At 70.1% G+C, this 55,244-nt stretch carries 53 protein-coding genes and 1 tRNA gene (1 of these 54 cut by a window edge); 21 read left to right on the top strand and 33 right to left on the bottom strand.

From position 1 onward, the window contains the following. The coding region (locus tag E3O44_RS19255; RefSeq protein ID WP_166792669.1) for a hypothetical protein at positions 1 to 506 on the top strand (506 nt) is incomplete at its 5' end. A gap of 204 nt (positions 507 to 710) precedes the next feature. Beyond that, complete coding sequence (locus E3O44_RS14410; RefSeq protein ID WP_134535468.1) at positions 711 to 1,799, top strand: hypothetical protein; 1,089 nt, start codon at positions 711 to 713, stop codon at positions 1,797 to 1,799. A gap of 187 nt (positions 1,800 to 1,986) precedes the next feature. Here E3O44_RS14410 and pnuC read toward each other — a convergent pair whose 3' ends face one another. Further along, positions 1,987 to 2,667: a nicotinamide riboside transporter PnuC gene (gene pnuC, locus E3O44_RS14405; protein ID WP_134535467.1), complete on the bottom strand. Its 681-nt coding sequence runs from the start codon at positions 2,665 to 2,667 to the stop codon at positions 1,987 to 1,989. Next, on the bottom strand, positions 2,664 to 3,326 hold the full coding sequence (locus E3O44_RS14400) for a PadR family transcriptional regulator (RefSeq protein WP_134535466.1): 663 nt from the start codon (positions 3,324 to 3,326) through the stop codon (positions 2,664 to 2,666). The genes pnuC and E3O44_RS14400 overlap by 4 nt, the downstream gene beginning before the upstream one ends. 110 nt (positions 3,327 to 3,436) lie before the next feature. On the opposite strand from E3O44_RS14400, the gene E3O44_RS14395 reads away from it, so the two are divergent. Genes E3O44_RS14395 through E3O44_RS14385 form a run of 3 tightly spaced genes read left to right on the top strand, consistent with a single transcriptional unit; the run spans position 3,437 to position 7,067 of the window. After that, entirely contained in the window at positions 3,437 to 4,525 is a 1,089-nt protein-coding gene (locus E3O44_RS14395) for an aromatic ring-hydroxylating dioxygenase subunit alpha (RefSeq protein ID WP_134535465.1), read from the top strand. 15 nt (positions 4,526 to 4,540) lie between these two features. After that, positions 4,541 to 5,524, top strand: a complete 984-nt coding sequence (locus tag E3O44_RS14390) for a PDR/VanB family oxidoreductase (protein WP_134535464.1) — start codon at positions 4,541 to 4,543, stop codon at positions 5,522 to 5,524. A 49-nt stretch (positions 5,525 to 5,573) separates the two neighbouring features. Beyond that, entirely contained in the window at positions 5,574 to 7,067 is a 1,494-nt protein-coding gene (locus tag E3O44_RS14385; RefSeq protein ID WP_134535463.1) for an aldehyde dehydrogenase family protein, read from the top strand. A 7-nt stretch (positions 7,068 to 7,074) separates the two neighbouring features. Here E3O44_RS14385 and E3O44_RS14380 read toward each other — a convergent pair whose 3' ends face one another. The 3 genes from E3O44_RS14380 to E3O44_RS14370 all read right to left on the bottom strand — a co-directional run bounded on the left by E3O44_RS14380 (position 7,075) and on the right by E3O44_RS14370 (position 9,105). Beyond that, on the bottom strand, positions 7,075 to 7,908 hold the full coding sequence (locus tag E3O44_RS14380; protein WP_134535462.1) for an aldo/keto reductase: 834 nt from the start codon (positions 7,906 to 7,908) through the stop codon (positions 7,075 to 7,077). A gap of 47 nt (positions 7,909 to 7,955) precedes the next feature. After that, complete coding sequence (locus tag E3O44_RS14375) at positions 7,956 to 8,282, bottom strand: DUF2249 domain-containing protein (RefSeq protein ID WP_134535461.1); 327 nt, start codon at positions 8,280 to 8,282, stop codon at positions 7,956 to 7,958. A 67-nt stretch (positions 8,283 to 8,349) separates the two neighbouring features. Beyond that, the gene (locus tag E3O44_RS14370) at positions 8,350 to 9,105 is read right to left on the bottom strand and encodes a helix-turn-helix transcriptional regulator (protein ID WP_134535460.1); all 756 of its coding nucleotides are present in this window, start codon (positions 9,103 to 9,105) and stop codon (positions 8,350 to 8,352) included. A gap of 90 nt (positions 9,106 to 9,195) precedes the next feature. Between E3O44_RS14370 and hrpA the strand changes: the two genes are divergently transcribed. Next, on the top strand, positions 9,196 to 13,143 hold the full coding sequence (hrpA, locus tag E3O44_RS14365; RefSeq protein WP_134535459.1) for an ATP-dependent RNA helicase HrpA: 3,948 nt from the start codon (positions 9,196 to 9,198) through the stop codon (positions 13,141 to 13,143). Positions 13,144 to 13,172: 29 nt separating this feature from the next. Here hrpA and E3O44_RS14360 read toward each other — a convergent pair whose 3' ends face one another. The 9 genes from E3O44_RS14360 to E3O44_RS14320 form a co-directional block, all read right to left on the bottom strand. Then, entirely contained in the window at positions 13,173 to 13,925 is a 753-nt protein-coding gene (locus E3O44_RS14360; protein WP_134535481.1) for an amino acid ABC transporter ATP-binding protein, read from the bottom strand. Between the two features lie 50 nt (positions 13,926 to 13,975). Next, positions 13,976 to 15,013, bottom strand: a complete 1,038-nt coding sequence (locus tag E3O44_RS14355) for an amino acid ABC transporter permease (protein ID WP_134535458.1) — start codon at positions 15,011 to 15,013, stop codon at positions 13,976 to 13,978. A 3-nt stretch (positions 15,014 to 15,016) separates the two neighbouring features. Further along, positions 15,017 to 15,913: an ABC transporter substrate-binding protein gene (locus E3O44_RS14350; protein ID WP_134535457.1), complete on the bottom strand. Its 897-nt coding sequence runs from the start codon at positions 15,911 to 15,913 to the stop codon at positions 15,017 to 15,019. Between the two features lie 303 nt (positions 15,914 to 16,216). After that, positions 16,217 to 17,242, bottom strand: coding sequence for an iron-siderophore ABC transporter substrate-binding protein (locus tag E3O44_RS14345; protein ID WP_134535456.1), 1,026 nt, complete (start codon positions 17,240 to 17,242; stop codon positions 16,217 to 16,219). 46 nt (positions 17,243 to 17,288) lie between these two features. Continuing rightward, positions 17,289 to 18,242: an ABC transporter ATP-binding protein gene (locus tag E3O44_RS14340; RefSeq protein ID WP_134535455.1), complete on the bottom strand. Its 954-nt coding sequence runs from the start codon at positions 18,240 to 18,242 to the stop codon at positions 17,289 to 17,291. Continuing rightward, positions 18,239 to 19,414 carry a FecCD family ABC transporter permease gene (locus E3O44_RS14335; RefSeq protein ID WP_134535454.1) on the bottom strand — a complete coding sequence of 392 codons (1,176 nt, stop codon included), beginning with the start codon at positions 19,412 to 19,414 and terminating at the stop codon, positions 18,239 to 18,241. The genes E3O44_RS14340 and E3O44_RS14335 overlap by 4 nt, the downstream gene beginning before the upstream one ends. Beyond that, entirely contained in the window at positions 19,411 to 20,370 is a 960-nt protein-coding gene (locus E3O44_RS14330) for a FecCD family ABC transporter permease (protein WP_338144736.1), read from the bottom strand. The genes E3O44_RS14335 and E3O44_RS14330 overlap by 4 nt, the downstream gene beginning before the upstream one ends. Positions 20,371 to 20,558: 188 nt before the next feature. Beyond that, positions 20,559 to 21,566 carry a siderophore-interacting protein gene (locus E3O44_RS14325; protein WP_134535453.1) on the bottom strand — a complete coding sequence of 336 codons (1,008 nt, stop codon included), beginning with the start codon at positions 21,564 to 21,566 and terminating at the stop codon, positions 20,559 to 20,561. Positions 21,567 to 21,674: 108 nt separating this feature from the next. Next, the gene (locus tag E3O44_RS14320; RefSeq protein ID WP_134535452.1) at positions 21,675 to 22,556 is read right to left on the bottom strand and encodes a sulfurtransferase; all 882 of its coding nucleotides are present in this window, start codon (positions 22,554 to 22,556) and stop codon (positions 21,675 to 21,677) included. 235 nt (positions 22,557 to 22,791) lie between these two features. Here E3O44_RS14320 and E3O44_RS14315 point away from each other — a divergent pair, with 235 nt between their 5' ends. Beyond that, a complete protein-coding gene (locus E3O44_RS14315) occupies positions 22,792 to 24,000 on the top strand; it encodes an MFS transporter (protein WP_134535451.1) in 1,209 nt (402 codons plus the stop codon). Between the two features lie 186 nt (positions 24,001 to 24,186). Here E3O44_RS14315 and E3O44_RS14310 read toward each other — a convergent pair whose 3' ends face one another. After that, a complete protein-coding gene (locus tag E3O44_RS14310; RefSeq protein ID WP_134535450.1) occupies positions 24,187 to 25,350 on the bottom strand; it encodes a glycerol dehydrogenase in 1,164 nt (387 codons plus the stop codon). Between the two features lie 167 nt (positions 25,351 to 25,517). On the opposite strand from E3O44_RS14310, the gene E3O44_RS14305 reads away from it, so the two are divergent. After that, positions 25,518 to 26,387, top strand: a complete 870-nt coding sequence (locus E3O44_RS14305) for an IclR family transcriptional regulator (RefSeq protein WP_134535449.1) — start codon at positions 25,518 to 25,520, stop codon at positions 26,385 to 26,387. Positions 26,388 to 26,437: 50 nt separating this feature from the next. Here the strand turns inward: E3O44_RS14305 and E3O44_RS14300 are convergent, their stop codons facing one another. The 4 genes from E3O44_RS14300 to E3O44_RS14285 all read right to left on the bottom strand — a co-directional run bounded on the left by E3O44_RS14300 (position 26,438) and on the right by E3O44_RS14285 (position 30,331). Then, the gene (locus tag E3O44_RS14300; protein WP_241976342.1) at positions 26,438 to 26,983 is read right to left on the bottom strand and encodes a YbhB/YbcL family Raf kinase inhibitor-like protein; all 546 of its coding nucleotides are present in this window, start codon (positions 26,981 to 26,983) and stop codon (positions 26,438 to 26,440) included. 73 nt (positions 26,984 to 27,056) lie between these two features. Then, positions 27,057 to 28,622, bottom strand: a complete 1,566-nt coding sequence (locus tag E3O44_RS14295; RefSeq protein WP_134535448.1) for a GMC family oxidoreductase — start codon at positions 28,620 to 28,622, stop codon at positions 27,057 to 27,059. Beyond that, entirely contained in the window at positions 28,619 to 29,173 is a 555-nt protein-coding gene (locus E3O44_RS14290) for a hypothetical protein (protein ID WP_174775084.1), read from the bottom strand. The genes E3O44_RS14295 and E3O44_RS14290 overlap by 4 nt, the downstream gene beginning before the upstream one ends. A gap of 117 nt (positions 29,174 to 29,290) precedes the next feature. Then, the gene (locus E3O44_RS14285) at positions 29,291 to 30,331 is read right to left on the bottom strand and encodes an NAD(P)-dependent alcohol dehydrogenase (protein ID WP_134535447.1); all 1,041 of its coding nucleotides are present in this window, start codon (positions 30,329 to 30,331) and stop codon (positions 29,291 to 29,293) included. Positions 30,332 to 30,538: 207 nt separating this feature from the next. Between E3O44_RS14285 and E3O44_RS14280 the strand changes: the two genes are divergently transcribed. Continuing rightward, on the top strand, positions 30,539 to 31,360 hold the full coding sequence (locus E3O44_RS14280) for an aldo/keto reductase (protein ID WP_134535446.1): 822 nt from the start codon (positions 30,539 to 30,541) through the stop codon (positions 31,358 to 31,360). A 143-nt stretch (positions 31,361 to 31,503) separates the two neighbouring features. On the opposite strand, the gene E3O44_RS14275 is transcribed toward E3O44_RS14280, so the two are convergent. The 3 genes from E3O44_RS14275 to E3O44_RS14265 are packed head-to-tail and all read right to left on the bottom strand — an operon-like array spanning position 31,504 to position 33,645. Continuing rightward, on the bottom strand, positions 31,504 to 32,490 hold the full coding sequence (locus tag E3O44_RS14275; RefSeq protein ID WP_134535445.1) for an aldo/keto reductase: 987 nt from the start codon (positions 32,488 to 32,490) through the stop codon (positions 31,504 to 31,506). A 45-nt stretch (positions 32,491 to 32,535) separates the two neighbouring features. Further along, the gene (locus E3O44_RS14270) at positions 32,536 to 33,420 is read right to left on the bottom strand and encodes an alpha/beta fold hydrolase (protein ID WP_134535444.1); all 885 of its coding nucleotides are present in this window, start codon (positions 33,418 to 33,420) and stop codon (positions 32,536 to 32,538) included. A gap of 3 nt (positions 33,421 to 33,423) precedes the next feature. Then, positions 33,424 to 33,645: a hypothetical protein gene (locus tag E3O44_RS14265; RefSeq protein WP_134535443.1), complete on the bottom strand. Its 222-nt coding sequence runs from the start codon at positions 33,643 to 33,645 to the stop codon at positions 33,424 to 33,426. Between the two features lie 189 nt (positions 33,646 to 33,834). On the opposite strand from E3O44_RS14265, the gene E3O44_RS14260 reads away from it, so the two are divergent. Together E3O44_RS14260 and E3O44_RS14255 are read left to right on the top strand one after the other, a co-directional pair. Next, positions 33,835 to 34,746 carry a DUF4349 domain-containing protein gene (locus E3O44_RS14260; protein ID WP_134535442.1) on the top strand — a complete coding sequence of 304 codons (912 nt, stop codon included), beginning with the start codon at positions 33,835 to 33,837 and terminating at the stop codon, positions 34,744 to 34,746. Positions 34,747 to 34,813: 67 nt separating this feature from the next. After that, positions 34,814 to 36,160: a threonine/serine exporter family protein gene (locus tag E3O44_RS14255; protein WP_134535441.1), complete on the top strand. Its 1,347-nt coding sequence runs from the start codon at positions 34,814 to 34,816 to the stop codon at positions 36,158 to 36,160. A 93-nt stretch (positions 36,161 to 36,253) separates the two neighbouring features. Here the strand turns inward: E3O44_RS14255 and E3O44_RS14250 are convergent, their stop codons facing one another. After that, entirely contained in the window at positions 36,254 to 36,496 is a 243-nt protein-coding gene (locus E3O44_RS14250; RefSeq protein ID WP_134535440.1) for a hypothetical protein, read from the bottom strand. A gap of 150 nt (positions 36,497 to 36,646) precedes the next feature. Here E3O44_RS14250 and E3O44_RS19805 point away from each other — a divergent pair, with 150 nt between their 5' ends. Next, a complete protein-coding gene (locus E3O44_RS19805; RefSeq protein ID WP_255453709.1) occupies positions 36,647 to 36,769 on the top strand; it encodes a hypothetical protein in 123 nt (40 codons plus the stop codon). Between the two features lie 120 nt (positions 36,770 to 36,889). Here the strand turns inward: E3O44_RS19805 and E3O44_RS14245 are convergent, their stop codons facing one another. The 4 genes from E3O44_RS14245 to E3O44_RS14230 form a co-directional block, all read right to left on the bottom strand. After that, a complete protein-coding gene (locus E3O44_RS14245) occupies positions 36,890 to 37,702 on the bottom strand; it encodes a hypothetical protein (protein WP_134535439.1) in 813 nt (270 codons plus the stop codon). 182 nt (positions 37,703 to 37,884) lie between these two features. Next, the gene (locus E3O44_RS14240) at positions 37,885 to 39,090 is read right to left on the bottom strand and encodes an acetyl-CoA acetyltransferase (protein WP_134535438.1); all 1,206 of its coding nucleotides are present in this window, start codon (positions 39,088 to 39,090) and stop codon (positions 37,885 to 37,887) included. Beyond that, on the bottom strand, positions 39,087 to 39,776 hold the full coding sequence (locus tag E3O44_RS14235; protein ID WP_134535437.1) for a CoA transferase subunit B: 690 nt from the start codon (positions 39,774 to 39,776) through the stop codon (positions 39,087 to 39,089). The genes E3O44_RS14240 and E3O44_RS14235 overlap by 4 nt, the downstream gene beginning before the upstream one ends. A 71-nt stretch (positions 39,777 to 39,847) precedes the next feature. Continuing rightward, positions 39,848 to 40,564 (bottom strand): CoA transferase subunit A, encoded by a 717-nt coding sequence (locus E3O44_RS14230; protein WP_134535436.1) that lies wholly within the window; start codon positions 40,562 to 40,564, stop codon positions 39,848 to 39,850. Positions 40,565 to 40,741: 177 nt separating this feature from the next. Here E3O44_RS14230 and E3O44_RS14225 point away from each other — a divergent pair, with 177 nt between their 5' ends. The 5 genes from E3O44_RS14225 to E3O44_RS14205 all read left to right on the top strand — a co-directional run bounded on the left by E3O44_RS14225 (position 40,742) and on the right by E3O44_RS14205 (position 45,507). Next, on the top strand, positions 40,742 to 41,545 hold the full coding sequence (locus E3O44_RS14225; RefSeq protein WP_134535435.1) for an IclR family transcriptional regulator: 804 nt from the start codon (positions 40,742 to 40,744) through the stop codon (positions 41,543 to 41,545). Positions 41,546 to 41,737: 192 nt separating this feature from the next. Continuing rightward, positions 41,738 to 42,292, top strand: coding sequence for a hypothetical protein (locus E3O44_RS14220; protein WP_134535434.1), 555 nt, complete (start codon positions 41,738 to 41,740; stop codon positions 42,290 to 42,292). Beyond that, positions 42,289 to 43,176, top strand: coding sequence for a hypothetical protein (locus E3O44_RS14215; RefSeq protein ID WP_134535433.1), 888 nt, complete (start codon positions 42,289 to 42,291; stop codon positions 43,174 to 43,176). Before E3O44_RS14220 ends, E3O44_RS14215 begins: the two co-directional genes overlap by 4 nt. Next, a complete protein-coding gene (locus E3O44_RS14210; RefSeq protein WP_134535432.1) occupies positions 43,163 to 44,944 on the top strand; it encodes an alpha/beta hydrolase in 1,782 nt (593 codons plus the stop codon). Before E3O44_RS14215 ends, E3O44_RS14210 begins: the two co-directional genes overlap by 14 nt. A 56-nt stretch (positions 44,945 to 45,000) precedes the next feature. Continuing rightward, positions 45,001 to 45,507: a hypothetical protein gene (locus tag E3O44_RS14205; RefSeq protein ID WP_134535431.1), complete on the top strand. Its 507-nt coding sequence runs from the start codon at positions 45,001 to 45,003 to the stop codon at positions 45,505 to 45,507. A gap of 157 nt (positions 45,508 to 45,664) precedes the next feature. Here the strand turns inward: E3O44_RS14205 and E3O44_RS14200 are convergent. The 4 genes from E3O44_RS14200 to galU all read right to left on the bottom strand — a co-directional run bounded on the left by E3O44_RS14200 (position 45,665) and on the right by galU (position 48,660). Further along, positions 45,665 to 45,737: transfer RNA gene (locus E3O44_RS14200), tRNA-Ala, on the bottom strand. 96 nt (positions 45,738 to 45,833) lie between these two features. Beyond that, on the bottom strand, positions 45,834 to 46,943 hold the full coding sequence (locus E3O44_RS14195) for a hypothetical protein (RefSeq protein WP_134535430.1): 1,110 nt from the start codon (positions 46,941 to 46,943) through the stop codon (positions 45,834 to 45,836). Positions 46,944 to 47,052: 109 nt separating this feature from the next. Beyond that, complete coding sequence (locus tag E3O44_RS14190) at positions 47,053 to 47,712, bottom strand: GNAT family N-acetyltransferase (protein WP_134535429.1); 660 nt, start codon at positions 47,710 to 47,712, stop codon at positions 47,053 to 47,055. Positions 47,713 to 47,766: 54 nt separating this feature from the next. Further along, the gene (gene galU, locus E3O44_RS14185; protein ID WP_134535428.1) at positions 47,767 to 48,660 is read right to left on the bottom strand and encodes a UTP--glucose-1-phosphate uridylyltransferase GalU; all 894 of its coding nucleotides are present in this window, start codon (positions 48,658 to 48,660) and stop codon (positions 47,767 to 47,769) included. A gap of 34 nt (positions 48,661 to 48,694) precedes the next feature. Between galU and E3O44_RS14180 the strand changes: the two genes are divergently transcribed. From E3O44_RS14180 to mscL, 3 genes are all read left to right on the top strand, one after another. Beyond that, entirely contained in the window at positions 48,695 to 49,273 is a 579-nt protein-coding gene (locus E3O44_RS14180; protein WP_134535427.1) for a 5-formyltetrahydrofolate cyclo-ligase, read from the top strand. Between the two features lie 74 nt (positions 49,274 to 49,347). Next, positions 49,348 to 49,761 (top strand): FmdB family zinc ribbon protein, encoded by a 414-nt coding sequence (locus E3O44_RS14175; protein ID WP_134535426.1) that lies wholly within the window; start codon positions 49,348 to 49,350, stop codon positions 49,759 to 49,761. 10 nt (positions 49,762 to 49,771) lie between these two features. Continuing rightward, positions 49,772 to 50,206 (top strand): large conductance mechanosensitive channel protein MscL, encoded by a 435-nt coding sequence (gene mscL / locus E3O44_RS14170; protein WP_134535425.1) that lies wholly within the window; start codon positions 49,772 to 49,774, stop codon positions 50,204 to 50,206. 52 nt (positions 50,207 to 50,258) lie between these two features. On the opposite strand, the gene E3O44_RS14165 is transcribed toward mscL, so the two are convergent. Continuing rightward, positions 50,259 to 50,540 (bottom strand): hypothetical protein, encoded by a 282-nt coding sequence (locus E3O44_RS14165; RefSeq protein WP_134535424.1) that lies wholly within the window; start codon positions 50,538 to 50,540, stop codon positions 50,259 to 50,261. A 7-nt stretch (positions 50,541 to 50,547) separates the two neighbouring features. Further along, positions 50,548 to 54,336, bottom strand: a complete 3,789-nt coding sequence (locus E3O44_RS14160; protein ID WP_134535423.1) for an AAA family ATPase — start codon at positions 54,334 to 54,336, stop codon at positions 50,548 to 50,550. Positions 54,337 to 54,488: 152 nt separating this feature from the next. Here E3O44_RS14160 and E3O44_RS14155 point away from each other — a divergent pair, with 152 nt between their 5' ends. After that, positions 54,489 to 55,244: the 5' portion of an adenosine deaminase gene (locus E3O44_RS14155; RefSeq protein ID WP_134535422.1), read on the top strand. It continues 237 nt past the right edge of the window; the window shows 756 of its 993 coding nt (coding positions 1-756); it begins with the start codon at positions 54,489 to 54,491; its stop codon lies beyond the right edge, outside the window.

Genomic DNA, 55,244 nt, shown 5'->3' with positions numbered 1-55,244 from the left:
GGCGCGGCGTCCTCCTCGTCGCGGCCGGGGTCCTCGTCGGCGGGATCGCCGTCGCCGCGGTCTCGACCCTGCTGCCGCACGGCGGCGGGGCCGGCGGTCCGGGCGCCGAGGCCGCGGCATCCGCTTCGCCCGGCCTGCTCGCGCTCTACGACCAGCCGCAGATCCCCGACCAGACCACGATCGACCTCGGGCCGGAATTCCGCCGGGATTCCATCCACGCGATGTTCGTCGAGCGTGAGACGAGCTCTGTCGTCTACGTCGCCCGGCGGGGCGAGGACCTCTATTGCGTGATCCTGCGCGCCCAGGGCCAGCAGGGCGCGAGCGTGTGCGTCGGCCTCGCCGAGCTCGCCCGCCGCGGCCTGAACCTCACCGCGACGGTGCCGGTCAACCCCTTCACCCTCGGCAAGGACTCGCTCGAGCCGGCGGGCGCCCTCGCCGACGTCACGATCCGGGTCAGCACCGACGGTGACGTCTCGAGCGACACCTCCCCGCACCCCACCGACTGACCGCCCGACCGGCCCGCACCCGACGGACTGACCCGCCCCGCCCCGCCAGCCAGCCAGCCCATGGCCGAGAGTCGCCATTCACGCCGAGGCGACCCGCTCCACCAGCGACACTCAGCGCCTGTGGCGACCCTCGGCGCCGCGCATCGCGTCCCGCAGGCGGTGCACTCGCTAGGGTGAGTGTCACAACCGTCGGGGGGGGCCGGAATGGTATTCGAGATCAGCGCAGAGTCCGAGCAGCAACGGCGGGCCGGGCACCTCCGCGAGGCGGCCCAGGCGGATGCCGCACTCCACGCGGTCCTGCGCCGCGACTACCGAGGTCGCCACGACGTTCTCGACGCGCTCTGGTGGCGGGCGCATCCGCTCACGGAGAGCCCGTCCGGACGGCCAGACCCCGCCGCAGCGCTCCCGGACCTGCAGGCGGCGGTCTACTCCCGCGCCCGCTCGGCCGAGTCGGCGCCGGAGGACGAGGAGCGCCTCGCCGCGTTGAAGCAGGCCCTTGACCAGGACACCGCCGACCTAGAGGCCCTCCTCGAGCAGCATGCCACCCCCGAGGCCGCCGCCCTCGCCAAAACCGCACAGCTCCTTTCCGCGAGAGCGGAGAAAGGGCCCCTATCAGCGCCCGATAGGGGCACTTTTTCCGCTCTCGCGGGGACGGTGGCGGGCGACGCGACGGAAATCGAAGTGGACGCCGGCCCGGAAGCGGTCGCGGGTCCGGAGAACGCGGCTCGGCGGCGCCTGCGCGGACTACGCGCGGGTGCGCTAGTGCTGGCGGGCACGGCGATCGGGGTACTCTCTCTCCTCGCGCTGCAGGCCAGCGGTCTGGCCGGCGCAACGGATGCCCCTGGCGCGGCGACCTCGACGGCGGGGGTCTCCGAGACGGCCGGGCCAACGGCATCCGCCAATGATCTGCTCGCAATCTTCGACGGGCCGGAGTTCGTGCCGGACGAAACCGCGCCCGCCCTCGGTGGTGAGTACACCGCGGTGCACAGCCTTTTCGGACCGACCCCTGAATATTGGATGCCGTACAGCGTCTTCGCGGCACGGCTGCGGGACGACCAGTACTGCCTGATCCTCCGCACTGCCGACCTCACCGGCACGAGCGTGTGCACCACCCTCGACGAGCTCACCCAGAGCGGATTACACCTCAATGCGACGGTCATGGGAACGCTCGCGCCGCCAGGCCCCCTCTCCGCAACGGACGCCTACGACCAGCTGACCGACGTCACCGTCGATTGGACCGTAGCCGGCGGCATGACCTCGACGAGCGGCCCGCACCGCGGCGCGGAGGGGTAGCCCGGGCGCCGAGTGTCGCCGCATCCGCCGAGTGTCGCCGGCGCGCGGGGTCACCTCGGCGCAAACGGCGACACTCGTCAATGGTTGGGTCGCGGCGAGGCGAGCGGACTGCGGCAGTCTCGACGGATGCGGCAGGCGCGACGGGCGCGCTTGCGGCAGGCGCGACGGGCGCCGCACCAAGCGCGGGTCAGACGGTGCCGGTGAGCTCGCGCTCGACGAAGTCACGGCGGCGGCGCTGCACCCGCATCCAGATGAAGAATCCCGTGATCGTGAAGGCGCCGTAGAACACGTACAGGATCGCCGAGGCGTAGTACCCGGCGCTGACCAGGAGCGGCACGCCGACGATATCGACCGCGACCCAGATCAGCCAGAACTCCGTCCAGCCCTTGGCCATGCCATAGGTCGCGAGGAGGGAGCCGGTGAAGATCCAGGCATCCGCCCAGACCGGCTCGAAGGAGCCGAGGGCCCGGAAGATCGGGGTCAACACGAGGGTCCCGGCGACCAGGCCGAGGCCCAGCAGGATGCGGGTGCGGTTGCCCGCCCAGTGCGGCACGACCGCGGCGTGCACGGTGGAGTTGCGACTTCGCGACCACTGGATCCACCCGTAGATCGACACGATGATGAACATCACCTGCCGGCCGGCCTGGCCGAGCAGGTTCACCGGGTTCGGGGTGGCGAACAGGACGCCCATGAACACGGTGAAGAGCAGGGCGTTGCCGGCGATTCCGATGGGCCAGGCCCAGATCTTGCGGCGCATGCCGCCGACCGCGCTCAGGATGCCGAACAGGTTGCCGATGATCTCCCGCCACAGGATGGTCTGCGTGCCGATGTGAAGTTGCGCGTCGAACAGCCACTCAATCGGATTCACAGGTCAACTTCCTCGCCGGGGCTGGTCCCTCCGCCTTCTCCCAACTTACCGCGAACGCCTTCGGGCGGCTTCGGCTCAAGCTCGTCGGCCAGGCGCAGCCCGCGCTCGGCCCACCCGATTTCCTGCTCGGCCCTGGCGATGAGCCCCTCGTAGGCGAAGAGCTTGTACGCCGCGATGCGCGGCCGCTCGGACTCCGGGCTGATCAACAGTCTCTGGACGAAGATCGGATGCGTGCGGTCCCGGATCGCGGCGAACTGGCCCTGCCACTGCTCGCGCAACCCGGCCCAGTGCCGCACGTGCGCCCGGAGCTGTTCCCTGACCGAGTCAGGGTCGGCCCATTCGAAGTACGCCGCACGCAGGTGCGCCGGGTCTCGCTCCCGCGAGTACTCGACCGGTTCGGCCATCCACGCACGGAACGCCTGCTCACCCAGTGCGGTGATGTGATAGATCCGCTTCGTCGCCTGGGTCGCCTGGGTGCTCCGGGCCACCGCCGTCGCCTCGATCAGGCCCCCGGTTTCCATCCGGCGCAGTTCCGGGTAGATCTGCGAGTCCGGAGCACTCCAGACGTGCCCGACCGAGCTGTGGAACGACTTGGCGAGGTCGTAGCCGGTCATGGGCTGCGCCGTCAGGAGCGCAAGGAGGGCATAGCGCAGGCTCATGGTTTGATTCTGGTCCCTGAAAGGGCCTTGTGGTTTCACTATCGACATAGGTATTGTGTTGACATTTCGATGTGATGCCAGGCGCACGATGTTCGGACGAAGGAGTCCCGATGAAGGAAACGACCGTCGACAAGATCCTCGGCCACCCGCTCAACGCCTGGTACGTCGCCGCCTGGGACCACGAGGTCAATCGCAAGCCGCTCGCGCGAACCGTCGCGAAGCGTCCGCTCGCGCTGTACCGCACCGAGGACGGTGACGCCGTCGCCCTCGCCGACGCGTGCTGGCACCGGCTGGCGCCGCTCTCGATGGGCAAGCTGGAGGGCCGGGACGGCATCCGCTGCCCATACCACGGCATCCTCTACAATTCGGCGGGCCGCTGCGTCTCGATGCCGGCGCAGGAGACCATCAACCCGAGCGCCACGGTCGCGTCCTTCCCCGTCGTGGAACGGTACCGCTTCGTCTGGGTGTGGCTCGGCGATGCAGCCCTGGCCGACCCGGAGCTCGTGCCCGACATGCACCAGATGGATGACCCGGAGTGGGCCGGAGACGGCCTGACGATCTCGGTGCAGTGCAACTATCAGCTGGTGCTCGACAACCTGATGGACCTGACCCACGAGGAATTCGTGCACAGTTCCTCGATCGGCCAGGAGGCGCTGAGCGAATCCGAGTTCACGGTGCACCATGACGAACGGACCGTCACCGTGGAACGCTGGATGCTCGGCATCGACGCTCCCCCGTTCTGGCTGAAGAATATGCGCGACAAGTTTCCCGGCTTCGAGGGGAAGGTCGACCGCTGGCAGATCATCCACTTCGAATCGCCGACCACGATCAACATCGACGTCGGTGTCGCGCGGGCCGGCACCGGGGCGCCGCAGGGCGATCGAAGCCAGGGCGTCAACGGCTATGTGATGAACACGATCTCGCCGGTCACCGACCGTTCCTCCCTCTATTTCTGGGCGTTCATGCGCAACTACCGGCTCGAGAGCCAGGTGATCACCACCCAGCTGCGCGATGGGGTCTCCGGCGTCTTCAGGGAGGACGAGGACATGCTCGTCGCCCAGCAGGCCGCGATCGACGCCAATCCCGACTACGAGTTCTACAGCCTGAACATCGACGCGGGCGGGATGTGGGTGCGGCGGCTGATCGAACGTCAGCTCGCGGCGGAGGGACGCCTGCCCGCACCCCTCGCTGCCGGCTGAACGGCGGCACCGACAATGGCAACGTCCCACGCGGCGGTCTGGCAGCGCGCTACGGTCCTCGACACGACCGCCCTCACCGACCACATCCGCCGGATCGTGCTCGCGCCCGACCACCCGGCCACGGTCGACGCGGGCGCGCACATCGACGTGCGCGTGCCGATCGGCGGGGTTCCAGACCGCCGCTCGTACTCCGTCGTCGACGACGGCCCCGACGGCCGGAGCCTGGCGATCAGCGTGCTCGACTCGCCGCGGTCCCGCGGCGGCGCCCGGGCGATGCACGCCCTCCGGCCCGGCGACACCATCGAGATCACCCAGCCGATCGTCGACTTCCCCCTTCGCGTCGGAGCCGCGCACTACGTGCTGCTGGCCGGCGGCATCGGCATTACGGCGGTCATGGGAATGGCGCGCGTGCTCCGGTCGGTCCGCGCCGACTACACGCTCGTCTATGCCGGGCGCAGCCGGCCGGCGCTGGCCTACCTCGAACAATTGCAGAGCGCGCACGGCGACCGGCTGAGACTCCACATCTCCGACGAAGGCACCCCGCTCGACGTCACCGAGCTCGTCGGCGGGGTCGAACCGGGCACCGAGCTCTACCTGTGCGGTCCGATCAGGCTGATGGACGCCGTGCGTCGGGCCTGGATCGAACGCGAGCTCCCCTATCCCGACCTCCGGTTCGAGACCTTCGGCAACAGCGGCTGGTTCGCCCCCGAGGACTTCGTCGTGCGCATCCCGCGAATCGGCGCCGAGGTTACCGTCCGGGCGACCGAGACCATGCTCGAGGCGCTCGAGGCCGCGGAGGTCGATCTGATGTTCGACTGCCGCAAGGGTGAGTGCGGCCTCTGCGAGGTGCGCGTGCTCGACCTCGATGGAGACATCGACCACCGCGACGTCTTCTACAGCGAGCGCCAGAAGGACTCCCGCGGCGCGATGTGCTGCTGCGTGTCCCGGGCCGTCGCCCCGCCCGGCGGCACCGCCGTCGTTTCGATCGACATTTCCTGATCCTCCGCTCCCCCACACCAACCGCAATCACCCTGAAGGAGAACCGCCCATGACACTCACCGTGAATGAAACCGCGACGACCCCGTTCCTCGACCCCGCGGCGTGGTCGGGGAAGATCTACATCAACGGCGAGTGGGTCTCCGGGTCAGGCGGCGAGCTCCCCGTCATCGAGCCGGCGACCGGCGACGAGATCGGCCGGATCGGGATCGCCACCCCCGCAGACGTGGCCAGGGCCGCCGCGGGCGCAGCCACGGCTCAGAAGGCCTGGGCCGCGACCGCTCACCCGGTGCGCGCCGCCGTGCTGCGCCGGGCCGCCGCGCTCCTGGAGGAACACGCCGACGAGATCATGGACTGGAACGTTCGGGAGGTCGGTGCGGTTCCCGGGCTTGCCGGCTTCGCCCTCCACGTCGGCGCGCAGGAATGCTACGAGGCGGCGGCGTTGCCGTCGCATCCGCTCGGACAGGTGCTGTCGAGCGAGGAGCCGAGGATCTCCATCGCCCAGCGGGTGCCCGTCGGCGTCGTCGGCGTCGTGTCGCCGTTCAACGTGCCGATCATCCTCGGCATCCGCGCGGTGGCGCCGGCGCTCGCGCTGGGCAATGCGGTCGTGCTCAAGCCGGACCCGCGCACCGCCGTGACCGGCGGCGTGATGATGGTGCGTATCTTCGAGGAGGCCGGCCTGCCCGCCGGACTCCTGCAGCTGGTGACCGGCGGCGCCGATGTCGGCGAGGCCATCGTCACCGACCCGAACGTGCGGGTGATCGCGTTCACCGGGTCGACCAGGGCCGGTCGCGCCGTCGGCGAGCTCGCGGGAAGGCATCTCAAGCGCGCACACCTCGAACTGGGCGGAAATTCCGCCTTCGTCGTACTCGCCGACGCAGACGTCGACAAGGCCGTCAACCTCGCCGCCTGGGGATCGTTCCTGCACCAGGGGCAGATCTGCATGACGGTCGGGCGGCACATCGTGCACGAGAGCATCTTCGACGAGTACGTCGAGAAGCTCGCCGCGAAGGCGGACTCCCTCGCCGTCGGGAACCCCGCCACCGAGCACGTGCACCTCGGACCGATCATCGACGAGAACCAGCGCGACCGCATCCACCGCCTGGTCACAAGCTCGATCGATTCCGGCGCGAAGCTGAGGGCCGGCGGCAGCTACGACGGGCTGTTCTACCGGCCGACCGTGCTGGCCGACTCGCCGCTGGACGCCCCCGCCTTCTGCGAGGAGGTGTTCGGCCCGGTCGCGTCCGTGGTGCGGTTCAGCACCGAGGACGAAGCCGTCAGCATCGCTTCGGCGACCGAATACGGGCTCTCGCTCGGCATCGTGACCGCCGACGCCATGCGCGGCCTCGAACTGGCCCAGCGGATCCCGTCCGGCATCGTGCACATCAACGACCAGACGGTCAACGACGAGGCGAACACACCGTTCGGCGGCGTCGGCTCGTCCGGCACGGGTTCGCGGCAGGGCGGTGCTGAGGCCAACATCGACGCCTTCACGGAGACGCGCTGGATCACGCTGCGCCGTACGCCGGGCAGCTACCCGTTCTGAGCGGAGCCTAGTTCACATCGTTGGGGTGCGAGCCGACGCGGCCGGAGCGTTCGAGTGCGGAGATCGTGGCGAGCTCGGTGTGGCTGAGCTCGAAGTCGAAGACGTCGAGGTTCTCGATCATCCGCGCACGCCGGTTCGACTTCGGGAACAGGATGTTGCCCGTCTGCAGGTGCCAGCGGATGACGACCTGGGCCGGGCTCTTCCCGTGCGCCTCGGCCGCGACGACGACGACGGGCTCCTCGAGGAGCGGGTACTTGCCCTGGCCGAGGGGACCCCACGCCTCGATCTGGATCCCATGGGCGCGCGCGAACGCGGTGACCTCCTGCTGCTGGTGCGCGGGGTGCAGTTCGATCTGGTTGACCGCGGGGACGATCTCCGTTTCGGCGAGGAGGCGTTCGAGGTGCGGCACGAGGAAGTTCGAGACGCCGATCGACCGGGCCCGGCCGGAGGCGCGGATCTGTTCGAGCGCCTTCCAGCTCTCGACGTAACGGTCCTTCGCCGGTGTCGGCCAGTGGATCAGGTACAGGTCGACGTAGTCGAGCCCGAGCTTCTCGAGGCTCAGGTCGAAGGCGTCGAAGGCGCTCTGGGTGCCCTGGTCGCTGTTCCAGAGCTTCGTCGTGACGAAGAGCTCGGAGCGAGGCACGGCGGATGCCGCGATCGCGGCCCCGACGCCGGCTTCGTTCCCGTAGATCGCGGCCGTGTCGAGGTGCCGGTAGCCGACCTCGAGGGCGTCGGAGACGATGCGGGTGGTCTCGGCCGGATCGACCTTGAACACGCCGAAGCCGAGCTGAGGAATGGTGTGGCCGTCGTTGAAAGTGAGGGTGGGCACAGGAATCGTCATGGGCTCACCCTAAACGCCCGAACCGGACATGACCTGACCCGGGTGTGTCAGCGGGTGAGCTGGAGCTTCCACGCCTCGGGCCCGCGGGAGAGATAGCTGACCGTGAACCGGCCAGGGTGGCGCTCCTCCAACTGGGCGAGCAGGGGCAGCGGGTCGTGCGGGGCGACGAGCACGAGGCCGCCACCGGGAAGGACGGAGTCGAGCGCGCCGAAGATCGCGGCGTGACGGATCGCATGCGGCAACTGCCGGGCGTCCAGCTCGGGGTACCCGGCTGCCTCTGCCTCCCCGCAGGTGCAGGTGTGACCGGCGGGCTCGTCGTGGACGACTGCGGGTCGGGTTGCGGATGCCGGACGGAGGGGGATCATGTCAGCCATGATTTAAACCTAATATATTCCGGTTTAATAAGCGAACGCCGGGGCGCACCCCGCTCCTGCGGACGCGCTACTTCCCGGACGAGTCGACCGGCACCCAGTCGCCGCGAAGGCGCACCTCGCACAACTCGGGACGGACGAAGGGGCGCAGCTCCACGTCGTCGGGGTCGTGGCCTCCGGAGCGGGCGATGCCCCGGATCAGGCCGAGGTGCAGCGAGCACACCACCGCGGGCGTGTGCCGGGCTTCGTCGCGGAAGGGGCAGGCCCGGAGCTCGACGACCAGGCCGTCGCGGGCATCCGTCGCAGTCGGCGACGCCGGCTCGACGGGAGACGCGGCAGGTGACTGGGCGATCGGGTCGAAGCCGAGGCCGTCGAGGATGCGCACGAGCGGACCCAGGTCGCTCGCGCCGCCCGCGGCGCCGGTGCCGGGTTCGCTCTCCCGGGCCTCCTGGTCGAAGGCGGCCGACCAGCGTTCGCCGGCGCGGATCGCCCGGGCCCGGCCGCCGTCGTCGTCCTCGGCGAGGGCTCCGACGAGGGCGTGGCTGAGCAGCCGCTGCACGCCGTCTTCGCGCACGGCGGGGTTCACGGTGAAGAGGATGCGCGGACGCCCGCGGATCCCGGTGCGGTCGACGGCACGGCGGATCAGGCCGGCGCCCTCGAGCTGATCGAGGTGGAAGCGCGCGGTCGTCACGTGCAGGCCGATGCTCGCGGCGACGGCGGTGGCGTCGACGGGCTCGCGGGCTCCCGCGATCAGTTCGAGCACCCGGCGTCGCGCATCCGAGGCGAGGGCCGCGTGCCGGTCGCCGATTCCCTGTCCCTCTGACATGGTTTGAGCTTAACAGTCTCCGGTTTAAGCGCCAGGCCGGGAGCGCCCGCGCGCACAGTCGACACCCGGAAGTCTTACGATGGAATGCTCATGATTCCCCTTGTCATCACCTTCCCGCCCGAACTCCCCGTCAGCCAACGCCGTGAGGATATCGCGCGCGCCATCCGCGACAACCAGGTCGTCATCATCGCGGGCGCCACCGGCTCGGGCAAGACCACCCAGATTCCGAAGATCTGCCTCGAACTCGGGCGCACGAGCATCGGCCACACCCAGCCGCGCCGGCTCGCGGCCCGCACGATCGCCGAGCGCATCGCCGAGGAACTCGGCCAGGAGGTCGGCCAGGAGGTCGGCCAGGTCGTCGGCTACCAGGTGCGGTTCACCGACCAGGTCGGGCCCGACACCAAGATCAAACTCATGACCGACGGCATCCTCCTGAATGAGATGCACCGCGACCGGATGCTGCGCAAGTACGACACGATCATCATCGACGAGGCCCACGAGCGCAGCCTTAACATCGACTTCCTGCTCGGCTACCTGCGCCAGCTGCTGCCGCAGCGGCCAGACCTCAAGGTCATCATCACCTCGGCGACGATCGACCCGCAGAGCTTCGCCGAGCACTTCGCCGCCGCAGACGGCACCCCCGCCCCGATCATCGAGGTCTCCGGGCGCACCTACCCGGTCGAGATCCGGTACCGCCCGCTCGTCGCCGAGGCGATGGCCGACGACGACGACGAAGACCAGCCCGCGTCGACACCGCCCGTCGACCGCGACTACATCGAGGGCATCTCGGCGGCGCTCGACGAGCTCGAACGCGAGTCGAACGGCGACGTGCTCGTCTTCCTGAGCGGCGAGACCGAGATCCGCGACGCAGCGGATGCCCTGCAGGGCAAGTTTGCGAGCGGCGACCGCACGAGCCCGACCGAGGTGCTGCCGCTCTACGGCCGGCTCTCCTCCGCCGACCAGCACAAGGTCTTCCAGCCCTCGACCGTCGCGGGGGTACGGCGCCGGATCGTGCTCGCGACGAACGTGGCCGAGACCAGCCTGACCGTTCCGGGCATCCGCTACGTCATCGATGCCGGTACCGCGAGGATCAGCAGGTACAGCGTGCGCTCGAAGGTGCAGCGACTGCCGATCGAGGCGATCAGCCAGGCCTCAGCCAACCAGCGCTCCGGGCGCAGCGGCCGCACGAGCGACGGCATCGCGATCCGGCTGTACTCCGAAGAGGATTTCGGCCGCCGCCCGGAATTCACCGAGCCCGAGGTGCTGCGCACCAACCTCGCCGCCGTGATCCTGCAGATGATCTCCCTCGGCCTCGGCGACATCGCCGCGTTCCCGTTCCTCACCCCGCCCGATTCCCGCGGGATCAAGGACGGCCTCGACCTGCTCGCCGAACTCGGCGCCGTTGCTCCGGGCAGCGGTGTCAGCAACGCGAGCGGCGGGGTCTCCAAGCTCACCCGGATCGGGCAGCAGCTCGCGAAGCTGCCGATCGACCCCCGGTTCGGGCGGATGGTCATCGAGTCGAAGACCCAGGGCACGAGCCGCGAGGTGATGGCGATCGTCGCCGGCCTCACCATCCAGGACCCCCGGGAGCGGCCGCTCGAACGGCGCGCGCAGGCCGACCAGCAGCACGCGCGCTTCGCCGACCCGACGAGCGATTTCCTCGGCCTGCTCAACCTGTGGAACTACCTCGAGACGAAGCAGAAGGAGCTCGGCTCGAGCGCCTTCCGCCGCCTCTGCAAGAACGAATTCCTGAACTACCTGCGGGTGCGCGAGTGGCAGGACGTCTACAAGCAGCTCCGCCAGATGGCAAAGCCGCTCGGCCTCCACATCGGCGACCCGGCCGTGAACCCCGACGGCATCCACCGGTCCCTGCTCGCCGGGCTGCTCTCGCACATCGGCCTCAAGGACGTCGCGAAGAAGGACTACATCGGCGCCCGCCAGCAGCGGTTCGTGATCTTCCCCGGCTCTGCGCTCGCAAAGAAGCAGCCCAACGCCGTGATGAGCGCGGAACTCGTCGAGACCAGCCGGCTGTTCGCCCGGATGAACGCCGTCGTCGACCCGGCCTGGGCCGAGCCGCTCGCCGGAGACCTCTGCAAGCGCAGCTACTCCGAGCCGCACTGGGAGAAGAAGCAGGGCTCCGTCGTCGCCTACGAGCGGGTCACCCTCTACGGGGTGCCGATCGTGCCGCGCCGCCGCATCCAGTTCTCCCGGGTCGACCCGGCGTACGCCCGGGAACTCTTCATCCGGCACGCCCTCGTCGACGGCGAGTGGGACCTCGACCGCGTCGACCAGCGCGTGACCGCGTTCGACCGGGCCAACACGAAGCTGCGGAAGGAACTCGCCGAGCTCGAGGAGCGCACCCGGCGCCGCGACATCCTCTTCGACGACGAGGCCGTCTTCGAGTTCTACCAGCGCCGCATCCCCGCGGAGGTGTGCTCGACCCGCACCTTCGAGACGTGGTGGCGGAAGGCGCGCGCCGAGACGCCCGACCTGCTCACGATGACCGCGGAGGCGCTCGTTCCCGACGAGGCGACCCCCGAGATCGACGAGGCCGTTTTCCCGCCGACCTGGCACCAGGGCGACCAGCGCTTCCACCTCTCGTATCGCTTCGAGCCGGGGGCGGATGACGATGGTGTCGCCGCCCTGATCCCGCTCGCCCTCCTGGCCCGGCTCTCCCCCGCCGGTTTCGACTGGCAGGTGCCCGGTCTCCGCGCCGACCTCGTGACCGCGCTGATCAAGTCGCTGCCGAAGAGCATCCGTCGCAACGTCGTGCCCGCCGCCGACTGGGCGGCCCGGCTGCTCACCGAGCTGCCGCCTGCGCCCGGCGAGCCCCGCACCGCGAAGGACACCGGCGGCCTCGGCGGGACGAGCATCGGCGCCCGGCTCGGCTCGGGCGCGGGCTTCGGCACGGGCGCCGGCTTCGAACCGGAGGCGACCCCGTTCACCGAGATCCTCGCCGGCCTGATCCAGAAGCTGACCTACGTTCCGGTCTCGCCGGGCGACTTCGAGCTCGCCAGGATCCCGGCGCACCTCCGGATGACCTTCCGGGTCGTCGACGACCGCGGCCAGGCGATGGCCTCCGGCAAGGACCTCGGCGAACTCCAGCGCCGGCTCGGTTCCCGGGCCCGGGAGAGCGTCGCAGCGGCATCCGCTGCCACACCCGTCAACGCGATCGAGCGCGGCGGCCTCACCACCTGGGATTTCGCCGAACTTCCCCGGTTCATCGACACCAAGCAGGGCGACAACACGATTCGCGGCTACCCGACCCTCGTCGACGAGGGCACGAGCGTCGCGATCCGGATGATGAGCACCGCCGCGGAGCAGGCGAGCACGCTGCCGGGCGGCGTGCGCCGGCTGCTGCTGCTCGCGACGCCGTCTCCGGTCGCGTACGTGCAGCAGCACCTGACCGGGGCGGAGAAGCTGAGCCTCGCCACGAGCCCGTACCGCACCACGCAGGCGCTCTTCGACGACTGCCTCGCGGCCTGCGTCGACGAGGTGTTGTTCCGGGTGAACCCGAGCGGCCAGGTCTTCATGAAGGCCGAGTTCGACTCGATCCGGGACCGGGTGTCCGGGGTGCTGATGGACTCGATGTTCGAGGCCGTCGGACTCGTCGCCCGCATCCTCACCGCGTCCCGGGCCGCAGACAAGGCGCTCAAGGCCTCGACGAGCATGGCGCTGCTGCCCGCATTGACGGATGCCCGTGCCCAGCTGGCCGGGCTGATCTACCCCGGCTTCGTGAGCGCGACGGGCCTCGCCCAGCTGCGCCACCTGCCGCGCTACCTCGGCGGCATCAGCTCACGCATCGTGAAACTCGGCGACAACCCCAGCCGCGACCGGGTCTGGATGAACGAGAGCCAGTCGGCAACGGCCCGCTACGAAGCGGCCGGCGGCCGGATTCCACTGGCCCCCGGCACGGCGGCGAACCTCGTGCGCGCACGCTGGATGATCGAGGAGCTGCGGATCAGCCTCTTCGCCCAGGAGCTCAAGGCCGCGGAATCGGTGTCGCTGCAGCGGATCCACAAGGTCCTCACCAGCTGACCCCGACATCCGCCGGGGTCAGCGGATGACTAGAGCACCTTGGAGAGGAACGCCTGGGTGCGGCGGTGCTGCGGGTTGCTCAGCACGAGCTCGGGATCGCCGGACTCGACGACGACGCCGCCGTCCATGAACACGAGCGAGTCGCCGACCTCTCGGGCGAAGCCCATCTCGTGGGTGACCACGATCATGGTCATGCCCTCCTTGGCGAGGCCCTTCATCACGTCGAGCACCTCGCCGACGAGTTCGGGGTCGAGCGCGCTCGTCGGCTCGTCGAAGAGCATCAGCTTGGGTTCCATCGCGAGGGCACGGGCGATCGCGACGCGCTGCTGCTGACCGCCGGAGAGGTGCGCGGGGTAGTAGTCCGCGCGCTCGGCGAGTCCCACCCGGGCGAGCAGGTCGCGCGCGGTGCGCTCGGCCTGCGCCTTGGGCAGTCCCTTGACCCGCAGCGGCGCCTCCATCACGTTCTGGAGTGCGGTCATGTGCGGGAACAGATTGAAGCGCTGGAACACCATGCCGATATCCCTGCGCTGCTTCGCCGCTTCCTTGGGCGCCATCTCGTAGAGCTTGCCGCTGGTCTCGCGGTAGCCGATCAGCTCGCCGTCGACACTCAGCCGACCGGCGGAGAGCACCTCGAGGTGGTTGATGCAGCGCAGGAACGTCGACTTGCCCGACCCGCTCGGCCCGACGAGGCACATCACCTCGCCGCGCTTGACCTCGAGGGAGATGCTCTTGAGCACCTCGTGCGAGCCGAAGCTCTTCGAGACCTGCTCGGCGAGCACCATCGGCACGTATCCGCGGTCAGCGGATGCCGCGCCCGGCGTGGTCATGTCACTCACGAGGGGCCTCCCTGGCCGGTTCCGGGTTCTCGGGTCGAGCGGGTCGCCGGCGCCTGTTCGGACTCGGGCACGACCGTGACGCCCGTGATCGGCTCGGGGTTGGACCCGCCGCCCTTCTTGTCCGGCTGACGGTCGCCGATGCCGCGGGCGAAACGCTTCTCGAGGAAGTACTGGCCCACCATCAGGATCGAGGTGAAGAACAGGTACCAGATCGACGCGACGATGAGCAGCGGGATCGGGTTGAAGGTCTCGGCGGAGATGTCCCGGGAGCGGGCGAACAGGTCGAAGCTGAACGGCACCGCCGTGACGAGTGAGGTCGTCTTGAGCATCGAGATGACCTCGTTGCCGGTCGGCGGGATGATCACCCGCATCGACTGCGGCAGGATGACGCGGGTCATCGTCTGCGACCAGCTCATTCCGAGCGCGGTCGCGGCCTCTTCCTGGCCACGGTCGACGGCGAGGAGCCCGGCACGGACGATCTCGGCCATGTACGCGGCCTCGTTGAGGGAGAGGCCGATCACCGCGAGGGCGAACGTGCTGAGCGCGGCGTTCGTCTCGAACGACACCCACGGGTGCATGAACGGGATGCCGATGTCGATGCTCGAGTAGATCAGCGAGATCAGGCCCCAGATGGTCAGCTGCACGTAGACCGGTGTGCCGCGGAAGACCCAGAGGTAGAACCAGGCGAGGCTCTTCACGACCGGGTTGGGCGACAGCCGCATCACGGCGAGGATCACGCCGAGGACGATCGCGATCACCATCGAGTAGACGGTGAGTTCGAGGGTCACGAGCGCGGCCTGGGAGATGCGCCGGTCGAACAGGTACTTCGCGACCGTCGGCCAGTCGTACGCCGGCCGGAAGGCCGCGTCGACGATGGCCAGTGCGAACACCACGATCAGGACGATCGCGAAGACCATCCGCCAGGGGTGCCGCAACCGGATGGCTTTGATGGGAACCGATGCGGCCGGGGCGGCCGGATCGGCCGGGGACGAGGCGGGCCCCGCCCCCCGGCCGTTCAGATTCGGCGTGCTCATCGGTTAGCCGTTCGCGGCTGCGTTGATCGTGATCTTGTCGATGCCGCCGTCGGCGACGCCCCAGGTGTCGAGGATCGCCTTGTAGCTGCCGTCGTCGACCATCGACTGCAGTGCTGCCTGGACGGCCTTGCCGAGGTCAGAGCCCTTGGCGACGACCATTCCGTACGGTGCGACGTCGAAGGTCTTGCCCGCGAGCTGCAGCTTGCCCTTGGTCTGCGCGATCGCGTAGAGGGTGACGGGAGAGTCGGCGCTGAGCGCGTCGGCCTGGCCGAGCACGACCGCGTTCGTCGCGGCATCCTGGGTGTCGAACTTGAGCTTGTCGATCGCCGGCTTGCCCGCCGCGACGCACGCGTCGCTCTTGGCGGGAACCTCGTCGGTGTCCTCATAGGTGGTCGCCTGCACGGCGACCTTCATGCCGCAGGCGTTGTCGGGGTCGACCGTCTTGTCCTTGGCCGATGCCCACTGGATGCCGGCGGTGTAGTAGTTGACGAAGTCGACCTGCTTCTCGCGCTCGGCGGTGTCCGTGAACGAGGACTCGCCCATGTCGGCCTTGCCGCCCGCGACGGACGGGATGATGTTGTCGAACTTGGCGACCTGGAATTCGGCCGTCAGCCCGAGCTTGGTCGCGACCGCGCTCGCGATCTCGATCCCCCAGCCGATGGGCTTGCCTGCTTCATCCTTGAACTCGTTCGGGGCGTAGGTCGGGTCGCTGCCGACGATGAGCTTGCCGGACGACGCGATCTTGGCGGGAACGAGCGCGGCGGCCGCGTCGTCCTTGGTGATCGCTGCTGCCGAGGCGCTGCCGGTCGAGCCTGGCGAGGGCGTCGAGTTATCGACGCAGCCGGAGAGCATCAGGGCGGCCGCGGCGGCGACGGCGGGGAGTAAGAATCGAGCGCGCATATGCGGAACCTTCTTTGTTGTCGGTGTCAGGGGTTCGTCATTGAGTCCGTAAACGGTGAGCGACAGAGGTGAGCATATAACAGGATGCCCACGCGGATTCTGTGCGCAGGTCACGTTTTGGACTAGCTAAAGCGAGCGTGAGGGGTACGTGTCTCGATCAAGTATGGCCGTTGGCGTGTTTCGGGCAGATTACGCCGGGTGCGACCGCGCCCTCGCTGACGGTCCAGCGCCGAGTTGCGGCCACAACACCCTCACCGTGCCGACAAAGGTGTTATGGCCGCACCTCAACCCCGGGGACGGGCGTTAGCCGACGGCCTTGGCGGCGGCCGAGAGCATCGTCACGTAGTCGTCGAGGCCCCAGGTCAGCGAGAGGCCCGTCGGCGGGGACACCGAGGAGATGAATGCCGCTCCGACCGGAGACGCGACGGAGCCGCGCTGCACCTGCGGCATGGCCTGGGCGTAGCCCGCGGAGAGGAACGCGTCGGATTCCTCCTGCGTCGTCCCGAAGTTGACGAGCACGTCGCTCGTGAGCTTGTCGAGCTGCTCGTGGCTGAGCGTGTAGTAGAAGCTCGCCTGATCGGTCGCCAGCGCGTCGACGGCGGGGGCGTTCACGAAGCCGAGGTCGAGGGTGAATGCGACGCGGGGGTCTTCCTTCTTGTAGACGTAGAACGTTCCGCTGCTGTCGGCCACGAGGGCGATCGACTTTCCCTTGAATTCGGGGTGGGCCGCTGCGGCCGCGGCGATCTTCTCGTCGATGCCCGCGAGAAGCGTTGCGGCTTCGGTGGTCTTGCCGAGCGCGGTTCCGGTGATCGTGATGAGGTCGCGCCAGTCCGTCGCCCAGGGCTGGTCCGGGTAGCCGACCACAGGGGCGATCTTGCTGAGGAGCGCGTACTGCTCCGCGGTGATGCCGGAGTACGCGGCGAGGATCACGTCGGGCGCGGCCTTGGCGATGTCCTCGTACGGCGGCTCCGTGGAATCGGGCAGCACGGTCGGCGTCGGCGTTCCGGTCTTCGCGAGCGCCTCGGAGATCCAGGGCAGCACGCCCTGGGCGTCGCCGGCGTAGGCCTGGAACGGCATCGCGACGGGAATGACGCCGAGGGCGATCGCGTCGTCCGCGCTCCCCCAGCCCCAGGTCACGACCCGGGTCGGCTGCTTCGGGATCACGGTGGAGCCGAAGGCGTTCTCGATCGTGACGGGGAACGACGCGGCGGCGGCGGAGTCTCCCGCCGCGGCATCCGTTGCCTGGGGCGCGGGCGCGGAGCAGCCGGTCAGGGTCAGGGCGACGAGGGCGGCGACGGCGACAAGCGCGCGAATGGGGGGACGGTGCACGGGAAACTCCGGTTTCTCAGGTGACTCGGGGCGGGACGCGGTTCGACTAGCTTAGGTTAGCCTTACCTAATATAGCGGATGCCGGGGTCGGCGCGGGATGGAATCTCCCGATCGGCACGACGAGCGGCGAACCGCAGACCGGATCGGGGATGACGAGGGCGTCGAGGCCGAAGGCGGAGCGGACGGTTTCGACCGTCAGGGTCTGCGCGGGCGGGCCGGCGGCGATGATCTGGCCTGCGCGCATCACGAGCATCTCGTCGGCGTACCGGGCCGCGAGGTTGAGGTCGTGCAGGACCATCACGATCGTGGTTCCGCGGGTGCGGTTGAGTTCGAGGAGCAGGTCGAGGACCTCGATCTGGTGTGCCACGTCGAGAAAGCTCGTCGGCTCGTCGAGCAGCAGGATGTCGGTGTCCTGGGCGAGGGCCATGGCGATCCAGACCCGCTGGCGCTGGCCGCCGGAGAGCTCCTCGAGCCGGCGCCCGGCGAGGTCGAGGGTTCCGGTGCGGACGAGGGCGTCGGCGACGATGGCGTCGTCGGCGGCCGTGGTGCCGCGGAACCAGCCCTGGTGCGGATGCCGGCCGCGGCCGACGAGTTCGCCGACGGTGATGCCCTCCGGCGCGAGCGGCTGCTGCGGCAGGAGGCCGAGCACGGTCGCGATGCGCTTGCCCGGAATCTTCGCGATGTCGGTGCCGTCGAGGAGCACGACGCCGGACTGCGGCGTGAGCAGGCGGGCGAGCCCGCGGAGGAGGGTCGACTTGCCCGAGGCGTTCGCGCCGACGATGACCGTGAGCCGACCGACAGCGATCTCGAGGTCGAGATCGGTGACGATCGGGACGCCGTCGTAGCCGAGGCCGAGGCCGACGGCGCGCAACTCGTGGTGCGCGTGGCCGGCCGGGTCGGTGGCAGCCGGGTCGGTGGCTGCCGGGCCCGACAGTGCCGGCCCCGACAGTGCCGGGACCGCTGTCTGCTCCTCCGGAGTGTGCTGTTCTGGGTGAGTCATCGGATTCCTTCGGTACTGTCGCGCGCGCTGCCGCTGCCGCCGGCGGCGCCGGTCGCGAGCAGCCAGAGCAGGTAGGGCGCGCCGATCGCGCCGGTGACGACCCCGGCCGGCAGCTGGAGTCCGCCGGGGAGCAGGTGCTGGGCGGCGAAGTCGGCGGCACTGACGATCAGGGCGCCGACCAGGGCTGCCGGCACGAGGCTCAGCCCGCCGGTTCCGGCGAGGCGGCGGGCGATCGGCGCGGACACGAACGCGACGAACGCGAGCGGGCCGACCATGGCCGTCGCGAGCGCGGCGAGGGCGACGGCGACGATGAGGAGTCCGAGCCGGTTGCGCTCGGCGCCGACCCCGAGGCTCGTGGCCAGGTCGTCGCCCAGTTGCAGCGCGCGGAGACGCGGGGCCAGCATCCAGACGATCGGCAGGAGCACCGCAAGCCCGACCGCGACGACGGCGATCTCGGGCCAGGCGGCACCGCTCACGCTGCCGACGAGCCAGGTCAGGGCGTCCTGGGCGTCGCGGAGCTGGGCGCGCGTGAGCAGATAGCCGATCAGGCCCTGCACCATGAACGCGACGCCGACGCCGATGAGCACGAAGCGGTAGCCGGCGATGCCGCCGGCACCTCCGCTGCGGCCGCGCCAGGCCAGCAGGTAGATGACGGTCGCGACGAGGATCGCGCCGCCGAAGGCCGCGAAGGCGGTCGCGAGGCTGCCGAAGCCGAGCACGAGCATCCCGAGGACCGCTGCGGCGCTCGCCCCGCCGGTGACGCCGACGATGTCGGGGCTCGCGAGCGGATTGCGCAGCACGGTCTGGAACAGGGCGCCCGAGAGCGCGAAGGCGATGCCGGTCAGGAGCGCGAGCACGACGCGGGGCAGCCGCAGGGTCAGCACGATGAAGTTCTCGGCTCCCGTGCCCTGGCCGGCGAGGGTGCGGAGGAGGTCGGGCACCGAGAGCGAGTATGAACCGACGGACAGGCTCAGCGCGGCGACGACGAGCAGCGCTGCTGCGAGCACGATCACGACCCGGCGTTCCGTGCGGCGACGCGCCCCCCGGGCCGCACCGAGAATCGCTGCTTCTGCCGAGGCGCCCTGGTGCACCGGCGATCCCGGGCTGGAACGGCGACGCTCGGCGAGGTCGGCGGGTGCGGCGGGTGCGGTGTGCGGCGAGCGCGGGGTCATAGTCCGACCGCCTTGGTGTTCCGCACGAGCAGGATCAGCACGGGGGCGCCGAGGAACGCGACGACGAGGCCGGCCTCGATCTCGCCGGGGCGGGCGATCACGCGCCCGATCACGTCGGCGAGCAGGAGCAGGGCCGGGCCGAGCAGCGCCGAGAGGGCGAGGGTCCAGCGGTAGTCGGGGCCGGCGAACCAGCGGGCGAGGTGCGGCACGGCGAGGCCGACGAAGACGATCGGACCGGCGAGGGCGGTCGCCGAGCCACAGAGCAGCACGACGGCGACGAAGCAGACGATCCGTGCGGCCACGACGTTCTGGCCGAGGCCGCGGGCGAGGTCGTCTCCGAGGGCGAGGGCGTTGAGCATCCGCCCGGCCGTTGCCGCCAGGATCGCGCCGACGAGGATGAACGGCGCGAGCTGCAGCGCCGTGTCGAGGCCGCGGGCGGAGAGGGAGCCCGCCGACCAGAACCGGTAGCGGTCGAAGGTCGCCGGGTCGCTCAGCAGCACGATGGTGATCAGTGAGGTGAGCGCCGCAGTGAGCGCCGTGCCGGCGAGGGTGAGCTTGACCGGGGTCGCTCCCCCGCGTCCGAGCGAACCGATGACGTAGACGACGGATGCCGCGGCCGCGGCCCCGATGAAGGCGAACCACACGTAGCCGAGCGCGCTCGTGACCCCGAAGACGGCGATGCCGGCGACGACGAAGAGGGACGCGCCCGCGTTGACGCCGAGCAGGCCGGGGTCGGCGAGGGGATTGCGGGTGACGCCCTGCATGAGCGCGCCGGCGAGGCCGAGGGCGAGGCCCGCGAACAGGCCGACGACCGTGCGCGGGATGCGCAGGTCGAGCACCACCAGCTGGTCGGTCACGGCGGGGTCCGGCCGGAACAGGGCATCGAGCACGGTGCCGAATGGCACGTCACGGGCGCCGACCACGAGGGAGGCACCGATCACGAGAACGAGGAGCACAGCCGCGGCGAGGAGCCCGACGACCGGGCGCCGAGCCGAACCGATTCGACGGAGGTTTTCCGTTTTTCGGGCCGAAACAGCGCTCTCAGGTGTTTTCTGGGCAGAATCTCCGTCGAATTCGTTCGCGGCCGGAAGGTGCTGGGCCGGGAGGTGCCGGGCCGGGCGCTCCGACGGATGCGCCAGCCGGCTCACTGGGGCTCGGCCTTGCCGAGGCGCCAGTAGCCCATGAAGGAGACGCGCCGGCGGTCGACGCCGGTCTCGCTCACGAGGAAGCGGCGGAGGCGCTTGATCGCGCCGGCCTCGCCGGCGAGCCAGGCGTAGAAGCCGGTGCCCGGGGGCGTGTCCGGAGTGTCCCATAGGGTTTCACGGTCGACATCGATCTCGAGTTCGTCCGCGTTCACGCCCGCGCCGGTCGGGACCTCGGGTCCCCGGTGGCCGGCGACCCAGGTGCGCACCGCGGCGTCGAGGCATTCGCCGTGCGGTGCGCCGCCGCGCGGAAGCCAGGTGACCGAGCACCCGTCGGGGACCCGCACGTCGAGCTGGTCCGCGGCATCCGGCACCTCGAGGAACGCGTGTGCCGTGCGCCCGGGCTGCAGCGCATCGAGGATGCCGCAGATCGCGGGGACCGCGGTCTCGTCGCCGGCCAGGAGCAGGTAGGTCGCGTCGCCGGGGCGCCAGTCGAGGCCGAGGCCGGCGTCGCGGCTGCGGGAGTCCGGCCCGACGATGACGACGTGCTCGCCGACCTGGGCCGCGGCGAGCCAGCGGGAGGCGGGGCCGGCCCCGGAGCCGGAACCGGCGGCATCCGCCGGACCGTGGGAGACGAAGTCGACGTCGAGTTCGCGGAGGTGCGGGCGCACGCTGCGCACGGTGTAACTGCGGAACGGGTTGCGCTCCGCCTCGGGGAGGGCACGCCAGCGGTCATACCAGCCGGTGCCGGTCGAGGCAGGGTGGTCATGCTGCTCGTCCGCACCGAAATCGGCGAGGCCGACGCCGGGGATCGGCAGGACGAGCTTGATCCGCTGATCGAGTCCGGCCGTGCCGAAGTGCTCGAACTCGGGGCCGGTGAAGGTCACCCGCACGAAGTGCGGACTCAGGCGCCGGATGCCCGCGACCGTCGCCCGGTACGGCCGGTAGCCGGGGCGTGCGTCGGGAAGCACGGTGTCGTCGGTCACCTCGGCGCTGGGTAAGGTAAGCATTACCTAAGTATGACATCCCGGGGCCGCGCGTGCCGTGTGAGTTCCATGGGAGCGCACCGGGGGCGAGGGATGCTCAGAGCGGATGCCGCGAGCGGCCGACGCCGACGGCTACAGCCCGACGCTGGCCCCGGTGAAACCGCCGAACCCGCCGCGCGCACTGTCCCCGGTTTCCACGGGACGGTCCGGGAGGTTGGACCACTGCGACCAGGACCCGGGATACAGGTAGGGGACGAACCCGGCGATCGTGAGCGCTGCGATCTCGTGGGCGGCGGTGACGCCCGATCCGCAGTAGACCCCGATCGGGCGCATCGGCCGCACGCCGAGGGACTCGAACTGCGCGCGGAGCTGGTCGGCGGGCAGGAAGCGGCCGTCGTCGGCGAGGGTGTCCGTCGTCGGGGCGCTCACGGCGCCGGGGATGTGACCGGCGCGCGGGTCGACCGGCTCGGTCTCGCCCCGGTACCGAGCGCCGGCTCGCGCGTCGAGGAGGATGCCGGTGTGCGCGATGGCGGCGGCGGTGTCCGCGTCGATCGTGCCGAGCGAACCGTAGCTCAGGTGCGCGGTGCCGATCGGCGGGTCCGGCTGCTCCCCGGTGACGAGCGGCAGCCCGGCCTTGCGCCATTCGGCGAGCGCACCGTCGAGGAGGAGCACGTTCCGGTGCCCGGCGTGCCGCAGCAGCCACCACGCCCGTGCCGCCGACATCAGGCTCAGGTCGTCGTAGACCACGACGGTGTCGTCGTCGTGGATTCCCCAGCGGCGCGCGGCCGCCTGCAGGTCCTCGATCGCGGGCAGGGGGTGCCGGCCGTCTTCCGGGGCGCCGGGCCGGGCGAGCTCGGTCTCGAGGTCGACGTAGACCGCGCCCGGCAGGTGCCCGGCGGCGTATTCGTCGCGGCCGCTCGGCCCGAGGAGCGCCCAGCGGACGTCGAGCACGCGGATGTCCTCACGCGTCTCGAGCAGGCGGGCCAGGTCCTCGGCTGAAATCAAAGTGTTCACGAAACCACGCTATCGGGTGTGCGCGACGCAGGGACCCGCATCCGCTCACGCCCCGCCGCAGCGAACGAGCACCCGGTTCGGCACCCGGCGCCGCTCCCGGCACGGAATTGCGTCCCGTACACGTTCGTTGCGAGAACCGGCGCGCACGCGACGTAATTCGGCGCGGGGTGGCGACGGATTGCGTGGCGGGCTCCCGACTCGACCCGCACCACGCCGCGCCCGTAGACTCGAACGAGTGAGCAGCTACTGGACCCTACTGAAGACGCCCGGGGTTGCCCGTCTGATCGCTGCGCAGCTGACCGCCCGCTTCCCGTTCGGGATGCTCTCGCTCGCGTTCCTGATCCACATCGAGCACGTCTACGCCTCCTACGGTTCCGCCGGCCTCGTGCTCGGCGCGATGAGCATCGGCCAGGCGATCGCGGGTCCCCTCACGAGCCGGTTGATGGGTCGCTGGGGTATGCGCCCGGTCATCATCGCCACGATCGCGATCTGCGCGAGCTCCATCGTCGTGATGGCGCTGCTGATCCTGCCGATCTGGGGCCTGATGGTGATCGGCCTCGTCGCGGGGCTGACGACGCCGCCGATCCAGCCGGCCGTGCGCACGATTTACCCGAAGATCGTCAACTCCCGCCAGCTCTCCCCCCTGTTCTCGCTCGACGCATCCGCCCAGGAGATCATCTGGGTACTCGGACCGGTGATCGCCACGTTCGTCGCGATCCAGGTCAGCTCGGTCGCGGGCATCCTCCTCGCCGCGGTCTTCCTGGTCGGCGGCGGCATCTGGTTCGTCGTGCTGCCCGAGGTCGGCCGGGTGCGGATCCCGCGCAGCCGCCGCAAGCTCGGCGCCGTGCTCAGGCGCCCGCCCGTGCTCCTCAGCACCGTCGTCGGCTTCATGCTCGTTGCCGCCTGCTCGGCCGTCGAGGCCGGCGTCGTCGCGGCGTTCGGCCACGGCAGTTCGGACTCCGGCTGGGTGCTCGGCATCTTCGCGATCGGTTCCCTCGTCGGCGGCCTCGCGCTCGGGCACGCGCAGATCGGCCCGTGGGCCCTTGCCGGGCGGATGCTGATTGTCACGATCGGTCTCTCCCTCGCGACCCTCGGCCTCGGCTTCTGGTGGCTCGCCGCAACCCTGTTCCTCGCGGGCCTCGGCATCGCGCCGGCCTTCGCCGTGCTCTTCGGGATCGTGTCGGCGAGCGTCAAGTTCAGCGACACCGCCGAGGCCTACGGCTGGGTCGGCACCGGCCAGCTGATGGGCGCGGCGCTCGGGTCGGCGACGGCCGGCTTCATGATCGACCACAACGGCGCCGGGGCTGCGATCCTCGTCGCCGCCGGTTTCGCGGCGCTCGGCACTCTGATCCCCGCGCTGGGCCGCCGCTGGCACCCGGACCTGCGCGGCCGCGACGCCGGCCCGATCCCCGACACCGCCCCCATCCAGATCCAGGTCTCCTAGCCCCTCCCTCTACACCGGCCCTACCGCGCCAGGACCCTCGCGAGAGCCATCACGAGGGTGCGCGGCCGACGTGCACGCGCCACCTGCGCCGCTTCGCGCCACGCGTGCCTGGCGCGAAGCGGCGCATTGAGCGCGCGAACCGAACTGCGGCGCAGCGTGGTGCACCACGACCGCCGAGAGCTGCGGCTAGTGCGTGTCGACCTGGTGGGCGACGTACTGCACGGGCGCAGGCAGGTGCGCCTCGCTCCGCACCGTGCGGGAGAACCGCTCGATCGACTTCAGCGCGCTGACGAGTTCGTCGGGGGTGATGTCGAACGGCATGTTGTGGATCGTCTCCCCCGGCACCGTCGCCGCCTCGGCGACGCGGCGCAGGTCGTCCTCGTCGTCGACGCTGAGACCGACTTCGGTCAGGGTGTTCGGCAGCCCGACCCGGGTCGTGAACTCGATGAAGTCGCGGATCTCCTGGGTCGGGGCCCCCTCGAGCACGAGCTGCGTGACCGAGCCGATGTTGACCTTCTGCCCGTGGGCGAGGCCGTGGGTCTGGTGCGCCGCGGTGAGGCCGTTGTGGATCGCGTGCGCCGCGGCGAGCCCGCCGGACTCGAACCCGAGCCCCGACAGCAGCGTGTTCGCCTCGACGAGCTTCTCGACGGCCGGGGTGACCTGGTGGTCGCGCACGGCATCGAGGGCGGGGAGCGCGTTGTCCCAGATCACACCCCACGACAGTTCGGCGAGCGCGGTGCCCGCGAGCGTCGGCAGGCCGCCCGCCATCGTGTTCGCGTGCGCCTGCCGCGTCGCACGGGCCTCGAGCCAGGTCGCGAGGGCATCGCCGACGCCCGCCGCCAGGAACGCGGCCGGGGCATCCGCCACGAGCTGGGTGTCCATCAGCACGAGGTCCGGGTTCTTCGGGAAGAAGCGGTATTCCTCGAACGCGCCGTCGGCGGTGTAGATCACCGAGAGGGCCGAGGTGGGCGCATCCGTCGAGGCAACGGAGGGAACGGTAACCCAGCGGATGCCGGCCAGGAACCCGGCCGCCTTGACGGCGTCCATGGCGCTGCCGCCGCCGAGGGCGACGATGACGTCTGCGCCGGTCCTCTCGATCACGCCGACGAGGCGGGTGACCTCGGCGGCCGTGGGGATGCCGCCGAAACGTTCCCGGGTGACCGGGAGCTGGGCGGCGCGCAGCGAGTCCGTCGCGCGTTGCCCGAGGATCCCCCAGACCACGTCGTCGGAGACGAGGAGCGGCGTCTTCCCGAGCGGCGCGAGGAACTCGCCGAGCCGGGACAGCGCCCCCTTCCCCTGCACGTAGCGGCCGGGGCTGATGATGGTACGAATGGCGCTGGAGGCGGCCATGACGATCTCCTTCTTCGAACGATGCGGATGCCGCCAGCCTAAATTCGCCGGTGCCGCCCGGTCAGGGGGCCTGTCACGATGTGAGAAGCCGGCGCACCCGCCGCACCCGGGATCTTCTCAGGCGCCCGGCGATTGTGCCGGGGCCGGGCCCGGCTGACAATGGCCGCATGAAGACCACGGATGCTCTTCCCCTGTCCCAGCCGCCGTCGCCCCGGACACTCGCCCAGCCGCCACTGGCCGCCAACGTCACGGCGCTGCCGGCGCCGCCGGCCCTGAGCGGGGTCGCCTCGATCCAGAAGACGCTCGCGATCCTCGAAATCGTCGCCGAGCGCGGCGGGGCCACGGCGAAGGAGGTCTCGGCGAGCCTCGGCTACCCGCTGCCGACCGTGTACCGGCTGATGCAGACGCTCGTGCAGAGCGACTACCTCGTGCACATCCGTCGGGAACGCAAGTTCGAACTCGGGTACAAGCTGCACCGGCTCGGCGTCTCCCTGCACCGGCAGATCGGGGTGCCCGCGGAGGTACGCACCGAGATCGCCCGCCTGCACCGGCACGCCAGAGCGGCCGCATACTTCGCCGCCTACCGCGGGGCGGATGTCGTCGTCACCTACATCGTGGACTCCCCGGCCGCCCCGCGCCTCACCCCGTTGAGTTTCGGGTTCCACGAGGCCGCCCACGCGACCGCCTTCGGCAAGATCATGCTCACCGGCATGAGCGGCGAGCAGCGCGACCAGTACCTCGAGGCGCACGGGCTGCCCCGCCTGACCCCCGCGACGATCACCGACCGCGGAGAGCTCGAGCGCCAGCTCGAGACGATCTCCCGGTCCCAGGTCGCCTGGGAACACGAGGAGTTCGTGCCGGGCATGACCTGCGCCGCGGTCGGCGTGCGCAACTCGGCCGGCCTGCTCGTCGGCTCCGTCGCGATCTCGGCCCGGGCCGACACCATCGCGAGCCGCGAACGCGACCTCGAGCGGATGCTGCGCGAGACCGCAGCCGGACTCTCGCGCTACTTCCGCTCCGGCAGCGTCCGGCGCTGAGCAGTCGCGGCGCTGAGCATCCGCTCGCCCGAACCGGGGTGCGGGGCGGTCTAGCGGGCCTCCCACCAGGGGGTGATCACGGCGCGGGCGAGGGTGTGCCCACCGAGGTTGAAGGTGAGGAACGCGGGCGTCGACGTCTCGGGGATGCCGATCGTGTCGACGTCGAGGGCGTGCACGGCGATGTAGTAGTTGTGCCGCCCGTGGCCGGCCGGCGGGGCCGCGCCGAGGTAGCGCCGGAGGCTCGCGTCGTTGGTGAGCTGCCAGGCACCGGGCGGCAGGGTGCTGCTGTTCTCCTCGCCCGCCCCGGTCGGCAGGCTCGTCGTCGTCACGGGGATGTCGGCGACGGCCCAGTGCCAGAATCCGCTCGCCGTCGGGGCGAGCGGGTCGTACATCGTCACCGCGAAACTCCTGGTTCCGGCCGGGAACCCGCTCCAGTGCAGTTCGGGCGAGGTATCGCTGCCGCCGGCGCCGAAGATCCCGCTGCGCTGGGGCGGTGCGAGTTCCTCGCCGTTCTTCACGTCGGTGGACTCCAGCGTGAAGGTCGGCACCTCGCCGATCTGGTCGTACGGCGTTCGCATCATCTGGTCGTGGGTCATGGGTTCACGCTCTCCTTCTCTGGAACGGTGTCAGGCAACGGACGGACGGACGGATCGGCGGACGGACGGACGGTCACAGGGTTCCGTTGGCGAGCTGTTCGGCGATGTGATCGGCCTGCCGGATGGCGAGGGCCACGATCGTGAGGGTGGGGTTCGCCGCGGCTCCCGTCGTGAACACCGAACCGTCGCTCACGAACAGGTTCGGCACATCGTGGGCACGACCGAACTTGTTCACCACGCCGTCCTCCGGCCGTGCGCTCATCCGGCTCGTGCCGAGGTTGTGCGTGGACGGGTATGGCGGGGTGCGGTGCGCCGAAATCGACCCGACCGCGTCGTAGAGCAGCTCGGCCTGGCGGTAGCCGTGCTCGCGCATGGCGACGTCGTTCGGGTGGTCGTCGAAGTTCACGTTGGCGACCGGCAGGCCGGCGGCATCCGTGACCGACCCGTTCAGCGTGATCCGGTTGGTCTCCTGCGGCATGTCCTCTCCGACGATCCAGAGCCCCGCGGTGTGCGCGTATCCGTCGAGGATCGCCGTGAAGTCGCGCCCCCACGCCCCCGGGTTAGCGAAGGCCGCGAGGAACGCCGGACCGAGCGACAGGGTTTCGAGGTAGTAGCCCCCGGCGAAGCCGCGCCGTTCGTCGTGGCGCGCCTCGTCCGCGATTATCCCGGCCATCGTCTCGCCGCGGTAGGAGTGCACCGGGTCGGGGAACTGGGCGTAGACCGAACCGGTCGTGTGCCGCATGTAGTTGCGGCCGACCTGGCCGGAGGAGTTGGCGAGCCCGTCGGGGAACAGGGAACTCGCGCTGAGCAGCAGCAGCCTCGGCGTCTCAATCGAATTCCCGGCGACGCACACGATCCGTGCGCGCTGCCGGTGCATGCCGCCGGCGGCATCGAGGTAGAGCACGGCGTCGGCGCGCCCGGTGCGGTCGTGGCTGATCTGCACGGCCTGGCTGAGCGGGCGCAGGTCGAGGTGACCGGTCGCCTCCGCACGGGGGATCTCGCGCACGAGGGTGCTCCACTTCGCGCCGGACTTGTCGCCCTGGAAGTTGAAGCCGTCCTGAACGGATGCCGGGCGCCCGTCGTACGGTTCGGCGTTCGTCGCGTACGGACCGGTCGCGTAGAAGTTGTAGCCGACCCGCGCGGCGCCGTTGGCGAACACCTTGTAGTTGTTGTTGGCCGGCAGGGCCGCGCGGCCGTGCCGGTGCGTGGAGCCCATCGCGATCTCGGCGCGGTCGTAGTACGGGGCGAGCTCGGCGAGGGTGAGCGGCCAGTCGAGCAGGTTCGCGCCGTCGATCGCCCCGTAGGTGCTCCGGGCCTCGAACTCGTGGGCGAGGAACCGCGGAGTCGCGCCCGACCAGTGCGTGGTGCTGCCGCCGACGGCCTTGACGATCCAGGCCGGCAGGTTCGGGAAGTCACGGGCGATCCGCCAGGAGCCGCTCGTCGTGCGGGGGTCGAGCCAGGCCATCTGGGAGAACGCGGCCCACTCGTCGTTGACGTATTCCGCATTCGTGATGTGCGGGCCCGCCTCGAGGACGACGACCTTGATCCCGCGAGCGGTGAGCTCGTAGGCGAGGGTCCCTCCGCCCGCGCCAGAGCCGATGATGACGACGGCCTCCTCGTCGTGGTCGATCGCGGTCATTTCGTCACCTCGTCCCTGGTCGCAGCGGATGCCGCCGGCGCAGTGCCCGTGCCGACCTGCCGGGTGAGCGGGCCGATCTCGACGTAGTTCAGTTCGCCGGTGTATTCCTCGATCCGCGGCTCCGGGAGCCAATCGAGGTCGTTGAAGCCTCGGGTGAGATAGCCGCCCTTGTCGAAGGACGCGCCCTCGTAGCCGAGCGCCTCCCAGACCTCCGGGAGGTTGTACAGGGTCAGCACGGTGTTGGCGCGGATGAAGCCGAAGAATTCGGTCTGCTCGATCGCGCGCAGGCGAGCCGTGGCATCCGTCGCGTTGAGGTCGAGGAATGCCCCCGCGGGAAGGGTGTCGAGGCTCGCGAGGCCGGACGACAGGGCAAGGAAGTGCCGCGGCGTCTTCTCGGCGAGGGCGATCAGGGCGGCCGCGGTCTTCTCGTATGCGGTGTCCGGCAGTTGCGCGTGCGGGAATGCCACCCGGATGACGCGCACGAGCAGGGCCCGCGCCTGCGGGGAGTCGAGGAAGCCGCTCGGGGCCTCCGAGGTGTCGAGGAACGTCACTGTTGGTCTCCTTCGGATGGATCGGGGTGGAACGGGCTGGAACGGGCTGGAACGGGTGGAACGGGAGCCTGGTGGGGCGGGCCGGGGATGCCGCCCGGGCAACCGGTCGCGGCCGTGTCAGGCGGCGTGGTCGGGTACGAGAATGCCGCGGCCGACCAGGCGGCCGCTCTCGAGGTCGGCGATCGCGTCGTTGGCGGCGTCGAGCGGGTAGACGGCGGTGTGCAGGGTGACCTTGCCCTGGGACGTGAGGGTCATCAGTTCGACGAGGTCGGTGTACGTGCCGACGAGGTTGCCGATCACGTTGATCTCACGCGAGATAATCTCGATCGTCGGCAGGCTGACCGTGCCGCCGTAACCGATCACGTAGTGCGAGCCGCGGTTCCGGAGCAGCTTCGGCGCGAGCAATTCTGCACCGCGTTCGCCGACGAAGTCGAAGACGATGTGCGCCCCGCCTCCGGTGATCTCGGCGACGGCCTTCTCGACGTCCGCATCGCTCGTCGCGAGCACGGTGTGGTGCGCGCCGATCTGACCGGCGAGCTCGAGGGCCGCCTCGGAGCGGTCGACGACGGTGATTTCCGCACTCGTGATCGCCGCGAGGCTCTGCACGCCGATGTGCCCGAGGCCACCGGACCCGATCACGACCGCGTGGCTGCCGGGGAAGAGAACCGGGGCGGCCTTCCGCACGGCGTGGTAGGCGGTGAGTCCGGCATCCGCCAGGGCGGCCACGTCGCGGGGCTGGAGCGCGGGGTCGAGCTTCACGACGGCGCGCGCGTTGGTGCGGAGCACCTCGGCCATGCCGCCGTCGACGTTGATGCCGGGGAAGGTGGCGTTCTCGCAGTGCGAGTCCTGTCCCTCCCGGCAGGCGGGGCAGAGCCCGCAGCTGGTGAGCGGATGCATGATGACCGTATCCCCGACCGCGACGTTGTGCACGGCTGAGCCGCAGGCGCGCACCCAGCCGGCGTTCTCGTGGCCGAGGGTATAGGGCAGGTGCGGGTGCTGGATCGGATCCCACTGGCCTTCGATGATGTGCAGGTCGGTGCGGCAGAGCCCGGCGGCGCCGACGTCGACGAGCACGTCCCACGGGCCGAGAATCTCGGGCTCGGGGACATCGTCGAGGGTCGGGTGCGCCCCATAGGAGTGGAGCCGGACAGCCTTCACCGTGACCTCCTGTATCCCGCGTCTTCGTGACGGGCGGCGTTGCCCGGCACGCCGCGCCCTGAGAGCGGCACGAGATGGTTCATACTCTCGGTGCTCGGCCGCCGGCCCGAAAGCCCGCCTCTCACCCCGTGAGAAGCCGGCCCACCGCCGTGACCCTCCCTTCCGCGAAAGCGGGTTGGGAAGCTGCGGGGCGGGTTTAATGGGGATATGACCCTTTCACCCGTGTTGCAGTTCCACGACGGCCACTCGATCCCGCAGCTCGGTCTCGGGGTGTACAAGATCGCAGACGCCGCGGCGGCGGATGCGGTGCAGGTCGCGCTCGAGTCCGGCTACCGGCACGTCGACACAGCGGCGCTCTACGCCAACGAGGTCGGCGTCGGCCAGGGCATCGCCCGGGCCGGCCTCCCCCGCGGCGACGTCTTCGTGACGACGAAGGTGTGGAACGCCGACCACGGCTACGACAGCACCCTGCGCGCCTTCGACGAGAGCCTCGGGAAGCTCGGGCTCGACTACGTCGACCTGTACCTGATCCACTGGCCCGTCCCGAGCCAGGACAGGTACGTCGACACCTGGCGGGCCCTCGACGCGATCCGGGCCGACGGCCGAGCCCGCTCGATCGGGGTGTCCAACTTCCACCCGCACCACATCGACCGGCTCCTCGCCGAGACCTCCGTGGTTCCGGTGGTGAACCAGGTCGAGCTGCACCCGTGGCTGCAACAAGCGGATGTCCGTGCCTACGACGCGGCCCACGGCATCCTGACCGAAGACTGGTCGCCCCTGGCCCGTGGCCGGGCGATCGGCAACCCGACGCTCGAGGCGATCGGCGCCCGCTACGGTAAGTCCGCCGCGCAGGTCGTGATCCGCTGGCACCTCGAGCTCGGCGACATCGTGATCCCGAAGTCGGTGACGCCGTCGCGCATCCGGGAGAACTTCGACGTCTTCGACTTCGCCCTCGACGACACGGACCGGGCGGCGATCGCCGCCCTCGACTCCGGCGAGCGCACCGGCCGCGACCCCGACGACGACTAAGCCCGCGCCGCCCTCCCCGCGCGCCCACCAGCATCCGCGAGAGTGCGCTTTTGGCCCTTAAACCCGCGGTTTATGGGCCAAAAGTGCAGTCTCGCGGAATCTTCAGGCGCGGCTTCCGGGGACGGCGCGGGGCGGGGCGGGGGCTACCAGCGCGGGTGGATCTGGGCGCGGAGGAGGCGGTCGTAGATGTCGCGCACGCCGGCGAGGAACTCGGCGCTGAGCGGCGGAACCGTCCCGGCCGCCGCGTTGCCCTGCGCCTGGGCGATCGAGCGGGCGCCGGGGATGACGGCGCTCACGCCGTCCTGCTGGGCGACCCAGGCGAGTGCGGCCTGCGCGGGCGTGAGCCCGGCCGGCACGAGGGCGGCGAACTCGGCGGCCGCGGCGAGGCCGGTCTCGTAGTCGACCCCCGAGAAGGTCTCGCCGACGTCGAAGTGGCTGCCGTCGCGGTTGTAGTTGCGGTGGTCGTTCTCGGCGAAGGTCGTTGCGCGGGTGTACTTGCCGGTGAGCAGCCCGCTCGCGAGTGGCACGCGGGCGATGATGCCGACCCCGGCGGCGCGGGCGGCGGGGAGCACGGCGTCGAGCGGCTTGAGCCGGAACGCGTTCAGGATGATCTGCACGGTCGCGGTGCCCGGGCGGGCAATCGCGGCGAGGGCCTGGTCGCAGGTCTCGACGCTGAATCCGTAGGCCGCGATGGCGCCGTCGGCGACGAGGGTGTCGAGCGCGTCGTAGACCTCGCCCGATTCGACGACCGCGCTCGGCGGGCAGTGCAGCTGCACGAGGTCGAGGGTGTCGACGCCGAGGTTGCGGCGCGAGCGTTCGGTCCAGGCGCGGAAGTTGGCGAGCACATAGTTCTCGGCGAGCTGGTCGACGCGGCGGCCCATCTTGGTCGCGACCGTGATCCCGGCGTCCGCGCCGGCCGTGGCGAGGTAGCGCCCGATGATCTGTTCGCTGCGGCCGTCGCCGTAGACGTCGGCGGTGTCGAAGAAGGTGACCCCGGCGTCGGCGGATGCCGCGAGCACGGCGGTCGCATCGGCCTCGCTGACGTCGCCCCAGTCCGCTCCCAGTTGCCAGGTTCCGAGCCCGATCACGGAGACGGTTCGGTCGGTTCTTCCCAGGGTGCGTGTGTCCATGTCCCCAGCCTAATCATCCGCTCGGCCACTCCGCGTCCAGCGGATTCAGCGGGCGGCAGCGGATGCCGGCGCGCGCGGCCCGTCCGGGTCCGCCGGTCGGTCGTCGGCCCCCGTCGCGGTCTCGATGACCGTGAGCAGTTCCCGGGCCAGGCGCGGCCGGATCAGGTGGTCGTTCGCCTCCACGCGGTGCATCGTGACGTGGCGCATCCGCTCGATCACGGTCAGGCTGCCCGACTGGATGAACGCGTCGAGGCTGCCGTAGACCACGTCGACGGGCACGCGCAGGCTCGCGATGTCGCTCACGAGCGTCTGCGATTCGATGCAGTGCTCGAGGGACTTCACGAAGGGAGTCCAGTTGCGTTCGGTGATCTCGAAGATGCCCTTCGGCAGCAGCCGCGAGATGATCGCGGCGTTGCCGATGGTGAAGTCCTTGTTCTCCCTCAGGAAGGCGTACGCGCGCAGGTAGACGCTGACCCGGGCGCGCACCCAGCGGTCGCCGATCTCCGTGGGCGACAGGTACACGGGCGGTCCGACGAGCACGACGCGGGAGATCCGGGTGCGACGATCGAACCGGGTCACCGGCGACGCAGCAAGCCTGGCCACGATCAGGCTGCCGAGAGAATGGCCCACGAGCACGAACGGCTCGCGCAGCCGGAGCGAGCGGATCGTCGCGGCGAGCGCCTCGACGTGGTCCTCGAGCCGGTACTCGCAGCCCTCGGGGGCCGGCGATTCGCCGAAGCCGAGGATGTCGACCGCGATCACCCGGTGCCGCGGGGTGAGCAGCGGCACCAGTTCCCGGAACGTCACGGACGAACTGGCGATGCCGTGCACGAGGATGACGACCGGTCCGGTGCCCTCATCCGTGGCGATGTGGAGCAGGGGCGGGCGGCGTCGACGGACCCGTTCCGTCAACGCAGCCCACCATCCCATGACTCAAGTATCGTCGCGCAGGTTTTCCTTGTACTCATTGGTGGCCTTCGTCGCGTCGCGCTCGGCCTCGGCGTGCTTCACGCCGGCCTCCGCGCGCTTGACCTCGGCATCCGCCTTGATCTCGTCGACCTTGTCTTCGATCCGGTCCTTGGTGTCCTCGAAGGCCCGGCCGATCTTCTGCCCGGTGGCGTCGAGGGCGTCCTTGGCGTTCTCTGCGAATCCCATATTTCCTCCGTTGGGTGTCGAGTGTGTCTCAGGGTGTGTCTCGTGGAGCGTGTGTCGCGTGGAGCCCGGCCGGAGCTGCCCGGCCGATGCCTCGACACTAACAACTGTGCCCGCACCGAGACGGGATTGTGATTCGACTCCCAGACGGCGTCCAGACAGTGGCCTCCGGGCGCGCCATACAGTTGCCCCATGAAACGTTTTCCCGCCGCTGCAGCGCTCCTCGCCGCCGTGCTTCTGCTGGCCGGATGCTCCGCCTCCGGTTCGTCGAACGATGCCGGCTCGTCCGTGTCGAACCCGGGAACCGGCGCCGTGACGGGCGACGGCACGACCAAGGATTCCGGGGTCGTCGGAGCCCCGCAAGCCGGCGATGCGGCAGGCAGCGTGACCTCGGGTTCCGCCGCCGGCAGCACGAGCGAGGTCGCCACCGGCCAGCGCGACGTGATCATGACCGGGTCGATGTCGATCACCGCGAAAGACCCGATCAAGGCGACGCAGGACGCGGTGACGATCACCGAACAGGCGGGCGGGCGCATCGACAGCCGCACCGAGAATCCCGCGACCGAGAACCAGCAGGCGAGTGCGACCCTCACCCTGCGCATCCCGGCCGGCGCCCTCGACCGCACGGTCACCGACCTCAAGAAACTCGGCACCGTCAATTTCGTGTCGCTCAATGCCTCCGACATCACCCAGCAGACCCAGGACCTCGATGCCCGGATCACCGCCCTGAAGACCTCCGTGGACCGGCTGCTCACACTGATGCAGCAGGCGACGACGACGACAGACCTGATCGCGATCGAGGGCACGCTCTCCCAGCGGCAGGCGGACCTCGAAAGCCTGCAGTCGCAGCGCAATTTCCTGTCCGATCAGGTCGACTTCTCGACGATCATCCTGTCCCTCTACTCAACGGGAACCGTCGCACCCGGAGCGCCCGGCGATTTCTGGACCGCGATCGGTGCCGGCTGGGCGGCCCTGGTCGGTGCGCTCGGCGCCGCACTGGTCGGCATCGGCTATGCGCTGCCGTGGATCGCCCTCGTCGGCGTGCTCGCGCTGATCGTGATCCTCATCGTGCGGATGTCCCGCCGTAACGGAAAGGCTGCCTAGGCTTGGGGGGTGACCCACCCCACCCCCCACTGCTGCACGACGGACCCCACGAAGGTCCGTCGCACGGATGTCTGACGCCACCGTCAGCATCGGGGTCTTCGACAACGCGGGCTACACCCGCGCGGTCCTCGACCTGACCATGCGCCTCGCCGAGGTCATCTTCGCCGCCGGAGCCGGAGCCGAGGACGCCACGGCCGCGATGGAGGCCATCACCCGCGCCTACGGCCTCAAGGGTACCGAGGCGAACGTGACGCACACGATCATCGCCCTCACCCACGAGGACCCGGGCACGCACGAGTCGATCACCCGGAGCCGCAACGTCAAGTACCGCTCCCTCAACTACGGCAAGCTCACTGCGACGAGCGAACTGATCGCCGAACTCATCGAGAACCCCATCGACGTCGCCGACGCGCGCAAGGCCCTCGCCACTATCGTGAGCGCCCGGCCCCAGGTCACCGCACTCTGGCGGAGGCTCGGCTGGAGCCTCGTCGGCGCCGGCGCCGCCGTGCTGATCGGCGGCGGGCTCACCGTGCTCATCGCCGCGTTCATCGCGACCTTCTTCATCGACCTGATCACGGCGGCGCTCGACCGGCGGCAGGTGCCGGTCTTCTACCAGAACGTCGTCGGCGGGGCGATCGGGCCGATGACGGCCGCGGTCGTCGCACTCGTGGATCCCTCCGCGAATCCGTCCCTCGTCGTGATCGCGACGATCATCATGCTGCTCGCGGGCGTCACGACCTTCGGCGCGGTGCACGACACCCTGTCCGGCTTCTACCTCACCGGGACCGCCCGGATGATGGAGGCACTCCTCATCACCGGCGGCCTCGTCACCGGGGTCGCGGGGGCGTCGCTCCTCCTCGCCCGCTTCGGCCTGGTGCTGAGGGTGAACGGCAACGTCGCGTTGACGTTCGCCGACGTGGCCGCGCTCCTCGCGGCATCCGTCGTCATCGTCGTCGGCTTCGCGCTCGCGGTGCAGGTGCCGTGGCGGGCGTACTGGGTGGTCTGCCTGCTCGGGGCGCTCGCCGAGCTGCTCTACCTCGGCGGCACGAGCGCGGGCTTCGGGCTGGTCTGGTCGTCGGCGGCCGCAGCCGTCGGCGTCGGGCTCGCCGCCGCACTGACCTCGCGGGTGGTGCGCACGCCCCCGCTCGTGATCGTCGTGACGGCGCTCGTGCCGCTCGTGCCGGGGCTGACCCTGTTCAGCGGACTGCTGCAGCTCTCCGACGGCAACATCGACGGCGTGCTCAGCATGCTGACCGCCGGGGCCGTCGCGGTCGCGCTCGCCGCGGGGGCGATCCTCGCGCAGTACCTCGTGCAGTTCGTCTGGGGACCCGCGCGCCGGCTGCAGCGCCGCTTCGTCGGACCGCTGATGGCACTGCCGGTGCGGCTCAGTCGCAGCCCGGGCAAGCGCATCTAGTCTCGCGGTGCACCGTTCCGGTCGAGAGTGCCCGTTCTGCGGGTCACTCTCGACCGGAACGGAACGTCTCGACGTCCGTCCGGCGGCCCGGGGTCAGTTCGGGACGTCCGCCTCGCCGGTCTCGTCGTGGATGTCCTCGACGTAGCGGTACGAGATCGGTTCCTCGGTGACGTGCCCGAGCTTGAAGACGCGCCGCACGACCTCGCCGTCCTCCTCGACTTCGAGGGTGACCTCCTGGGCATATGCGCCGTTGACGTATTCCAGTTCGTGCTCGGTTCCCGCGGCGATCGGGTTGGCGCCGAAGAAGATCGCCCGGTAAGTGCCGTTCTCGCTCATATTCCCTCAATCCCTCAGGTGGCTGGTCGCACACAGCCTACGACCGGTGCGCGCTGGCACAAGGGCAGGGCCGGGCGGATGCCGTTCCCAGCGATTCCGCGTAGGGTCGAAGCAGACGATGCCGCTGGGGCTCGGGTCGAAGGAGTGCACATGGCTGACAAATCACCCAAGAAGGATGCGACCAAGAAGGTCGCCGGCAAGTCTCTCAAGGAGAAGCGTGCCGACAAGCACGCCAAGTCCAACGAGACGGCCGAGAAGGCACGCAAGGCGTAGTCTCCGCCCGATTAGTTTTACGCAGTTTCACTGCAGACAGGGTGCTGTCCCGCTTCGGCGGGGCGGCACCCTGTCTCGTTGACCCGTGTCGATCAGTCCGTGTCGATCAGCCCGTGTCGATCAGCCCGTGTCGATCAGAATGCGGGCGACGGCCTCGGAGCCCCGGATCTCGACGAGGAGATCCAGGATGCGGTCGACGACCGCCGTCGTCACCGACCGGCAGACCACGCTGTGGCGGCCGAGCTCGGCGAGGCCGCCGGCCCGCACCCGGATCACCTCCCAGCCGACCTCGTTCAGTGCCGCGTCCTTCTCGCGGTCGGAGACTTCCTTGAGGCCGACGTGCGCTGTGCCGTCGCGGCCCGGATCGTCGTATTCGATCGCGATCCGGAGTGCCGGAATGATGATGTCCGGCCAGACCTCCGGCTTGCCGTAGAAGGTGCGGCTGATGCGCACGGCGTTCACCCGGTGCGGCAGCCGGATGCGCTCCCCGAGCGCCGCCCGCAGCCGCTGCTCGGTCGCCGAGGTGCCGAGCCGCAGGCCGGGCTTCATGAACGGCACCCCGCCCTCGAACCGGGCCGCGGGTGCCGCGGCGTTGGCCAGGCATTTGGGGCAGCCGGGGCCGGTGAGAGCCTCGCGCACCGTGGCGGTGAACCGGGAGTGGCCACGCTCGCAGAGCCACTCGTAGACGGCACCGATGCGGGTCTCCTCCGCGAGTGCGACGCGCGCGCCCGCCGCGGCCTTGCCGATCAACTGGGCCCGGGTGCGCCGGGTTTCGCGGAGCAGGACGCAGAGCGGGCAGTCCCGCTGGAGGGTGATGCGGGCATCCGCTGCCGGGGCGCCGTGCCCGCAGCGAAACCGCACCGACGTGCCGCCCGTCGCCGTGCCGCCGCCCATCGAGCCGCCGCCTGCCGTCGGGTTGTCCGTGCCGTTCATGCCCCGCTCCCTCGTTCGAGGCCGAGGCTACCCGCCACCCCCGACACTCGGCGTCGCCCGACGCCTCGCGCGGCGCGACCTGCGCCGAGTGGCACCGAAGACGCCGAGAGTCGCCGAGAGAGCGGCGATCCTCGGCGCGAACGGCGACACTCGGCGCCCGGCGGAGGCGCGGCGGCAATGCGTCAGACGGCCTCGAGCACGCTCACGTAGTTCGCGACGCCGACGCCGCCCATGTTCTGCACGAGAGCACGGCGCGGGGCCGCGAGCTGCATGTCGCCGGCGGTTCCGGTGAGCTGCATCGCGGACACGACGTGCTGCGATACCCCGGTCGCCCCGACCGGGTGGCCCTTGGCCTTGAGTCCGCCGGAGATGTTGACCGGGAGCCTGCCGCCGCGGTACACCCAGCCTTCCTCGACCGCGCGGCGTCCCTCGCCGGGTGCGGTGAGCCCCATCGCCTCGTACATGATCAGCTCGGCGATCGTGAAGCAGTCGTGCACCTCGGCGAAGTCGAGCCCGTCAAGGCCCACGCCCGCCATCCGCAGAGCGCGTTCGAACGAGATCCGGGTCGCCGCGAACGCGGTGGGGTCGCGGCGGGCGGCGGGCAGGAAGTCGTTGGCCTGGCCGAAGCCGGTGAGCCGCACGGGATCTGTCGCGGCGCCCGACCGGCGGGAGGCCCCGGCACTCCCGCCCGTCGTGAGCACGATCGCGGCAGCACCGTCGGAGACCGGCGAGCAGTCGGTGCGGCGGAGCGGTCCGGCCACGATCGGGTTCTTCTCGGAGACCGTGCGGCAGAAGTCCTCGCCGAGGTCCTTGCGCAGCTGGGCGAAGGGGTTGTCGACGCCGTTGCGGTGGTTCTTGGCCGCGATGGAGCCGAGCACGTCGCCCACGTCGCCGTACCGCTCGGCGTATGCCTCGGCGACGACGGCGAACAGGCCCGCGAAGCCGGTCGTCGACGGCCGGCCGGCCATGTCGTAGTCGGCGCCCAGCAGGGCCGATCCGACCAGCTCGGACGAGGCATCCGTCATCTTCTCCGCGCCGATCACGAGCACGGTGCGCGCGGTGCCGGCGAGCAGCGACTTGACGCCCTGCTGGAACGCGGCAGAGCCGGAGGCGCAGGCGTTCTCGACCCGGGTGGCCGGAACGTAGGCGAGCGCGGGGTCGGTCTGCAGCGCGAGCGAGGACGCGAAGGCGAGCGGCACGAGGCCGGAGTTGAACTGGCCGAGGTAGATCTCGTCGATCTCGGCGGCGTCGACACCGGAGTTCGCGATCGCCTCCGCGGCGACCTGCACGATCAGGGTCTCGAGGGTGTCGTCGCTGAGCTTGCCGAAGCGGCTGTGCCCCCAGCCGGCGAGGAGGACGTCGGTGCCGAATTGTTCCTGAAGGCTCACAGTCGCACTGCTTTCTGGTCGGTTGCGGTATCGGTTGCGGTATCGGTTTCCGTCTCTGCGACGGCGAAGTCCGGCTCGGTGCACGCGCGGAGCGCCTCGAGGGTGACCCCGGGGGCGCGGCGGCGCAGCACGAGGCCGGCCTCGGTCACGTCGAAGACGGCGAGGTCGGAGATGATCCGGTTCACGACGCCGACCCCGGTCAGCGGGAGGCTGCACTCGGCGACGATCTTCGCGCCGCCGTCCCGCGCGATGTGCTCGGTGAGCACGACGACCCGCGGGGTGCCAGCGACGAGGTCCATCGCGCCGCCCATGCCCTTGATCATCTTGCCCGGGATCGTCCAGTTGGCGAGGTCCCCGCTGCCGGAGACCTGCATCGCGCCGAGGATGGCGACCTTGACGTGGCCGCCCCGGATCATCCCGAAGGAGGTCGCCGAGTCGAAGATCGACCCGCCGGGCAGCATCGTCACAGTCTGCTTGCCCGCGTTGATCAGGTCGGCGTCCTCCTCGCCCTCCCAGGGGAACCGGCCCATGCCGAGCAGCCCGTTCTCGCTCTGCAGCGTGACGGAAACCCCCTCCGGCAGGTTGTTGGCGACGAGCGTCGGGATCCCGATGCCGAGGTTGACGTAGTCGCCGTCGTGCAGTTCACCGGCCGCGATCGCGGCCATCTCGTCTCTGGTCCAAGCCATGGTGTGCTCCCGGGGAGTGTCGAACGGATGGGCGTGCTTCTGGTGGAGGTTCTGAGCGTGCCGCCGGCCGCTCAGGCCGGCACCGCGACCGGGCGCTCCCGCACGGTGCGCTGCTCGATCGGCTTGGTGCGGGCATCCGCCTGCACGAGGCGCTGCACGTAGACGCCGGGCGTCACGACGTCGTGCGGGTCGATCGCGCCGCGCGGCACGATCTCCTCGGCCTCGGCGATCGTGACGACACCGGCGGTCGCAACGAGCGGGTTGAAGTTTCGTGCGGTGTACCGGTAGACGAGGTTTCCCTCGGTGTCGGCGCGCCAGGCGTGCACGAGGGCGACGTCGGCGACGATGCCGCGTTCCTGCACGTAGCGGATGCCGTCGAACACCGCGTGCGGCTTGCCCTCGGCCACGAGGGTGCCGACCCCGGTCTTCGTGTAGAACGCGGGAATCCCCGCTCCCCCGGCCCTGAGGCGTTCGGCGAGGGTGCCCTGCGGGCTGAATTCGACCTCGAGCTCGCCCGCGAGGAGCTGCTCGGCGAAGAGCCGGTTCTCTCCCACGTAGGACGCGATCACCGTGCGCACCTGCCCGGTCTCGAGCAGCCGGCCGAGGCCGATGCCGTCGACGCCCATGTTGTTCGAGACGACGGTGAGGTCGCGCACACCGGATGCCCGCACCGCGTCGATCAGGTCGGCGGGGATCCCGCAGAGGCCGAAACCGCCCACCGCGAGCACGATCCCGTCGTGGAGGACGTCACCGAGCGCGTCTGCCGCGCTGGCCAGTACCTTGGACATGGTCTTCTCCTCATTGAGCATCGCCTGCGTCCACTTTGTGGATGCCTTGTCTGTCGGCCATGCTAACTGGGCCGCAGAGAACCTGTCAATCACTGTCCGTTAGGCACTTTGTTGCGCATCCACACCGTGAACAGTAGGCTCACAACTATCCACATCATGGACAATTGGAGCCGAACAATGACCACTGATCGTGCAGCCGGGCCCGGCGGTACCGTGCAGGGCGCGCAGGTCACCGCCCGGATCGCCCTCCTGCTTCGGCTCGTGGGCCGCGCTCCGGCCGGTGCCCTCATCTCCGATCTCGCGCGGGACTCCGGCCTCACCCGGCCGACCGTGCACCGTCTGCTCGCCTCGCTCGCCGCGGAGGGCCTGCTCGACCACGATGCCCTGCGGCACACCTGGCACTACGGGCCCGAGATCTTCGTGATGGGGGTCGTCGCCGCCGAGCGGTACCCGATCGAGGAGCTCGCGCGGCCGAGCCTGCGCCGCCTCGCCGAGGAGACCGGCGAGAGCGCCTTCCTCTCGATCCGCCGGGGCGCGGAGACGGTCTGCCTGCTGCGCGAGGAGGGTAGCTTCCCGATCCGGTCGTTCGTGCTGCACGAGGGCGTGCGGTTCCCGCTCGGCGTCGCCTCCGCCGGGCTCGCGATCCTCGCCTTCCTTCCGGAGGACGAGATGACGGCCCTGCTCGAGGGCTCGCTCACGGAGGCGTGGGGTCCGGCGCACACGGTGGCGGGCATCCGCTCGCACCTCGAGCAGACCCGCAGCACGGGATACGCGGTCAACCCCGGGCTGATTCTCGAGGGCAGCTGGGGCATGGGCGCCGCGATCTTCGACCGGTCCGGCCGGCCGGCCTGGGCGTTGTCCCTGACCGGGATCGAGCCGCGCTTCCGGCCGGAGCGGCAGCCGATGCTCGGCCGGCTCCTCCTCGAGGAGGCCAACCGGATCACCCAGGAGCTGCAGAAGCCCGGCCTGCCCGCGCACTAGCCCCTCACCGATCGCCACGCCACGCACCGACCCCGCGGCATCCATCGAGCGTCGCCGCCACGACGGCGATCCTCGGCGGAAACGGCGACAGTGGGCGCTACCGCACGCCACACAACGCCGGACTGATAGCGTTGCTGCAGCAGCACCGTGTTCAGTGAGCCTTGGGGGAAGGTCGAACCAATGTACGGAGACATGTCCGTGGTCGGCGCTGATGCCACCCAGTTGCGAGCGCTGGCCGACGAGGTGCGTACGAGGGCGTCGAGCCTCAGGGCCGACTCGACCGCGCTGTCCTGGAATTCCGGCGCAGCCGAGGCCTTTCGACTGCAGATGGACCTCACGGCCGCCGATCTGGGCAGCTCCGCGGCAGCGCTCGACGCCGCGGCGGCAGCGCTCGACCTGCACGCCCGCCAGGTCGGCGCCGCCAAGGCCCTGATCGCGGCGGCCGAGGCCTTTGCGGCGTCCGTCCTCGACCGGGCGATCGAGGTCGCCACGTTCACGACCGAGGTCGTGCACGAGGTCGTCGAGGGGGCCGTCAACAACGTCATGACGGTGCTGAGCTCGGTCGTCACCGGGCCCGCGCGGATCATGACGGTCCTGGTCCACCGCTTCAACGGCCAGGACATACCCGCGTCGACGGTCACGACGGCCCGCCGGATCGCCGGCGCCGTACCCAGTCGCCCGCTCCCGGGCTCGCGCGATTGGCTCGACGTCCAGAACCGCTTCCAGGCCGAAGGGTGGAACGGATGAGCGACGAGCCGCAGTTCGACGTAACCCTGACTCTCGATGAATTCCGGGTCCTCCTCGAGTGCGCCCCCGAGACGGTCCTCCCCGCCAGCCTCGCCGTCGGCGTGCTCGACGCGTCGGTCGCCTCGCAGTCCCGGCGCGACACCGCGCGGATTGCACTCGGCACCCGCAATCTGGTGGACGCCGAGTCCGCCCCGCATCCGCTTCTCGCCATGGCGCTCGCCATGCCTCTCGTGGCGGACTCGTCGATCCAGGTGCAGTCCTGGAACCCGGCGACGACGGCGTGGACCTTGGTCGCCCTGGCGGGCCGGTCGATGGCCCTGTTCACGATCGAGCTCCCCCGCTCGAGGACCGAGCCGGTCACGGATGCACTCACCGCCACGGTCGGCGAGATCACGATCACGCTCGGCCCGGTCGCTCTCGTCTCCGGCAGACTCGGCGCCCTGCTCGCGGACTCCCCGGCCGCGGCCCCCGGGTTCTCGCCGGTACGCGTCGAGATCGGCCTCGTCGAGTCCCGGTCGATCCTGGCGGCGATCCGGCGCGGGGATCACGCCCTCGTCGACCGGCTGGCCGCGCAGTTCGGCGCCGCGGCGGCCGTCCCCGTGTTGCGGTCGCTCGCCGGCACGATGGAGGCCGGCTTCCGGCTGCACTCGTTCGTCCGGCCAGGCACTCCGGTGCGCGCCCTCGAATGGTTCCAGTCCTCATCCGGCGACTGGCTCAGCATGCACCTGGCCGCCTCAGCGGATGCCGACGGCACCGTCACCCCCCAGGCCCTCGTGGACACGGGTCGCGTCCTGATCCAGCGCCAGCGTCACCGCGACATCACCGCCGAGCTCCTGAACCTGATCAGCACCGTGACGATCGGAGCGAGCCATGTCCGAGGATAAGAGCCCCTCCGCCTTCGGCGCGGCCACCGATGCCGCCGTAACGGAGACCGCCGCGGCGACGGCTCGGGCCGGCTCGGGTATCTTCGCGGCGGCGACCGGGAACGCCGACCGGACCGCGGACAGCTGGGCGCGGAACACGGCATCGGTCAGCCACGCCACCTCCTCCGCGGTCGGGTCGATGGTCGCGAGCTACGCGGACATCGAGCGGATGGTGCAGACCGTCTCCGTGCACACGGCGACAACCGCCGCCGAGGCGGCGCTGGTCCTTCGGATGCCGGCGCGTTCGGAACTCCTCGACTCGCTGATCCTGAGTCCGGCGACGGGCGCCCTCGCCGAGGCCGCGCTGTACACGGCCGTTGCCCGCCTGAACGCCAACGTCCTGGTGTCGACGGCGCTCGGCGTCGTCGCCGTCGCGATCGTCAGCACCTACCAGTGCGCGGACCAGGCACTGCAGCTGGCCGCGACGGGCCTCGGAGTCGCCGTCGACGGCACGGTGACCGCGTTCACGAACCAGGTCGACGGGGTGGTCGCGATCGGCCGCGCCGGCGTCGACCTGGCGGTCGCGTCGGTGTCCGGCGAAGTCACCGTTCTGGTGGCCGGCGCCAGGACCGTCGTTTCGGTTGCCGTTGTCGCTGCCACAGTCGATGTGGCCGTGCGCCTCGCCGTCACCTCCTTCCTCACGGGCGTCGCATCGGCTGTGGTCGGCGCCGGCTGGGACAGCGTGGCCGCCACCGCAGGCGACCTCATCGGGAACCCGTGGTTGCTCGCGTCCCCTGCGCTCTCCATTCCCCTGCTGATGGGGGCGAGTTTCTCGGAGAAGCTCACCTCGGAGCGCATTCTCGAGGGCGCGGCCGGCAGCCTGCAGGGGTACATCGGGATGCTCGGCCCATCCTTCGACGCGATGATCGGCGGCCTGATCGGTTCGTCGAGCGTCTTCGGCTGGGAGGACGACGGCGAGCTGTACACCGAATCGGTCGTTGCCGACGGCAACGACCTGGACCCTACCGACTTGTCTGAAATGAAGCGCCGCGAGCGTTTCGTCGCCGACAGCAGTCTCCCGCTGCCTGTGGAAGACGTCGTTCCGACCGATATGCAGGGACTCATCCAGAGCATGGCCCAGATCGACTATCTCGGTGATAACGATGAGGCGGTCATCCGTGTCCTCCGCACCGAGGGCAGTCCTCCGGCGTTCACGGTGATCATTCCCAGCACCCAGGTTTGGGCTCCCAATGGCGCGGTGCCCAACGACATTCTCGGGAATCTGAACGTCATGGGCGGGGACAGCGCCCTCCAGCGCCTCGTCGGCGAGGCGCTGGACCGGGAGATCGCGAAGGAGATCGCGACGCATCCGGACGCCGACTACGGTGTCGGGGAATATCCGGTCATGCTCGCCGGCTTCAGCCAGGGCGGCATCACGGCCGCCTCCTTCGCCGAGTCCAACACCCGATTCGACATCAAGCAGGTCGTCACCGTCGCGTCGCCGGTGGGCGATTTCACCGAGATTCCCGAGAAAGTCAACGTTCTCGCCTTCGAAGCACCCGGCGATGTCGTGCCGACCTTCGACGGGACACCGAACCCCACGACCGCCAACTGGGAGACTATCCGCCACGACAACACCGGAGGGGCCGCCTCCCACAACGCCCTGTTGTATTCGGCGATGGCGGCCACAGACCCGGCGCAGCCGACCCACACCAACAACATCGGCACATTCATCGGCAACGGGAAGACTCCCGTCGTCGTCGACTACTACGGCAGGAAAGCTCCGTGATCGCCACTACTCTCCCCCCACACCGGTCTCGTCGCGCTCGGGCGAGCCGGGGCGCGTTGGGGGCCCTGATCCTCGCCGGGGTCCTCGTGCTCACCGGCTGCAGCGCGTCTCGCGGCGCGAACGCGGTCGAAACAGGCGAGCGACTGCTCACCTACCCGGGCATCGCCGACACGAGCGTGCTGGTCAGCGGCTCGAAGAGCGGGTTCACAGTGAGTACTTCGGCAAGCATTACCGTGAGCCTCGCCGCCGGCTACACCGTCGCCGACGCAGACGCGTTCGTGGGCTGGGCGCTCCGAACCGGGTGGTCGGTCAACAATACAAAGCTCAATAGCGGCGTGATGGTGACCGTGCTTGATGCGAACGCCACACCGCTTTCCTGGGATCTCTGCGCAGCAGCCCTCGAGACGTTCGGGGTGGCCGCGTCCTCCGAACCCGCCATCGCCCGGGCCAACTATGAGGCGACCGGGACCGTGAGCGTGCGGGCCGACGAACTCGAAACGATCCTCGGTCCGTGGCCCGGGGACATCCCCACCTTCCCGGCCGACGCGCTCACCAGGAAGTAGCGCAACCGCCCGCTGGCCCGCACACCGAGCGGCGCGGGCCGCGGCATCCGTCGACTGTCGCCGAGGGCCCCCTTAGCGACAGAGCCCCGTTAACGACAGAGCCCCGTTAACGACAGAAGGACCGCGGCACTGGGCCACGGTCCTGCTGTCTTGCCGGTGGAGCTAAGGAGATTCGAACTCCTGACCTTCTCATTGCGAACGAGACGCGCTACCAACTGCGCCATAGCCCCCAACCGCTTATGAAGAATATCACGCGTTGGGCCTCGTGCTGAGCACACCCCGCGCTCGGCGGAATCCCGGCGCACTCCGGACGCGTCCGCGAGTGTCTAACCGGCGGCGCGGCGACGACGGAGGACGGCGTCGAGGTCGGTCATGCCCGGCTCGGTCTCGCCGACGATGCCCATCGACGCGAACCGGCTGACCGGCGCGGCGGCCTTGCCTGCGCCCCCGACTGCGACCGGCCCGGTCCTCGTGACCGACGCCGTACCCGCGTTGCTTCCGACGTTGCTGCCCAGGTTGCCGCCCGCGTTGCTGCCCTGCGCGAAGATCGTCCCGGTGTGCCGGAGCGGCGTGACCGCGACCTGCAGCTGCTCGGCGCGGCGGGCCACCTCGGCCTCCGCGGCGGCCCGGCGGAGCTGCGCGGCGGCATCCACTGAGGCCATGGCGGCCTGGGCGACCGTGCCGGGGGCGAGGTGCAGGGGCCGGGGAAGCGGCCGAGGCGTCCAGGTCTGCACGGGAACGGGGGTTTCCTCGAGCTGCACGGGTTCGAAGTCCTGCCCGACGAGCGGCCGGGATCGAGCTTCGGCGACGGCCGGCCCCGCGGCGACGGACCGGGCCCTGGCGTGCGCACTGGTGCGGGCCAGACGGTTGAGGGTGCCGAACGCGAGGAGGCCGGAGGCGGCGCCCACGGCGAGGAGGACGGCCGAGCCGCCGGTGACCAGGGTCACGAGGCCGAGGGTGAGCGCCACGAGGGCGCCGAGGAGCATGAGGGTCGCGATGGCACGAAGGCGGCGCACGCGGCGGCTCCTGGCCGCTGCGTGCCCGGCGACGGTGGCCTGGGCGGCGCGCTGGGCTGCGGCCTGCTCCGCGGCGAGGCGCAGGGCTGCTGCACGTTCCGCGGCGGCCCGGGCGGCGACCGCGCGACGGGCGGACGTCGCGGCAGCCATCACGGCCTTCGCTTCGACGCGGGCGTCCTCTTCGGCCTGCGCAAGCAGCTTCTGCTGCGTCACGACGGTGCGGGCGCTCGCCTCGAGACGCACCTCCTGCGGAATCTCGGACGTCTCCGCGAGGATGCGCATGGTTTGCTGCAGCCGAACCGCATTGCGTTCCGTGGTGAGGTACTGACGTCGTCGGGTCCAGGTCGGCATCAGATAGGCCACCCAGAGCACGGCGGCGACCCCCACCATGACTCCCCCACCCAAGACCTCGCTACTCATGCTCCCTACGGTATGAGTCCGGGGCCGTTCCGGCGCTGATTAGACGGGGTGTGTCCGACGACTCGCCGAAGAATCGGCGATTCTTTTCGCGCGAGTCGTCGTGTGGCGCTCAGTACTCGGCAACCCCGAGCGGATGCGCGGCCGCGGCCCGGTCGGCCGGGGTCACCGCCGCGGCGTCGACGGGAGCCGCCCCGTCACGCCAGCGGCGCAGCACGCCCTGGCGCACTTCCTCGGCCACGAGGGCGAAGCAGAAGTGGTCACGCCAGTCGCCGTTGATGTGGATGTAGCGACGGCGCAGACCCTCGTAGCGGAAGCCGAGCTTCTCGACGACCCGGAGGGAGGGACCGTTCTCCGGCCGGATGCAGATCTCCATCCGGTGCAGCCCGAGCTGCCCGAAACAGTAGTCGGTCGCGAGGGCAACGGCGATCGGGGTGATCGAACGACCGGCGAACTCCTCGGCGACCCAGTACCCGATCGTCGCGCTCGACAGCGAACCCCAGCTGATCGACGAGACGTTGAGCTGTCCGGCCAGCTGGCCCTGGAATTCGATCACGAACGGCAGGCCGTTCCCCGTGCGCGAGTGCGCGAGCAGGCTGCGGATGCTCGCCCGGGTGTCGAACGACATCGGCGCGTACGGGCTGGTCGCCTCCCAGGCGCGCAACCAGCCGCGGTTCTCCATCAGGGACCGCTCGAGGTTCTTGTCATCGCGCAGCCGGATGGGACGCAACGTCACATCACCGTCGAAAAGCGTCGGAATCGCGATCGCCACAGCCTGCCTGTCTACTCGGATTCAACTGGTGTTCCCCCACTGTAGTCACCCGGATCAGCTGAGGGTGGCGGCGAATCCCTTGAGCCACGGACGCAGGTCCGGACCGAGATCGTCCCGGTCGACGGCGAGCTGCACGATGGCCTTGATGTAGTCGAGCCGGTCGCCGGTGTCATAACGGCGGCCGCGGAAGATGACGCCGTAGACGCCGCCCGTGCTCTCGGGGTTCGCGGCCATTTCCTGCAGGGCGTCGGTCAGCTGGATCTCGTTGCCCTTGCCCGGCTCGGTGTGCTCGAGCACGCCGAAGACCGAGGGACGCAGCACATACCGGCCGATGATGGCGAGGTTCGACGGGGCATCCGCTTCTGCGGGCTTCTCGACCAGGCCGGTGATGCGCACAACGTCGGGGTCATCGGTCGGTTCGACGGCGGCGCAGCCGTAGAGGTGGATCTGCGAGGGCTCCACCTCCATGAGCGCGATGACGCTCGTGTTGCGCTCGACCTGCTCGGTGAGCATCTTCTCGAGCAGCGGGTCGCGGGCGTCGATGATGTCGTCGCCGAGGAGCACGGCGAAGGCCTCGTTGCCGACGTGCATCTTCGCGCGGAGCACGGCGTGGCCGAGGCCGAGCGGGTCCCCCTGGCGCACGTAGTGGATGTCGGCGAGGTCGGTCGCGAACTGCACCTTGGCGAGGCGGTCCTTGTCGCCCTTCTGGATCAGCACGTCCTCGAGCTCGGTCATCCGGTCGAAGTGGTTCTCCAGTGCGTTCTTGTTGCGCCCGGTGATCATCAGAACGTCGTTTAGCCCGGCGGCGACGGCCTCTTCGACGACGTACTGGATCGCCGGTTTGTCGACGACGGGGAGCATTTCCTTCGGCATTGCTTTCGTGGCCGGAAGGAAGCGAGTTCCCAGACCAGCGACGGGAATGACGGCTTTCGTGATGCGAGTACCCATGGCCCCTACGTTATCGGCATCTAGGATGACTTATATGGACTCCGAGATCGTTCACCGAAAGCGGGCGCTCCGCGCCGAACTGCGTGAGCGTCGGCAGAACATGACTTCTGTCGAGACGGATGCCGCCACCGCGGGCTTCACCGCGAACCTGCAGAGCATCGTGCTCGACCTCAGTGCGCGCTCCATCTCGTGCTACCTCTCGGCCAGGAACGAACCCAATACCCGGCCGTTCGTGAACTGGGCCGAGGCCCAGGGCATCCGGGTGCTCTTCCCGGTCTCCCGTGACGACGGCCTGCTCGACTGGACCGTCGGCGAGGACCAGACGGAGTTCCCCGGAGTCTCCGGGATGCCGGAGCCCGCGGGCAGTCTGCTCGGGCCGATCGCGATCAACGACGTCGACCTGATCATCGTCCCCGCCGCCGCCGTCGACGCGACCGGGCTGCGCATGGGCTGGGGTCGCGGCTACTACGACAAGACGCTCGGGTCGATGGAGAAATGCCCCCCGGTCTACGCCGTAGTCTTCGACAACGAGTACGTCGACTCCGTTCCGCGTGAAGTGCACGACCAGCCCGTCGACGGCCTGGTCACGCCCACGCGCATCATCACCTTCTAATCCATCCACCCTCAATTTCACCTATTTCAATCGGGGATCCCGGCGCGCGCCGGGTTCCCACAGCCGGAGTTTCAGTGCCTACCTATTCCTACCGTTGCACCGAGTGCGACACCGCGTTCGACATCCAGCAAGCCTTCACCGACGACACGCTGACCGTCTGCCCGAAGTGCGGCGGCAAGCTGCGCAAGGTGTTCTCCTCAATCGGCGTGAGCTTCACCGGATCGGGCTTCTACCAGAACGACTCCCGCTCGGACGCGAAGGCGGCCCTGCAGGCACACCCGAAGAAGCACGCGAAGTCGCACGCGGACACCGCCTCACACGGCGACACGGGTTCGGACAAGCCCAAGAAGGCCGAGAAGGCGGAGAAGAAGCCGTCCGGGTCCTCCGAGAAGTCGGGCGGGGCATCCGCCGGCTCGTCGTCGTCATCCTCACCTTCGTCATCAAGCACCCCGTCAACCACGAGCGCGGCATCGCCCGCGAAATCTTAGGAGAATCCCCATGATCCAGGGCTTCAAGGAATTCATCATGCGCGGCAACGTGATCGAACTCGCGGTCGCGGTCGTCATCGGCGCGGCGTTCACGGCCGTCGTCAACGCCATCGTCACCGGCATCTTCAACCCGCTGATCGCGGCGATCTTCAAGTCCGACAGCCTCGCCAATTCCATGGTCGTCACCCTGCCGGGGGATGCGAAACTGTCCTTCGGCCTCGTGCTCGCGGCGATCATCAATTTCCTCCTCGTCGCCGCCGTCGTGTACTTCGTGTTCGTGATGCCGCTCAACAAACTCAAGGAGGCGCAGGAGCGCCGCCGTGCGGCCGGTCTGCCGCCGAAGGACGCCACCATTCCCGCGACCGAGCTCGACCTGCTCACCCAGATCCGTGACCTCCTCGCCGCGGACGCCGCCAAGCCCGGCTCCGGTCAGTCCCCGAGGTAGCTCTCCGGCCGTGCCGGCACGCACGCACGCGACGGCGGATGCCGGGCGCGGGTCACCAGTGCGGCGGGCGGTCCTGACGCAGCTGGGCCTCGTTCGCGCTCCGTGACGGCTCGGTTCCGGCAACGTGCGGTGCGACGCCGCCCTCTTCGCGCAGGACCGGCGGATGCGGATTCGGATCGGTGTCCGGCGCAGGCGTCAGGCGCGCCCGGCGGGCTCCGCCGCGGGCCTTCACGACCGACTGGCGCGGCGCGGCCTCGGGATCTGCAGGGTCGAGTCCGTGGGACCGGTCCGCGGCGCTCTGCGGAGTCTCGAGCCAGTCGTCCGTGTCTCTCACGACACACTCACGCGAGCGGGTGCTGCGCAGCCGGCGGGGTCGTGCCCGTGACGCCGACGAGGCCGGCGACGCGGGTGGCGACGGCGTCCGGGTTGCTGAAGAGTTCAAAGGAGTGCACCCGCAGGTAGTGCCAGCCGAGTCGTCGCAGCACCTCGGGCCGGAGCCTCAGGGACTCGCGCAGACTCGCCCGGTCGACGACGGCATCCGTTTCAACGACGACGGCGCGACCGGCGTGCGAACCGGCGAGGGCGAGCTTGCCGCGGTGGCCGAGCGTCACGGTGAGACCGAGGCGTTCGAGGCGCTGGGCGAGGTCGACGAGCATCGGCTCGGTGGCATCGGGAACCTGGGCCTCGTTATGCCTGGCCTCGGTCTCGGTGAGCACCTGGGCGAGGGCGAGGATGCCGTGGCGCTGGCGGTCCTCGTCGATGTCGGCGGGGCGGAAGCAGGAGACGATGTCCATGGCGCGGCGGGCGCGGGTCATGCCGATCGCGAGCAGGCGGTCGCCGCCGGGTTCGCCGAGCGAGCCGAAGTTGGTCAGCAGGCGCCCGTGCGGGGTGCGTCCGTAGCCGATCGAGAAGATCACCCGGTCGCGGCTCTGCGCGACGGCCTGCTCGAGGGTGAGCACGGTGAACGGTTCGGCCCGGTCCTTGAGGATGAAGTCGGCCAGGTCGGTGCGCTTCGAGAACGCGGACAGCACGGCCTGATGCACGCGCACGGCGTGGCGGGCGCTCGCGGTGATCACCATGAGAGACTCGCGCGGGCGCTTGACGGCGTGGTCCATCACGAGGTCGACGACCTTGGACACCTCGGCGTCGACACTCTCGACGGCTCCGCTGTCGGCATCGGGCATGCCGTGGCCGCCCGCGACGTAGTTCAGGGTGAGGCTGCCGTGGCCGAGGTAGCTGCCCGCCCACGGGAGCGAGTCGATGCGGCCGCCGTAGAAGCGGTGGTTGACGAGTTCGGTGAGGTCCTCGCCGCCGGCCCGGTAGCTGCGGGTCAAGGTGAGGGTGGGCAGCAGTTCGCCGAGGCGCGCGAGGGCGGAGTCCGCGTGCAGGGCGTCGACATTCGTCTCGCGCTCGGCCCGGTCGGCGAGGCTGACGCGACTGACGCGCGCGTTCGCGTTCGTGCCGCCGCCGGCATCCGTGATGCCGGTCTCGAACGGGGACGGCGTCTGGGTGACGGGGTCGCCGAAGGCCACGATCTGCTTGCCGCGGCGGATCGCGCCGACGTTCTCGGCGAGGGTCGTCGCGCCGGCGTCGACGAGGAGCACGGCGTCGAAGTGCTGGTCGTCGAGCTTGGAGACCTCGTACGGCGAGGCGAGCCAGACCGGTGCGAGCACGCGGCCGAGGTGCGGGGCCGCCTTGTTCAGTCGGCTCGGGGTCGCGCGGTCTGCGCGCAGCAGGCGGCGGAGGCGGTCGGCCTCCTCCGGCCAGTCGACGATGCCGATCTTCCAGGTTTCGGCGAGGAGCCAGCCGAGGCGCTGCCCGGTCGTGGATGCGTGTGCCTCGTCGACGAGACGGAAGTCGGCCTCGAGCCGGTCGAGCACCTGGGTGTTCGCGTTGAGGAGCGCCTTGTCCGCGCCGAGCATGGACTCGAGCACGGACTGCCACCAGGCGAGCTCGAGCTCGTTGGCGACGTTCTCCTCGGAGACGTGCCGCTTGGCGAGGTCGGTCATCAGCGGGTCGAGGTTGTGTTCGCGCAGCGTCGCGAGCAGCGCGGTGCGCTCGTGCAGGTTTGCGAGCACCTCGCTCTCGGCGGCGAGGCCGGAGATCGTGTAGATGAGCTCCTTGACGGGCCGCATGGCGAGCTGACGGTTGGTTCCGGTGTTGCGCAGCGGGATGTCGAGGGCCGCGAGGTCCTCGGAGACGCGCTGGTACGCGACGTGCACATCGGAGATCCCGACCGGCACCTCGGGCATCACGCCCGCGACGACGTAGCGCTGCCACAGGGTGCGCTGCTGCTGGATCCGCCGGAGGCTGTCGTTCAGGTCAGTGACGTGCACGCCCGGCCGCAGGTATTCCTCGGCGAGGCGGCGCAGGCGACGGCGGCTGGTCCCGGTCATGTCCGGCGAGTCGCGGCGGGCGGACGTCGCCGAAATCAGTTCGGTGAGCGAGCGATCGAAAACGGCGGGCTGGAACTTGTCGAGGGTGTCGCGGATGTCGAGCAGCAGCCGCAGGTAGACGCCGAGCTCTGCGATGGTCTCGAAGGGCCGCAGCCGGGTCTGGCCGACGAGGCCGGCGGCACGCTCGAGCAGGCGAGGCAGCTCGACCTGGTTGACCCGCTTGGCGAGCTGATGCGCAGCGGATGCCTCGGCCGGCACAGCGAAGGACGCCCCGTACCAGGGCGAGTCGCCTGGCCCGTAGCGGAACTGGCCGAGCGCGGCCGCCTTGATCAGCGTCTGCGCCGCGGTCGCCCGGTTCTGGGCGAGGCGTTCGAGCGCATGCCGTTCGAGCCGGGCGGTCGTCGAGGGCGGGGAGGACAACTGGGCGAGTCTCGCGAGTTCGCCGAGGGCGTCGAGCACGGAGACGCCGAGGGCCGGGTCGCGCCGGGTGAGGGCGCCGCGGTAGTCGAGCAACACCTTGCGGAGGCGCACGAGGGCGTCGTCGACGTCACCGACCATCGGCTGGACGGCCTTCTCGTTGCGGGTGATCGAGGCGATCAGGTCGCGGCGCAGCAGCCGCGGGGTGACGGCGACGCCGGGGAGGCCGACCTGAGTGAGGCGCTGGTTGATGCCGTCGAGGCTCGAGCGGCGGGCGCTCACGACGAGCACGCGCTTGTGCTGGGAGATCAGGGAACCGATCGCGTTGACGATCGTCTGGGTGCCGCCGGTGCCGGGCAGGGTCTTGACGACGAGGGAGTTACCTGCCGCGATCTGCGCGACGACGTTCTCCTGTTCGGGGTCCGCGTCGAGCAGCAGCACGTCGGTCGCGGGCGGTCGGGAGTCCTGCCCGATCGGGACGACGGGGTTGTACGCGCCCTCGATGGCCTGGCGGGCGCTGGGGTTCCCCGCGATCGCGTCGAGCAGCGGATGCTCGAGGTGCGCGGCATCCGCTTTCATGGCCCGGCCGACGTCGGCGAAGGAGGAGGCGACGAGGCGCGGGGTGACGTTGAACCAGGGCAGGTGCGAGGTGAGGCCGCGGAGCCGGTCGATGACGGGCTGCGGCTTGAAGGCGCCGTTGGTCACGGCGAGCGCGACGAAGGCGTCGGCGTCGAGGGTGATCTGGAACTGTTCGTGCAGGGCACGGCCGAGTTCGGGGTTCAGGAACGGCTGACCCTTGAGCTTGAGCTCGAAGTCACGGCCGTAACGGCGGATCGCGAGCGGGCGGAGCAGGACGGGGCCGAGGAAATCGACGTCGCCGAAACGCCATTCGGCGAGGCCGATGCCGAGGTGCACCGATTCGATGCCGCGCATGGAGCGCAGTTCGATGCCCTTCTGGGTGATCTCGCCGGCCGCGAGGCGGGCGTTGCGCAGCGCGAGCTCGTCGCGGATGAGGTTGGAGAGCAGGGTGGACTTACCGATGATGAACTGCGGGAGCCCTCCGGGGTGGGCCTGGCTCAGTTCGATGCGGGTGCGCGGCTCGTCGGCGAAGTGCAGCAGCGGGGAGCGCCCGCCGATCTCGGCGAGTTCGCTGCGCCACCGGTTCCAGACCGGCTCGGCGATGTTTCCCGCGACGACCGAGGGATCCCCGAGGCTCACGGTCTGCGGGGAGACCGCGTTCCGCGGCTCACCTGACGGAGCATCCGGGTTTTCCGACAGGATGTCGTCGTCATCTTGTTTTCTATCGAGGCGCCACACACCGATACCCTAAGTCCGGAAAACGCCGTTCTGCGGCAGGCTCCCCGGGTTTTGCGGGGATTGACGGCAAAACCCGCGGATTTGTCGGCTTTGCCGCACTCCCGGAGAAAACCTGGTGATTCGGAGCCGACCGGGCTTGCGAGAATGGGGCAATGAAACTCCCCCTGGTCGAACTCCACCTGCACATCGAGGGCACCCTCGAACCGGAGCTCATCTTCGAGCTGGCCGAACGCAACGGCGTCGCCGTGCCGTGGGCCACGCTGGCGGAGTTGCGTGCGCAATACGAGTTCACCGATCTGCAATCCTTCCTCAATCTGTACTACCACAACCTCGACGTGCTGCGCCAAGCCGCCGATTTCACGGACCTGACCCGCGCCTACCTGGCCCGCGCCGCTGACGCGGGCGTGCGGCACGCCGAGATCTTCTTCGACCCGCAGGCGCACACGAGCCGCGGCATCCCGTTGCTGACCGCGCTCGGCGGGGTGGCGGATGCCCTCGGCACCTCGGTCGCAGACTTCGGCATCTCGACGAAGCTGATCGTGACGTTCCTGCGCGACCGCCCGGCGGAGGAGGCGCTGCAGCTCCTCGGCGAGATCCTCGCGAGCGGCCACACGATCGACGGCGTCGGGCTCGACTCCGCGGAGGTCGGCTACCCGCCGGAACTGTTCGAGGAGGTCTTCGCGCTCGCCGCGGCGAACGGGCTGCGCCGGGTCGCGCACGCCGGAGAGGAGGGCCCGCCCGAGTACGTCTGGAGCGCGCTGGACCGGCTCGGTGTCGAGCGGATCGACCACGGCATCCGCAGCCTCGAGGATGCCGCGCTCGTCGAACGCCTCGTGCGCGAGCGGGTGCCGCTCACGGTCTGCCCGTTCTCGAACGTGCGACTGCGTGCGATCGACACGCTCGCCGAC

Source organism: Cryobacterium algoricola, assembly GCF_004402485.1.
In the GTDB taxonomy this organism is placed as follows: domain Bacteria; phylum Actinomycetota; class Actinomycetes; order Actinomycetales; family Microbacteriaceae; genus Cryobacterium; species Cryobacterium algoricola.
The sequence above is the reverse complement of the archived record's forward strand: the minus strand, read 5'-3'. Positions and strand labels throughout refer to the sequence as shown.

Bases quoted from the DNA above. Each gene is read 5' to 3' on its own strand.
- E3O44_RS14220 (WP_134535434.1), top strand. From the start codon at position 41,738: ATGTCCGTGGTCGGCGCTGATGCCACCCAGTTGCGAGCGCTGGCCGAC.
- E3O44_RS14380 (WP_134535462.1), bottom strand. From the start codon at position 7,908: ATGACGATTCCTGTGCCCACCCTCACTTTCAACGACGGCCACACCATT.
- E3O44_RS19805 (WP_255453709.1), top strand. From the start codon at position 36,647: ATGGCTGACAAATCACCCAAGAAGGATGCGACCAAGAAGGTCGCCGGC.
- E3O44_RS14235 (WP_134535437.1), bottom strand. From the start codon at position 39,776: ATGGCTTGGACCAGAGACGAGATGGCCGCGATCGCGGCCGGTGAACTG.
- E3O44_RS14275 (WP_134535445.1), bottom strand. From the start codon at position 32,490: ATGGACACACGCACCCTGGGAAGAACCGACCGAACCGTCTCCGTGATC.
- E3O44_RS14360 (WP_134535481.1), bottom strand. From the start codon at position 13,925: ATGGTGCTCGCCGAGCAGGTCTCGAAGAGCTTCGGCTCGCACGAGGTG.
- E3O44_RS14410 (WP_134535468.1), top strand. From the start codon at position 711: ATGGTATTCGAGATCAGCGCAGAGTCCGAGCAGCAACGGCGGGCCGGG.
- E3O44_RS14300 (WP_241976342.1), bottom strand. From the start codon at position 26,983: ATGACCCACGACCAGATGATGCGAACGCCGTACGACCAGATCGGCGAG.
- E3O44_RS14280 (WP_134535446.1), top strand. From the start codon at position 30,539: ATGACCCTTTCACCCGTGTTGCAGTTCCACGACGGCCACTCGATCCCG.
- E3O44_RS14335 (WP_134535454.1), bottom strand. From the start codon at position 19,414: ATGACCCCGCGCTCGCCGCACACCGCACCCGCCGCACCCGCCGACCTC.
- mscL (WP_134535425.1), top strand. From the start codon at position 49,772: ATGATCCAGGGCTTCAAGGAATTCATCATGCGCGGCAACGTGATCGAA.
- E3O44_RS14225 (WP_134535435.1), top strand. From the start codon at position 40,742: ATGACCACTGATCGTGCAGCCGGGCCCGGCGGTACCGTGCAGGGCGCG.
- E3O44_RS14260 (WP_134535442.1), top strand. From the start codon at position 33,835: ATGAAACGTTTTCCCGCCGCTGCAGCGCTCCTCGCCGCCGTGCTTCTG.
- E3O44_RS14385 (WP_134535463.1), top strand. From the start codon at position 5,574: ATGACACTCACCGTGAATGAAACCGCGACGACCCCGTTCCTCGACCCC.
- E3O44_RS14180 (WP_134535427.1), top strand. From the start codon at position 48,695: ATGGACTCCGAGATCGTTCACCGAAAGCGGGCGCTCCGCGCCGAACTG.
- E3O44_RS14250 (WP_134535440.1), bottom strand. From the start codon at position 36,496: ATGAGCGAGAACGGCACTTACCGGGCGATCTTCTTCGGCGCCAACCCG.
- E3O44_RS14375 (WP_134535461.1), bottom strand. From the start codon at position 8,282: ATGGCTGACATGATCCCCCTCCGTCCGGCATCCGCAACCCGACCCGCA.
- E3O44_RS14195 (WP_134535430.1), bottom strand. From the start codon at position 46,943: ATGAGTAGCGAGGTCTTGGGTGGGGGAGTCATGGTGGGGGTCGCCGCC.
- E3O44_RS14245 (WP_134535439.1), bottom strand. From the start codon at position 37,702: ATGAACGGCACGGACAACCCGACGGCAGGCGGCGGCTCGATGGGCGGC.
- E3O44_RS14325 (WP_134535453.1), bottom strand. From the start codon at position 21,566: ATGCTTACCTTACCCAGCGCCGAGGTGACCGACGACACCGTGCTTCCC.
- E3O44_RS14370 (WP_134535460.1), bottom strand. From the start codon at position 9,105: ATGTCAGAGGGACAGGGAATCGGCGACCGGCACGCGGCCCTCGCCTCG.
- E3O44_RS14350 (WP_134535457.1), bottom strand. From the start codon at position 15,913: ATGCGCGCTCGATTCTTACTCCCCGCCGTCGCCGCCGCGGCCGCCCTG.
- E3O44_RS14295 (WP_134535448.1), bottom strand. From the start codon at position 28,622: ATGACCGCGATCGACCACGACGAGGAGGCCGTCGTCATCATCGGCTCT.
- galU (WP_134535428.1), bottom strand. From the start codon at position 48,660: ATGGGTACTCGCATCACGAAAGCCGTCATTCCCGTCGCTGGTCTGGGA.
- E3O44_RS14310 (WP_134535450.1), bottom strand. From the start codon at position 25,350: ATGGCCGCCTCCAGCGCCATTCGTACCATCATCAGCCCCGGCCGCTAC.
- hrpA (WP_134535459.1), top strand. From the start codon at position 9,196: ATGATTCCCCTTGTCATCACCTTCCCGCCCGAACTCCCCGTCAGCCAA.
- E3O44_RS14265 (WP_134535443.1), bottom strand. From the start codon at position 33,645: ATGGGATTCGCAGAGAACGCCAAGGACGCCCTCGACGCCACCGGGCAG.
- E3O44_RS14340 (WP_134535455.1), bottom strand. From the start codon at position 18,242: ATGACTCACCCAGAACAGCACACTCCGGAGGAGCAGACAGCGGTCCCG.
- E3O44_RS14355 (WP_134535458.1), bottom strand. From the start codon at position 15,013: ATGAGCACGCCGAATCTGAACGGCCGGGGGGCGGGGCCCGCCTCGTCC.
- E3O44_RS14400 (WP_134535466.1), bottom strand. From the start codon at position 3,326: ATGAGCCTGCGCTATGCCCTCCTTGCGCTCCTGACGGCGCAGCCCATG.
- E3O44_RS14230 (WP_134535436.1), bottom strand. From the start codon at position 40,564: ATGTCCAAGGTACTGGCCAGCGCGGCAGACGCGCTCGGTGACGTCCTC.
- E3O44_RS14215 (WP_134535433.1), top strand. From the start codon at position 42,289: ATGAGCGACGAGCCGCAGTTCGACGTAACCCTGACTCTCGATGAATTC.
- E3O44_RS14305 (WP_134535449.1), top strand. From the start codon at position 25,518: ATGAAGACCACGGATGCTCTTCCCCTGTCCCAGCCGCCGTCGCCCCGG.
- E3O44_RS14395 (WP_134535465.1), top strand. From the start codon at position 3,437: ATGAAGGAAACGACCGTCGACAAGATCCTCGGCCACCCGCTCAACGCC.
- E3O44_RS14270 (WP_134535444.1), bottom strand. From the start codon at position 33,420: ATGGGATGGTGGGCTGCGTTGACGGAACGGGTCCGTCGACGCCGCCCG.
- E3O44_RS14255 (WP_134535441.1), top strand. From the start codon at position 34,814: ATGTCTGACGCCACCGTCAGCATCGGGGTCTTCGACAACGCGGGCTAC.
- E3O44_RS14210 (WP_134535432.1), top strand. From the start codon at position 43,163: ATGTCCGAGGATAAGAGCCCCTCCGCCTTCGGCGCGGCCACCGATGCC.
- E3O44_RS14390 (WP_134535464.1), top strand. From the start codon at position 4,541: ATGGCAACGTCCCACGCGGCGGTCTGGCAGCGCGCTACGGTCCTCGAC.